Raw genomic sequence first — 56,860 nt, 5'->3', positions numbered from 1 at the left:
TCTGGCCCTGCTTGTCAAGCACGGCGACCCAGTCCTGGCGGGCAACGACCGGCAAGTAAAACCACTCTTTCAGGTCAACGCCTTTTTCAAGCGCCAGCTTGCGGGCGGCGTCTTGCTGGTCGGGGTACTTTTCCAGAAACATCGGCAGAGGCTTGGCGCGTTTCAGGGACTTGAGGGCTGCTTCGCCTTCGTAGGGGATATAGAACTCGGGGCGCTCGGCGTAGTCGCGACCGCCCTGGATGGAGTCGAACATGACTTTGTTGCGTTCTTGGGTATCGTTTGGTTCGCGGATGGTCACCGTCATCGGCATTTTCCACCAATGGGGCTGCAAAGCCGCAGGTAACGCAGCAGCTGCAGCCTCGTCCAGCACTGGTCCCGCTATGACTTTGAAGCGATCAACTTCCTGCACCAGAAACAACGGCCGCGCCTGCCATACGGTATGCAGACCGTAGCCCAAGGCGCCGAGTTGGATCAGCGCAACCAGTCCCAAATCACGCCACAGCTCGGCATGAGGCTTGGCAGGGTTGAAAATCACCATTGTCAGTAAAGGACCGCACACCACGTCTACCGCCACCACCAGCAAAAATAATTCGCGTCCACCTGACAGTTCGCGGTATGGATAGGGATACCACAATCCAAACACCAAGGCTGCGGCAAACAACGCCACAATTAGGCTACACAGCAAGTGAATAGCGGCTGCCCGCATTGCTGTATGAGTGCGAAAAGCAAAAGTTGTGGTCACCATAAAAGAAAAACTAGAAAAAAATAATTAATTGCCAATTTTTTAGCAAAAAAGCGCCGAAGCGCTCTATATTTTTCGCTTAACTATGGATTAACGGCATTCAGAAGGAGCGTATTTCGCAGGCAAAGTACCTACAGCTCTATTTGCAAGACCACGACCTGTTGCAGCCAAAACAGTAGTGCTAGCACAAGCCCAATCTATGGCGCCAACTGCTGCGGAAGTCGGTGCAACGCCAAGGACATTTGGAGAGAACACCAAAGTGTTATTTAACAATCCGGTTGGAATACCATTGCCTGCCGTAGCATTAATGGTGACAAAGATTGGCCATGTACCAGTGGCGGCAGGAACATAAGCAGCACAAGCAGCCCCAGTTAAAGCGGCAGCTCCAACGCAATAATTACCGACATATTTTGATTGCTTAGGAGCTGCAAGGGTTGTGTTAATGGAAACCGCAGTTGTATTCAGACCAGTCACACCATCCGACTGAAAAGCTTCGCTCATCAAACCCTTTACAGAGGACCCAGCAATTACCGCTTCACTTACCTTCGCCCGCACCGTGTAGTCCTGATAAGCCGGCAAAGCCACAGCCGCCAAAATACCAATAATCGCCACAACGATCATCAATTCGATCAGGGTGAAACCCTTTTGAGCCATTTGCATGGAACGCTTCATGAGAAAACTCCTTGGTTGGAAAAAGACTTGCCGTCAACTATTGCAGGTTGCGTGCCAAGTCCTGGAAGTTAATTCTTGCATCAAAAAATGTGACTTTTGTCACGTCTGAAACATTTTGATTACTTTTTTTGTCACAAAATAAAACATAAGCGACATTTTTGTCACTTGGCGCAACAGACAGAACAGTTTTCGAATCAATGGGCCAGCAGCACTTTTCTTATAAGTTCGCAAGCTGTGTCGTAAGGCATCAAGCCAATCTGTACCGGTCTCAACGTCCTTCGCCGTGTGGCTTCAGGTCGCTTGCAACAGATAACTTCCTTCAGCGCGCTTTGACCCCGGCCCGGTTCAACCGAGTCGGCAAGCCAGCTACAGCAACTGTCGTTCGGCCTTCGGGCGCGCGTCAGTGTCGTCAACATTGGCTGCAGATATGGGAATGCCGCAGCACCATTTTTGTCCCTTTGGCTTGACTTGCAGCTTTCTCATCCGGGACTGCAGTGACGCGGGAATTTTTCAGCAATCAGGTTGGCAATACAACGCAAACGCCGCATCAACCAGCGATTTTTCTCACTGCTGCACGAATTGCATCTGCGTTCCCGCCAGCTCAATCATGTCACCATGGTTGAGCGCCACGGGCTGCGCGCCTACAGCCGCGCCATTGAGCATCGGCTGACTACTGCCCTCAACATGGGTAACCACAAAGCCTTGGGAAGTTCTGGAAATGCTGGCAACGCCCACGCCGGCTTTGCCTATGGTTGTTACGGGCTTGACCAGTGCCAATTCACGACCGGCTGCAGGGCCGGATATCACCTTGATGGCACCGTTGATGGCGCTTTCACCGAAGTTGGCCTCGTCAACATACTGGATTTTGTACTTGCCAATTTCCACTGTGTCGCCGTGGTGCAGCTGTTGCTGCTTCTTGACGGTCTTGCCGTTGACATAGGTACCGTTGGTGCTGTTGAGGTCTTCGACATGAACTTCAGAACCCGACATCTGCACCACAGCATGTTCTCCACTCACAGCCATGTTGTCTATCACGATGTCGTTGTAGGGCCGGCGACCCAGTGACGTGCGGTCTTTCGTCAACTGGACTTCCTTGAGGACCGCGCCGTCCAGGTAAATAATCATTTTAGGCATTACCGGTTCCTCTGAGTTTTGAATTTTTTTAGCACAGCGCTATTTTCCCAGCATTCTGGACAGCAGGCTGCGACGCAAGGCGTTTTCTACGGCATGCACCAGCAAAACCGAGATATTGTCGCGCCCGCCGCTGTCGTTCGCTACACGGACCAGCGCTGCTGCTTTTTGCTGCAATGTGCCTGGGACATTCACGATGGCTTCGATCACGGGGTCCAGCACCATGTCCGACAGGCCGTCAGAACACATCAGATAAAGATCGTCCGGCTCAACCCGATGCTCGTTGATTTCAAGGCAAACCGCATTCTCAATGCCCAAGGCTCGTGTGATGAGGTTGCGGTGCGGCGACGTCAGTGCCTGCTGGGCTGTCAGCAGTCCTGCGTCCACCTGCTCCTGCAACAGCGAATGGTCTTTGGTAATTTGCTGCAGGATCCCGCCGCGCAACCGGTAGCAACGGGAGTCGCCGATATGGCCAAGCATCAACCGGGTTTCCAGAAAAACGCCCACCACCAGCGTAGTGCCCATGCCGGCATAGTCGGGATTGGACCAGCCAGCGCTGAAAATCGAATGGTTGACCTGGTTCACGAAGGTTTCAATGGACTGGCGCAGTTCCCTGGAAGAGGACCGGTTGCCGGCCTGCGTCAGCCAGGCAGTCAGCGCTTGGCTGAGAAAGGCGACCGCCATGCCACTGGCCACTTCACCGGCGTTGTAACCGCCCATGCCGTCTGCGAGCAGGCAGAGTCCGGTTTTTGGGTCGAAGGCCACCATGTCTTCATTGTTTTTGCGCACCCGGCCTTGGTCGGTTTGCGCAAAGATTTCATACATCATGGGGTGCTGGGCATGACTTCTGTTGAATCGGCTGGCCCCGGCGAATGCATTGATCCAACCGGTGTCGCCTGAGAAAAACCGGCCGTGTCCCGCCAGTCAGGGCTGCACGTTAACAGACGCCCAAGCAGGGAACAAGGAATTAATGCGCAATATTCAGCCCGCGCCAGCCGGCTTTCGACCAGTTTGAATTACTTTGCCCAGCACCAGCACCAGCAGCGCACCGGCAGCGGCTACGGCATAGCCCCAGTACGCGCCTTCGGGCAGGTAGGGAGCCAGAGCCGGATCGGTGTAAGCCATCTGACCCGCAATCCAGCCAAGCAGCATGGCACCCAGGGTGATGACGACCGGAAAGCGTTCCATCAGCTTGAGCACCAACTGGCTGCCACCGATGATGATGGGAATGCTCACCAACAAACCAAAAATCACCAGCGCCAACTGGTGCTCCTGGTGCGCGCCCTGCGCCGCGCCGGCAATCGCCAGCACGTTGTCCACGCTCATGACCAGATCGGCAATGATGACGGTCTTGACGGCGCCCCAGAGCTTGTCGCTGGAGCTGATGTTGTGATCGCCTTCCGCTTCGGGCACCAGCAGCTTCACGCCGATCCACAGCAGCAGCAAGGCGCCGACGATTTTCAGGTACGGAATGGCCAGCAGCGCCAGCGCAAAGGCAATCAGGATCACGCGCAGGATGATGGCGCCGGCCGTGCCGTAGATGATGCCTTTGGTGCGCTGCTGGGCCGGCAGGTTCCGGCAGGCCAGTGCAATCACCACAGCATTGTCGCCCCCCAGCAAAATGTCGATCATGATGATCTGCCCCACTGCCAGCCAGAAGCTGGCGGTCATGAACTCTTCCATGGAAACCTCGTGAAAAATGAAAAAGACCGATTGTCAGTGATGACAACCGGTCTGTCTGTTGTGGCTAACCGCAATACGCGCTACGTTCAAGGCGCGGATTGCGGCAGCGAAGCACTTATTTCAGCAGGGCTTTGAGCAACTTCGCCATTTCCGACGGATTGCGCGTGATGGTGAAGCCGCAGGCTTCCATGATCGCCAGCTTGGCGTCGGCCGTGTCAGCGCCGCCAGAAATCAAGGCACCGGCATGGCCCATGCGCTTGCCGGCCGGGGCCGTCACGCCAGCGATGAAGCCGACGATAGGTTTTTTCATGTTCAGCTTGCACCATTCAGCCGCTTCGGCTTCGTCCGGGCCGCCGATTTCGCCAATCATGATGACCGCGTCGGTGTTCGGGTCGTCATTGAAGGCGCGCATCACGTCGATGTGCTTGAGGCCATTGATCGGGTCGCCGCCAATGCCGACAGCCGTGGACTGGCCCAGGCCGATTTCGGTCAGTTGCGCCACAGCTTCGTAGGTCAGCGTGCCTGAGCGGCTCACAACGCCAATGCGGCCGGCGCGGTGGATGTGACCGGGCATGATGCCGATCTTGATCTCGTCAGGCGTGATCAGGCCGGGGCAGTTGGGGCCGAGCAGCAGCGTGCGCTTGCCGCCGGCGGCTTCCTTGGCTTTCATGCGGTTGCGCACTTCGAGCATGTCCTTGACCGGAATGCCTTCGGTGATGCAGATGGCCAGGTCGAGGTTGGCTTCGACGGCTTCCCAGATGGCGGCAGCGGCGCCTGCGGGCGGCACGTAGATGACCGACACGGTCGCGCCAGTGGCATTGGCCGCTTCGCTCACGTTGGCAAAAATCGGGATGCCTTCGAAGTCTTCGCCGGCGCGCTTGGGGTTCACGCCCGCCACGAACGCTTCGCGTCCGTTGGCATAGTCGCGGCACATGCGGGTGTGGAATTGACCGGTCTTGCCGGTAATGCCTTGCGTGATGACTTTGGTATTTTTGTTGATGTAGATAGACATGGGATTACCTATTCAGTTGGGGACAGAACTGGCCTGCTGCGCAGTCTGCGGTCTGTCCCACACAATTATTTCGATACAGCTTCGACGATTTTGGTCGCAGCGTCGGCCATGGTGTCTGCGGCGATGATGGGCAAGCCCGAGTCGGCCAGCATTTTCTTGCCCAGGTCTTCGTTGGTGCCCTTCATGCGCACGACCAGCGGCACGCTCAGGTTCACGGCCTTGCAGGCGGCGATGATGCCGTCGGCAATGGTGTCGCACTTCATGATGCCGCCGAAGATGTTGACCAGGATGCCCTTGACTTCAGGGTTCTTGAGCATGATCTTGAAGGCTTCGGTGACTTTTTCAGCCGTCGCGCCGCCGCCGACGTCCAGGAAGTTGGCCGGCTCGCCGCCGAACAGCTTGATGGTGTCCATGGTGGCCATGGCCAGGCCGGCGCCGTTGACCAGGCAACCGATGTTGCCGTCCAGGCTGATGTAGGCCAGGTCAAACTTGCTGGCTTCGACTTCAGCCGCGTCTTCTTCGTCCAGGTCGCGGTAAGCAACGATGTCCGCGTGGCGGAAAAGCGCGTTCGGGTCAAAGTTGAACTTGGCGTCCAGCGCCATCAACTCGTTCTTGCTGTTGCGGTTCAGCGGGTTGATTTCAACCAGCGACGCGTCGGTGTCCATGTAGCACTTGTAGAGCTTCTGGAAAATGTCCACGGCCTGTGCGGTGGACTCTGCCGGCAGCCCAATGGCGTTGGCTATCTTCGTGGCTTGCGCTTCGTCCAGGCCCGTCAGGGGGTCGATGAACTCGGTGATGATTTTCTCGGGCGTGGAATGGGCCACTTCCTCGATGTCCATGCCGCCTTCGCTTGACGCGATGAAGGCAACTTTTTGCGTGGCGCGATCGGTAACCAGCGACACGTAGTATTCCTTCTGGATGTCGGCGCCGTCTTCGATGTAAAGGCGACGAACCTTCTGGCCTTCGGGGCCGGTCTGGTGCGTCTTGAGCTGCATGCCGAGGATTTCGCCAGCGATGCGCTTGACGTCTTCAATCGTCTTGGCCACCTTCACGCCGCCGCCCTTGCCGCGACCGCCCGCATGGATCTGCGCCTTGACCACCCACACCGGGCCGCCGAGTTTTTGTGCGGCTTCCACCGCCTCTTGCACCGTGAACGCCGGAATGCCGCGCGGCACTGGCACACCAAAATTGCGCAAGATTTCCTTGCCTTGGTACTCGTGAATTTTCATGAAAAAACCTTCAGGATTCAGTAAGAAGAGGGGTGCAACAGGAGCTGGGCAAGGCTGTTGGGAAGTGAAAAACAGGCCATATCGGCGCAAAACCAGCATGTTAGCGTTTACTGCAGGCAGCAGCATGGAACTGTATCATGCTGCGATGCACCAAACTTATCTGGTTCTTACACAGACAAGTGCGAAAAACCGAACCCGAAATATTGGCCCTGTGAAACAGTGGTTTTAGCTGAAAGTATTTATGCCCAAAATTTTCATCGACGGCGAAGCCGGCACCACCGGCCTGCAGATTCGTGAACGTCTGCAGGCCATGCCGCAGATCGAACTGGTCAGCATTGCGCCCGAGTTGCGCAAGGACCCGACCGCCAAGCGCGACCTGATGGCGCAGGTGGACCTGGTCATTTTGTGCCTGCATGACGACGCAGCACGTGAGTCGGTCGCCATGATCGACTCACTGCCGGGCAAAAAACCCAAGATCATCGACGCCTCGACCGCGCACCGCACGGCGCCGGACTGGGTATTTGGTTTTCCCGAACTGATGGTAGGCCAGCGCGAAGCCATCATGGCCGCCGACCGTGTGGCCAATCCCGGTTGTTACGCCACCGGCGCCATTGCACTGATTCGGCCGCTGGTCGATGCAGGCTTGATGCCAGCCGACTTTCCCTTGAGCCTGCCGTCGATCAGCGGCTATTCGGGCGGTGGCCGCCAGATGATCGAAGCCTACGAAGCAGGCACCGCGCCCGCTTTCGAGCTGTACGGCCTGAGCCTGGAGCATAAGCACCTGCCCGAGATCATGAAATACACCGGCATGCGCCGCCGGCCGGTGTTCATTCCGTCGGTCGGCAACTTCATCCAGGGCATGCTGGTGCAGTTGCCGCTCCACCTGGACCTGCTGCCCGGTCAGCCGAGCGCCGCGCAAGTCCACGAGGTGCTGGCCAAGCATTACACCGGCAGCCAATGGGTGACAGTGGAAGCCGCACCCGAGTCGGGCAAGCTGGACGCCGTGGCGCTGAAAGACAGCAACAAGATGGAGTTGCGCGTGTTCGGCAACGACGCCCACCACCATGCGGTGCTGGTGGCGCGGCTGGACAACCTGGGCAAGGGCGCCTCGGGCGCGGCAGTGCAAAACCTGCAATTGATGCTGGGGCTTTGACCCTTGGCAGTCATGAAGCCTCAAGACCCCAAGCGCTTTGACCTGACAGAAGGCCTGGTCACGATGAAGGCCGTGGTCACGACCGGCCATGGCGGCTACGAGCAGCTGGTGTACCGGGACGTCCCGGTTCCCGTTCCGGGCCCATGCGAGGTCTTGCTGCAGGTGCTGGCTTCCAGCGTCAACAACACCGACATCAATACCCGCCTGGGCTGGTACTCGGCCACCGTCACCACCGCCACGCAAGACGCGGCAACGGCAAGGGATGCCAACGCGGCCAGCCCGACACCCGACGGCGGCTGGGGCCAGCCCACGCCGTTTCCCTTTATCCAGGGCACCGACTGCTGCGGCCGCGTGGTGGCCGTGGCGCCGGGTGGCGACGCGCGCCTGATCGGGCAGCGCGTGCTGGTGCGGCCCAGCATCCGGCCTTCGGGCTTCGACGCTCTGGACAACCTCTGGATGGGCTCGGACTTTGACGGCGCCTTCGCGCAGTTCGTCAAGGTGCCCGCCAGCGAGGTGTTTGCAGTTAACAGCGACTGGAGCGATGCCGAACTGGCCACCATCCCGTGCGCCTACGGCACCGCCGAAAACATGCTGCACCGGGCCAATTTGCGCGCCGGCGAGCAGGTCGTGGTGGCGGGCGCGTCGGGCGGCGTCGGCTCAGCCGTGGTGCAGCTGGCCAAGCGGCGCGGCGCCATCGTCACGGCCATCGCGGGGAAATCCAAAATGGGCCACGTGAAGTCGCTGGGCGCCGACCGCGTGGTGGCGCGCGATGACGACCTGGTGGCCTGCCTGGGCGAAAACACCGTGGACCTGGTGGTGGACAACGTCGCCGGGCCGGCATTTGGCGACATGCTCAAGCTGCTCAAGCCGGGCGGCCGCTATGTCTCGTCGGGCGCGATTGCCGGCCCGCTGGTGACGCTGGACCTGCGCACGCTGTACCTGAAGAACCTCACGCTGCTGGGCTGTACCGCCTGGGACGAGCCGGTGTTTGCCAACCTGGTGGCCTACATCGAGCGCGGCGAACTGCGGCCGCTGGTGGCGCAAAGCTTTGCGCTGGCGCAGATCGCGCAGGCGCAGCGCGCGTTTCTGGACAAAACCCATGTCGGCAAGTTCGTGCTGATTCCGCCCGCACCAGGCCAGGCGTGACGCCGCTTGGCGGGGATGTCGGATTACGCTGCGCTAATTCGGCCTACGCGAGCTAGTCCTCGTCCGCGTGCGTCACGACGCGGTGAATCACGTCGCCGCCAAAGCCCCGGGCGGCCAGAAAGCGCATCTGCTTGGCGCGTCCGGCCGCGTCCGGCGCGGGGCCGTCAAACTTCTTGCGCCAGATCTCGCGAGCGCGCTCCAGTTCGCTGGCCTTGAGGCGGCTCACTGCCTCGGCCACCGCCTCGGCGCCCAGCCCCTTGTTCAGCAGTTCGTACTTGATGCGTGAAGCGCCAAAGCGGCTGGCGCGGCGGTTGATGACCGATTCAACAACCCGCGCCTCGCTGATGAAATCCTTGGCCTGCAATTCATCCAGCACCTGCGCCAGCTGGCCGGGCGTTTCCTCGTGGTCTTTGAGCTTGCGCTCCAGCTCGGCGCGCGAATGCTCGCGGCCTGCCAGGTAACGCAGGGCGCGGCCTTTGAGCGACAGGCCAAAGCCCGCACGGGCGGCGGGTTTGGCTGAGCTCATGCGGTGGCTGCCAGGCAAGCAGGCAATGCACAATACCTTGCAGCTATATTTTCAATAGCTGCATATGCATATGGGGATTGCGCAAACGCCTTGTTTTGCATACAAAACCAGCTCAAGACTCGATCGGTGCGGCCGGTGGCAAAGGCGCCAGCGGTGCTTTGTCGGCTATCGCTTTCAAAGGCTTTTCTGCCTTGTCGGCTTTCTCGGGCTTGGTGGCTTTTTCAGGCTCGGCGCCGCCTTGCGCCGCCTGCACTGGCGGAATGCCCAGCGATTCGCGGACCTTGTTCTCGATCTCGATGGCCAGCGCCGGGTTTTCCTTCAGGAATTCGCGCGAGTTGTCGCGGCCCTGGCCGATTTTCTCGCCCTTGTAGGCGTACCAGGCACCGGCTTTTTCAACGATGTGGCCGGCCACGCCCAGGTCCAGTACCTCGCCCAGCCGGCTGATGCCTTCGCCGTACAAAATATCGAACTCGGCCATCTTGAATGGCGAAGCCACCTTGTTCTTCACCACCTTGACGCGGGTTTCGTTGCCGATGACCTCGTCGCCCTTCTTGATCGAGCCGATGCGGCGAATGTCCAGCCGCACCGACGCATAGAATTTCAGCGCATTGCCGCCGGTCGTGGTTTCCGGCGAGCCGAACATCACACCGATCTTCATGCGGATCTGGTTGATGAAAATCACCATGCAATTGGCCTTCTTGATGGTGGCGGTCAGCTTGCGCAGCGCCTGGCTCATCAAACGGGCTTGCAGGCCCGGCAGTGAGTCGCCCATCTCGCCTTCGAGTTCGGCCTTGGGGGTGAGCGCCGCCACCGAGTCGATGACGATCAGGTCAACCGCGCCGGAGCGCGTCAGCGAATCGACGATTTCAAGCGCCTGCTCACCGGTGTCTGGCTGCGAGATCAGCAGTTCCTGCAGGTTGACGCCCAACTTTTGCGCGTACTGGATGTCCAGTGCATGCTCGGCATCGACGAAGGCGCAGGTGCCGCCGATTTTCTGCATCTCGGCAATGACCTGCAGCGTCAGCGTGGTTTTGCCCGACGACTCGGGGCCGTAGATTTCAACCACCCGGCCGCGCGGCAAGCCGCCGACGCCGAGCGCAATGTCCAGTCCCAGCGAGCCGGTGGACACCACCTGAATGTCTTCAATCACCTCGCCGGCGCCCAGCTTCATGATGGTGCCTTTGCCAAATTGCTTTTCAATCTGGGCCAGCGCGGCGGCCAGCGCCTTGGCTTTTTCGGTGTTCAGGCCGGGAGCGTTCTTGTTCGGTGCGTCCATGAGGAATTTCCTTAAAAATCAATACGGTAAAAAGTTTTTGCACGCACTTTTCACCAAGAATTTCAGACTGCCACTTGATGCAGTACTGGGTGCATGAACAGTACTTTATGGGCAACATAGGTCAAAGTAAACCCCATTTTTAGTCAGTTTGCCTGATTAAATTTTGCTGTTTCAGTTAGCATGGCCGGATGGATGAAACAACCCTCCCAAGCGCCCATGCAGGCTACGACACCACCTGGCGGCTGACGCACCTGGGCCGCCTGATGGGCGAGGCGTTGCGCCGTTTTGACGCGCGGGTGCTGGCGCTGATGGCCGGCAGCATCGACGTGCCGCTGGCGCTGTCCAACCTGGCAGCGCGCGACCAGGTGGGGGCGGCGCACATTCACATCACCCGGCATCTGGCCGTGGGCGGCTCGCGCCTGACCGACCTGGCGCTCAGTGCCGGCATGAGCAAGCAGGCCATGGGCGAGCTGGTGGACCAGTGCGAAGCCTGGGGCATCGTCCGGCGCGAAGCCGACCCGTACGACCGGCGCGCCCGGCGCGTGGTGTTCACCGAATCCGGCCTGGCCTGGCTGGAGGCTTTTCGCTGCGCCGTGGTGCAGGCCGAAGATGAATTCCGGCGTGCGGTGGGTGCCGATGTGGCGACGGTGGTAGCGCTGGGGCTTGAAGCGTATGCCGTGCCCTGAAAGGACCCGGCAACATTGCGTGGCCTCCTGACAATCTTGTCAGCAGCATGGCAAATGGTTACCCACCTTGGAGCCTAAAATTGAACGGAGAAAAAACCATCACTCCGCACGTCTTGATGCGGCTGATTTCAGGGAGACAAGTCCATGCGTATCTTGATTGCCGAAGACGACCAGGTTCTGGCCGATGGCTTGCTGCGCACCCTGCGTGCGTCCGGCGCTGCGGCAGACCATGTGGCCAGCGGCACGGAAGCCGATGCTGCGCTGATGACCAACACCGAATTCGACCTGCTGATCCTGGACCTCGGCCTGCCGAAAATGCATGGCCTGGAGGTGCTCAAGCGCCTGCGCGCGCGCGGCTCCACGCTGCCGGTGCTGATCCTGACGGCGGCCGACAGCGTCGAGGAGCGCGTCAAGGGACTGGACTACGGCGCCGACGACTACATGGCCAAGCCGTTTTCGCTGCAGGAGCTTGAAGCGCGGGTGCGCGCGCTGGTGCGGCGCGGCATGGGCGGCGCCAGCAGCACCATCAAGCATGGCCCGCTGGTCTATGACCAGGCCGGCCGGGTGGCGACTTTCGACGGCCAGATGATCGAGCTGTCAGCGCGCGAACTGGGCCTGCTCGAAGTGCTGCTGCAGCGCGTCGGCCGCCTGGTCAGCAAGGACCAGCTGGTTGAACGCCTGTGCGAATGGGGCGAGGAAGTCAGCAACAACGCCATCGAGGTCTACATTCACCGGCTGCGCAAAAAGATTGAAAAAGGCCCGGTGCGCATCGCCACCGTGCGCGGGCTGGGCTACTGCTTAGAGAAGATTCCAAGCTAGAGATGGAGCCCCCACGCTCCCCACTGCGTGTGGTTCGCTGCCCCCCGGGGGGGCCGCTGCGCCTGCGGCCCGGCAAAGCCGGTTCCGCGGCCCCGGCTTGCAATTCGCCGATCAGCGAACGGTCGGAGCCCGCCTTCGCCAGCTCAAGCCGCAGGACCGGCTTTGCCGGACTGCAGGCGGGCGGCCCCCTCGGGGGGCAGGGAGCTACACGCAGTGAGCGACCGTGGGGGCCTTCATGAGGCTTTTTCAACGCGAGCGACGCAGCCTGTTCGGCGAGATTCTGGACTGGATGCTCACGCCGCTGCTGCTGCTCTGGCCGATCAGCCTGGTGCTGACCTGGCTGGTGGCGCAGAACATTGCCGGCAAACCCTTCGACCGGGCGCTCGAATACAACGTGCAGGCGCTGGCCAAGCTGCTTGTGGTCAAGAACAACCAGGTCCAGTTCAACCTGACCGCACCGGCGCGCGAAATTCTGCGGGCGGACGACACCGACCTGATCTACTACCAGGTGATGGGCCCGCACGGTGAATTCCTGGGCGGCGAGCGCGCCATGCCCGCGCCGCCGGACGAAGAAAAACCCGGCGATGGCGAAGTGCGGCTGCGCGAGGACATCATCCTGGGCGAGGACGTTCGCGTTGCCTACACCTGGATCAAGGTGGACCTGAAAAGCGCCGTGCCAGCCAGCTTGCCGGTGCTGGTGCAGGTGGCTGAAACGCTGGAAAAGCGCAAGACGCTGGCCACCGAAATCGTCAAGGGCACGATGGTGCCGCAGTTCGTCACGTTGCCGCTGGCGGTGCTGCTGGTGTGGCTGGCACTGGTGCGCGGCATCAAGCCGCTGGCGCAACTCGAAAAGCGCATTCGTGCCCGCAAACCCGACGACATGAGCCCGCTCGACGAGACCGGCGTACCGGAAGAAGTCGTGCCGCTGGTCGATTCGGTCAACGACCTGCTGAGCCGGCTGAAGGCATCGCTGTCGACCCAGCGGCGATTCCTGGCCGATGCTGCGCACCAGCTCAAGACGCCGCTGGCCGGCCTGCGCATGCAAGCCGACCTGGCGCAGCGCGAAACCGATGCAGAGCAGTTGAAAAGTTCTTTGCGGCAAATCGGCCAGGCCAGCATCCGGGCCACGCACACCGTCAACCAGCTGCTGTCGCTGGCACGCGCCGAAACCACCGGCCGGGCGCTGGCCAAGCAGCGCGTGGACCTGGTGAAAATCGTTTCAAGCGTCATGGCCGACTCGGTGCCGCGCGCACTGGACAAGCGCATCGACCTGGGCTATGACGGCCCCGATGCCGGCGAGAATTCCACCCATCTGCAAGGCAATGCGACTTTGCTGGGCGAGCTGGTGCGCAATCTGGTCGACAACGCCATCAACTACACGCCGGTGGGCGGCCATGTCACCGTGCGGCTGATGGTTGACCGCTTCAGCGGCATCCTGGTGCTGATCGTCGAGGACTCGGGGCCGGGCATTCCGGAGTCAGAGCGCGAACTGGTGTTCCAGCCCTTCTACCGGGCGCTGGGAACGAATGTGGACGGCTCGGGCCTGGGCCTGGCCATCGTGCAGGAAATCGCGCAGCAGCATGGCGCGTCGATCACGGTCGAAGACGCCGACCTGCCGGGTCATCCGGACTCGCCCGGTACCCGCATCACGCTGCGGTTTATCGGCACGGCTTGAGTCAAGCCAGGCAAATACCAAAAATATACTAAAACAGGTTCTTGCGCAAGTCCAGCATGCATATACAGCTATTTTTTATATAGCAAAATAACAGGGTCGGCATATTCTGGTTACACAGACTGGCGGGTACGCCTTCAGGCACCTTGACCAAGCGCGGCATCCTTCAGAGCGAACGCAGCAGCCGCGTTACATCGGGTGTTAGTCCTATACCCACTGGGCGCTGGCAGGCGCAAACTTCAAGCTTGGCATAACCCGGGCCGGACAGGCGGCCCACCGGACCCACCGCAAGGAGTTCAGCATGGCGACACCCGCATCGGACAACAGGCTTCATCCCGCCGTGGAAGCGGTCAAGGCGTCGGGCGCGAGCAAGGTCAAGGTGGGGGTCAGCGACATCGACGGCGTGCTGCGCGGCAAGCTGCTGCACAAGGACAAGTTCTTCAGCGTGGCCGAGGCCTATCCGGACGGCGGTTTCGGCTTTTGCGACGTAGTGCTGGGCTGGGACATGACGGACAGCTGCTACGACAACGCCGCTGTCACCGGCGGGCAGCACGGCTTTCCCGATGCACTGACGCGGCTTGACCTGGACACCTTCCGCCGGGTGCCATGGGACGACGGCATTGCGTTTTTCCTCGGCGAATTCGTCAACGCCGATGGCTCGGCGCACGCGCTCTGCCCGCGCCAGACGCTCAAGCGGGTGTTGAAACGGGCCGAGAAAATGGGTTTCAGCGTCATGGCCGGCATGGAATTCGAGTGGTTCAATTTTCTGGAAACGCCGCAAAGCTGGGCCGCCAAGCAGGGTGTGAACCCCGAGCCGCTGACGCCCGGCATGTTTGGCTATTCGCTGCTGCGCATGATGCGCAACCGCGAGTATTTCAAAGCACTGATGGACGAGATGCCGGCCTTCGGCATCCCGATCGAAAGCCTGCACACGGAAACCGGCCCCGGCGTGCTCGAAGCGGCCCTGGGCTTCAGCGAGGCGCTGGCGCAGGCCGACCGGGCGGTGCTGTTCAAGACCGGGGCCAAGGAAATCGGCATGCGCTTTGGCATCATGCCCAGCTTCATGGCCAAGCCGCACGCCAAGCTGCCCGGCTGCAGCGGCCACATCCACCAGAGCCTGTCGGACGGCCAACACAACCTGTTTTACGACGCCGGCAACCCGCGCAAGATGAGCCCGCTGTTTGAAAGCTATGTTGCCGGCCAGGTCGCCTGCATGATGGACTTCGGCCCGATGCTCTGGCCGACCATCAACAGCTACAAGCGGCTGGTCGACGGTTTCTGGGCGCCGGTCAAGCCGACCTGGGGCATCGACAACCGCACCGCCAGCTTCCGGGTGATTGCCGGCAGCCCGAAGGCGACGCGGCTGGAAACCCGCTGCCCGGGCTCCGACGTGAACCCCTACCTGGCCATGGCAGCAGTGGTTGCCGCCGGGCTCGACGGTGTGGAAAAAGGCTTGACGCTCACCGCACCGCCGATCAGCGGCAGCAACGCCGGCGCTGACAACATCGCGCGCGCGCCGCGCACCCTGATCGAAACCACGCGAATCTTTCAGCAGTCTGATATAGCCCGGGACTGGCTGGGCGACGGGTTTGTCGACCACTTCGCCGCCACGCGCGAATGGGAATGGCGGCAGTGGCTCGATGCGGTGACCGACTGGGAATTAAAACGCTATTTCGAAATCATCTAGGCAGGCCAAAAAATTGAACATGAACAAAGCCATACGGCGACTGCAGATGGCGGATGCGCCAGAATACCGGGCCTTTCGCCTGCGCGGCCTGCGTGAACACCCCGACGCCTTCACCTCCAGTTTTGAAGAAGAAAACCTGCGCCCGATGGCCTACACGCAGTCGCGGCTGGGCACGCCGATGACCGAAAAAATCTGGGGTGCCTTTGTCCAGGGCGCTTTAGCCGGCATGGTCGGCCTGAGCCACGAAACACGCCTTAAAAACCGCCACAAGGCCGCACTGGTCAGCCTGTATGTGGCCGGAGAATTCACCGGCCGGGGCCTGGGCCGCGCACTGGTCAACACCGTGCGGCAGGACGCACGGGATTCTGGCGTGGAACTCGTCGTCCTGACGGTGACCGACAGCAACCGTGCCGCCTGCGCGCTGTACGCCCAAGCCGGTTTTTCAGCCTTTGGCGTCGAGCCGGATGCCATCCGCGTGGACGGCATCAGTTTTGGCAAACAGCACATGTTTCTTCAACTTCTCCCATCATGAGAATTACCACCTTTTCCTTTCCCACGCCCATCCATTTTGGCGCTGGCGCGCGCCGCCAAGTGGCGGCGCACCTGCTGCAGGCCGGCTTCAGGCGCCCGCTGGTCGTCACCGACCGGGCGCTGGCCGCGCTGCCGGTGATGGCTGAATTCCTGACGCACCTGGACGGCCTGCAAGTGGAGGTGTTTGCCGGTGTGTTCGGCAACCCCACGCGGCGTCAGGTGATTGCCGGCAGCGCCGCCTACAACGCGCACCGGGCCGACTGCGTGATCGGTTTTGGCGGCGGCGCGGCGCTTGACGTCGCCAAGGTCGTCGGTTTGGCCGCCACCGGCGCAGGCGATATCCTGGACTACGCCTGGGACCATCCACAGGTGCGGCCCATCGAAGGCGAGCTGCCTTACTTCGTCGCCCTGCCGACCACGGCAGGCACCGGTTCGGAAGTCGGCCGCTCCAGCGTCATCAGCGAAGACGACACGCACCTCAAGCGCGTGGTGTTCAGCCCCCGGCTGCTGGCCCGGGCGGTGTTCGCCGACCCCGAACTGACGCTCGGCCTGCCGGCGCATGTCACCGCCGCCACCGGTATGGACGCGCTGACGCACAACATCGAAAGCTATCTGTCGCCCGCCTGGCATCCGCTGTGCGACGGTATTGCGCTTGAAGGCACGCGGCTGGCGGCGCGCGCGCTGCACCTGGCGGTCAGCGAGCCCGGCAACCTGAGCGCGCGCAGCGACATGATGATGGCCTCGATGATGGGCGCGATTGCCTTCCAGAAAGACCTGGGCGCGGTGCATTCCTGCGCGCATGCGCTGGGCGCGGTGTGCGACATGCACCACGGCCTGGCGAATGCGCTGATGATCGACACCGTGCTGGCCTGGAACCATGCGGCGGCACCCGCCAAGTTTGACGAAATTGCGCATGTTTGCGGCCTTTCGGGCGGCGGCGATGCGCTGGTGCCGTGGCTGCGGCAGCTGAAAAGCAGCATCGGCCTGGGCGGCACCCTCTCGGGCCACGGCGTCAAGCCGGCGCAGTTGCCCCGGCTGATCGAGATTGCCACGGCCGACATCTGCCACCGGACCAACCCCCGGCCGTGCAGGGCAGCCGATTTTGAAAGCTTGTTCAACGCCGCCCTGTGAGCGCGCACCGACACCCGGACCTGTGGCCGCGTTGCTGAACTCCAGAAAAACTATTCCTTCCTCCTCCTCTCAACCAAGAAAAAACCATGCCCGCTTCCAGCCGTTTGAAAATTGGTCTTTCCGCTTGTTTTTCCCATGCCGACCCCGCGCGTTCGCTGTTTACGGGAAAAACGCTGCAGTATGTCGAGCAGTCGATTGCCCACTGGCTCATGTCCTCGGGATCGATGGTCGTGATGGTGCCCTGCCCGACCGGCAGCACGCAGCGCGGCGATGTGACCTATGCGCACTACGCCCAGTGGCTCGACGGCCTGGTGTTGCACGGCGGCGCCGACGTCTGGCCGGGCAGCTATGGTGAAACGCCGCTGGAAGACCGTTGGGCTGGCGACAAGGTGCGTGACGAGTACGACAAGGCGCTGGTCAGCGCTTTTGAAACGCTGGGCAAGCCGGTGTTCGGCGTCTGCCGGGGCCTGCAATTGCTCAACGTGGCGTTTGGCGGAACGCTGTACCAGGACATCACGATGCAGGTGCCGGATTCGTTTGTGCACCGCGACGCCGACACGTATGACCTGAATTTTCACAGCGTGGACATCGTGCCCGGCACGCAGCTGTCACGCCTGTACCCCGGTGTCGAGCGGGTGCGCGTCAACAGCATCCACCACCAGGCCGTCAAGGACCTGTCGCCCGAGTTCGAGGCCGAGGCGTTCAGCGTGACCGACGGCATCGTCGAGGCGATCCGCCGCAAGGACCCGGCCAAAAGCTATATTGCCGCGTTGCAGTGGCATCCCGAATTCCACCAGGCCGGCTCGGACACAATTGATGACGGCGCGGTATTGAAAGACTTTCTTGGCGCCGTGGCCGCCGCCAAGACCGCCCGCGCCGCCGGGTCATGAACCGGCTGGTGGTTCACAACCCCACCACCGGCGTGTTTGCTGCGCCTCCCCTCCCCGCCATTCCCCGCCATTCACTTCCCCTCCCCTGCCTGTCATTGCGGACTTGATCCGCAATCCACAGCGCCCAAACCCTGCTGGTCTGGCAGGCCATATCAAGGTCCGGTTAACCCTGCCAGGATGGATCCCGGGTCAAGCCCGGGATGACAGGCATTGTGATGCCCGCGCGCAACAGAAGCGTCCATGGCTGGATGCTTTGTCATGGCGCCATGGCCTGAACTGCTTGCAACCAACGTACTTGCTGCACTTCTTCTCCATTCCCCTCCCTCCCCTGCCTGTCATTGCGGACTTGATCCGCAATCCACAGCGCCCAAACCCTGCTGGTCTGGCAGGCCATATCAAGGTCCGGTTAACCCTGCCAGGATGGATCCCGGGTCAAGCCCGGGAGGCCAGGCATTGTGATGCGCCGGCTAACAAAGAAGCGAGCGCCAATGCATGGCCGGCAGCCGGCATCCACATCAGCTCAAATGCTTGCCGACAATCCCGGCCAGCTCGAACATCGTCACCTGCGGCTTGCCGAACACGGCCAGCAGCTTGGCGTCGGCGTTGATCGAGCGTTTGTTGGCCGGGTCCTGCAGGTTTTGTTCCTTGATGTAGTCCCAAAGCTTCTTGATGACCTGCGGGCGCGCCACCTGCTCGGTGCCGATCACCGCGGCCAGCGCGTCGCTGGGCTTGAGGCCTGCGCCCGGCGTGGTCTTGCGGGCAACCTTGGGCTTGTCGGTCTTGACGGCAACTTTTTTGGCCGCGACCTTTTTGACGGCGGTTTTTTTCGCCGCCGCCGCGCCTGTCGCCTTGACTGCCACGGTCTTGCCAAACGGCGTTTTCACCGTGCCGCTGCTGGCGCGGGCCGCGGCGCCCGGCTTGGGCGGAAACTTGGACGGCGCAAATTCAAAATTCACCTTGCCGGCTTCCTTGTCCCAGGCCAGGTGCGCCTTGAAGGCGCGGCGCGTGCGCATTGAAACGAACTTGTCGAGCAAATCAGTCTTGCCGGTGGTCAGCAACTTCACCATCTGCTCGCGCTCGATGGGCTGCTGCAGGATCACCTGGCCCGTCTTGAAGTCGCAGGTTGGACTCGGCTGGTTCAGCGTAGGCACCGACTTTTCGCAGACATAGTTCTTGCCCAGTTCGTACACGGCAGCCGCGCACTTGGGGCACGCGCCCAAGGCGGTTTGGTCGCCAAAATCGATGATCTCGCCGCTTTCTTCCTTCTTGTCGTCGCCAAAATCGAATTCGAGCTTGTAGTTCTTGGTTTCCTCGTCGAACTTGATGACCATTTCGGCGGTGAACGGCCAGCCGGCCTTGGAGCGGAACCCTTCCAGCGGGCCAATTTTCTTGTCACGTAAAAACTGCTCGACCTCTGCCAGTTCAAACGTGCGGCCGGCCGGCGTCTTGCCGAAGCTGAAGCCGCAGCCTTCGCCCTGGCCGTCCGCGCCAGTGCAGGCATAGCGGCGGTAGTTTTCCCGGATCAGGCCGGCGCAGTTCGGGCAGCGCGCCTGCAGGGTGGCATAGTCGCCGGGAATGCTGTCGCGGCTGTAGCCCTTGGCCTTGGCGACCAGTCGCTCGGTCATGGTGGCAATCTCGGCCATGAAGGTCTCGCGGCTCAGCTTGCCCTGCTCCATCTGCGCCAGCTTGTATTCCCATTCGCCGGTCAGCGCGGCCTTGGACAACTCCTGCACATCCAGGCCGCGCAGCAAGGTCATCAACTGAAAAGCTTTGGCGGTGGGAATCAGCTCGCGGCCTTCACGCAGCATGTACTTTTCGGCAATCAGGCCTTCAATCGTCGCGGCGCGGGTGGCGGGCGTGCCCAGGCCTTTTTCCTGCATGGCCGCCCGCAGTTCTTCGTCGTCGATGGTCTTGCCCGCGCCTTCCATGGCGCCAAGCAGCGTGGCTTCGCTGTAACGCGCTGGCGGGCGGGTTTTCAGCCCCTTGGCATCGACCGATTCGACACCGACGCGTTCGCCGGGCTTGACCGGCACCAGGCTCTGGCCCTTGTCGCCTTCCTTGGCGTCCGCCACTTCTTCTGCGGCTTCCTTGCCATAAATGGCCAGCCAGCCCGGCTTGACCAGCACCTTGCCCTCGGTCTTGAAGCTGTGGCCGACCGACAGCGAAATACGCGTCGTCACCAGAAATTCGGCACTCGGGAAAAACACCGCCATGAAGCGGCGCACCACCAGGTCATAGAGCTTTTGCTCAGCCTCGGACAGGCCGCTGGGGGCTTGCAGCGTCGGGATGATGGCAAAGTGGTCGCTAACCTTGGCATTGTCAAAAATGCGCTTGGTCGGCTTGACGTAGTTGCCCTGGATGGCCGTGGCGGCATGCTGCGCCAGGTGGCGCATGGGGCTAGCGGCCAGCATTTCAAAGGTCTGCTTGACCACCGGCACATAGTCCTCAGGCAGCGCGCGCGAGTCGGTTCGCGGGTAGGTCAGCGCCTTGTGGCGCTCGTACAGGCTTTGCGCGATTGACAGCGTGGTCTTGGCGGAAAAGCCGAACTTGCCGTTGGCTTCGCGCTGCAAGGAAGTCAAATCGAACAGCAGTCCGGCGGCCTGGGTGGTCGGCCTGGATTCCTCGGTCACGGTGGCGGTCTGGCCCCGCACGGCGTCGGCAATGGCTTTGGCTTCGCGTTCGGTCCAGAGCCGGTCGGCTTTCAGTTCGGCATCAGGCTCGGCGCCTTCGCCGTTGGCGGCATTGGCCGTGGCGCGCTTCCATTTCGGGTCAAACCACTTGCCGGGGTAGTCGCCGGCTTCGGCACCGAAAACGGCATGGATTTCCCAGTAATCGCGACTGACGAACTTGCGGATTTTTTCTTCGCGCTCAACGACCACCGACAGCGTCGGCGTCTGCACCCGGCCGACGGTGGTCAGGAAGAAGCCGCCATCGCGTGAATTGAAGGCCGTCATGGCGCGCGTGCCGTTGATGCCCACCAGCCAGTCGGCCTCGGAGCGGCAGCGCGCCGCGTCGGCCAGCGGCAGCATCTGCGCGTCGCTGCGCAGTGACGCAAAGCCGTCGCGGATGGCGGCGGGCGTCATCGATTGCAGCCACAGCCGCTTGATGGGGTGTTTGCTTTTGGCGTACTGCTGGATCAGCCGGAAGATCAGCTCGCCCTCGCGGCCCGCGTCGCAGGCATTGACCAGCGCGCCCACGTCTTTTCGCTTGGTCAGCTTGACGATGGCGTTGAGCCGCGTCTTGGTCTTGTCCATCGGCTTGAGGTCGAAGTACGGCGGAATCACCGGAAGGTTGGCAAAGCTCCACTTGCCGCGCTTCACGTCGAACTCTTCGGGCGCCTGGATTTCGACCAGATGGCCGACGGCTGACGTGATGACCCAGTCTTCGCTTTCGAAGTACTCGTCGTGCTTGTCGAACTTGCCCGCCGTGGGCGTGAGGGCGCGAACGATGTCTTGCGCAACCGAAGGTTTTTCGGCAATTACCAGTGTTTTCATAAATACTTCTGTTGACTTTTTTCATTGGCAGGGAGTCGTTCCCGGCCTGGCGCCGATGTGGCGCATTTCCTTGCAGGCGCAGGACAAGCGGCTGTCAGTAGGCCCAAGGCCCGTCATTACAATACCGATTTCCCGCGCATGTACGCGCGCCGGTGCGCACGCACACACATGAATTAACCATACCAAAAAAACCGCCGTGCCCAAAAACCAAGCCTCTGCTTACCCTGAAAAAGCGATGGCTGGCAGCCGCCGGCGCCTGCAGACCCGACGTTCGGGCGTGCATGGCAAGGGCGTGTTTGCCGTGCAGGACCTGGCCGAAGGCGAGACGCTGATCGAATACACCGGCGAGGTCATCAGCTGGCCCGAGGCGCTGCGCCGCCACCCGCACGACCCGGCGCAACCGAACCACACGTTTTACTTTCACATCGACGACGGCCGCGTGATTGACGCCAAGGTCGGCGGCAATTCGTCGCGCTGGATCAACCACAGCTGCCAGCCGAACTGCGAGGCAGACGAAACTGGCGGACGGGTGTTCATCAAGGCGCTGCGCAACATCCCGGCTGGCGATGAGCTGTTCTACGACTACGGGCTGGTCATCGATGCCCGGTACACGCCCAAGCTGCTGGCCGATTACCCCTGCTGGTGCGGCGCCGAAAACTGTCGGGGCACACTGCTGGCAGCCAAGGCACGGAAAAAGGTGCCCAAAAGCGCCGCAGGCTGAGTCTGCGCGGCTGGCCAGAACCGTTCTTTCTCCCTTTTTTACTGCCACCCGCCCATGACAACGCCCTTGCATTGCCTCCCGCCGATCCGCTGGCCTGCCGAAGCCATCTGGGAAGCCGTGGCGCCCGAGTTGCCCGGCTTCACGGTCGAGGTGCTGCCCGAGATCGATTCGACCAACAGCGAGCTGATGCGCCGTTTCAAGGGCGCGCCCGGCCGCCCGCCGCAGCCCGAGCCGCTGCTGCTGGTGGCCGAGCAGCAAAGCGCCGGGCGGGGCCGGCTGGGGCGCAGCTGGCAAAGCCGGCGCGGCGACAGCCTGATGTTTTCACTGGGCCTGCCCCTGGCGCCGGCGGACTGGTCGGGCCTGTCGCTGGCGGTCGGCGTCAGCGTCGCTGAAAGCCTCGACCCGCTGGATGCCAGCCAGGCACGCCATGGCGCCCCACCGCGCATCGGCCTGAAATGGCCGAACGACCTGTGGCTGTCCACGCCAGAGGGTGAGCGCAAGCTGGGCGGCATTCTGGTCGAGACCGCCAGCGGGGACGGCCTGCGTTACCTGATCATTGGCGTGGGCATCAACATCCGGCCAGTGCCGCTGGCTGATGTGCCGCCGGCAGGGCCGGCCCCGGTGGCGCCCGGCGGCCTGCTGACGCTTGACTCAAATCTGGACGTGCCCGGCGCGCTGCTGCGCATCGTTCCGGCGCTGGTGCAGGCGGTGCAGGCCTTCGCGCAGTTTGGCTTCGAGCCTTTCCAGGCGCGGTTTGCCGCGCGCGACGTGCTGGCCCATCGCGCCGTGCAGCTGACGGACGGCACGCAGGGCACGGCCTACGGCGTGGCCGACAACGGTGCGCTGCGCGTGCACACCGCTGGCGGCATGGTCGAAGTCAGCAGCGCCGAAGTCAGCGTGCGGCCTGTCGCCTCGCAAGCAGAAAGGGGCGCGCCACCATGCTGAGGGCGCTGGCCCTGGCGCTGCTGCTGGCCAATGCGCTGTATTTCGCCTGGGGCCAGGGCCTGCTGGCGGCCTATGGCCTGGCGCCTGCGCGGCAGTCCGAACCCGAACGGCTGGCGCAGCAGATCCGGCCCGAAGCCATGCAGCTGATCTTGCCCGCCGCGCCGCCGCTGTCACCACTTGCGCCCGGCGCCGCGGTGCGGACCCCGACCCCATCACCCGCCGCGCTTGCAGCCGGCGTGTCCTGCCTGCAGGTGGGCGTGTTCACCGAACAGCAGGCCAGCACGCTTCAGCCGCGCCTGAAGGCTGGCTTGCCCGAAGGCAGCTGGTCGTTTGAAAGCAGCGACGATTCGGTCCGCTGGATCATTTACATGGGCAGGTACATCAGCAAGGCGGCGATCAACCGCAAGCGCCAGATGCTCGACCAGCTGGGACTGCCTTTCGAGCAGCCCCTGAGCCCGATGCTGAACCGCGGATTGTCACTGGGCAGTTTTGCCTCCAGGGCTGAAGCCGAGGCAGCCCTGGCCCGGATGAACGAGCGCGGCCTGCGCAGCGCCAAAGTGGTGCTGGAGCGGCCCGAACTGCCCAGCCTGTGGCTCAGGCTGCCCACGGCCAATGCCGCCCTGCGAAAGAAGCTGGACGCGCTCAAGCCGCAACTGGCGGGCAAGGCGGTCCAGCCGTGCCCCTAGGCCGGCGCAACCATTTGCTATTTTATTCATAGCTGCATACGCCCGTGGGCAATGCGCAAAAGGTGGTTTTTACTTAAAAAATATGCGCAAAGCCGGCTATCGGGCTACAGCGCCTTCCAGAAACGCAGTGGCACGCAGGTTTGCAGCCGCGTGACCGCCTGGTCCATCAGCGCCGGATGGAGTTCATGCCCCAGGCTGCGCGCCACGTCCAGTGTGGCATCAGCGCCCAGCTCCATCAAATGCGCAAAGTCTTGGCGCACGCGTGCCACCGGCACCAGCAGGTCTTGCTGCCCGTGAAGAAAATGCAGCGTGGTGAGCGTTGGTGCCTTCTCCGGCCAGACAGCGTAGCAGCCGGCGAAGGCCAAGACCCGGCCGACCAGGCCATCGTGCGCGTTGCTCAGGGCCAGCGCCAGGCTGGCGCCGTTGCCAAAGCCGAGCAGCGCCGTGTCGGACTGCAGTACGTTAAAACGCTGCTGCTGCGTGCGCAGAAAGTCGGCCAGTGCGGCAACGGACTGCGCCAGTGTTTCGGCGCTGATCGGCACATCGGTCGATGCAAGCGTCAGCCCTTCGGGCATCAGAACCGCCGCCTGGGCAAACGCATCGCCCAGCCGGTTGCCCAGTTCCAGCATGTCCAGCGCCGTGCCGCCGGCATCGTGCAGCAGCACGAACAACGGCCTGGGGCTTTGGGCGCCGGACAGCAGCTCAATGGTTTCAACAGCGCAAAGATTTGTCGGCAGGGTGGTCATGGGGTGGATTCGGAAATAAAAAACCAGTCTGGATTGTCGAAGCCTTGCAAGTTTGGCGCCTCTGCCGCCTTGCCGGTGTAGTCCGGATTCCCGGCTGCATGCGCGCGGCGGCACGGCTTGCCACACGAGCGGTGTTTATCGTTGCTAAGATCATTTTCCCGAAACGGGCTGGCTGCGCAATCGGCACAGCCCCCTTTGCAAAGAACTTTTGTCCATGAAAATTGAAAAAAACACCGCCGTCACCCTGCGCTTCAAAGTGTCTGACGCCCAAGGCAAGCTGATCGAGGAAAACAAGGAGCCGATGGTCTACCTGCACGGCGGCTACGGCAACACCCTGCCGAAGATCGAGGAAGCGCTGGACGGCCAGGAAGCCGGCTACCAGACGACGCTGGCGCTTGCCGCCGAAGACGCCTTTGGCCTGCGCGACGAAGACCTGGTGCGCACCATTCCGCGCAGCCAGTTTCCGCCCGGCGTGAAAGTCGGCGGGCAACTCGAAGGCCAGGGCAGCGACGGCCGCAAGCAGGTCTTCAACGTGGCCAAGATCAAGGGCGACACGGTGATCCTGGACGCCAACCATCCGCTGGCCGGCAAGGCACTGCGCTTCACACTCAAAGTGACCGACGTGCGCCTGGCATCCGACGAGGAAATCGCGCACCAGCATGTCCACGGCGAGCACGGCCACCACCATTGAGCATGTGATTTTTGTTGCCACTGCATGCGGTTCAAGCCCTTCAGAGCGGCGACACCGGCCGGCTGAATGCAGGCATTTTTCCGCGGTCAAAGGATGATTTCGCGTGCCAGCCACGCCAAATCATCCTTTGCCAATCTTTGCCGAACAAATAGATACATCAGTAATGCATCTTTAAACCGGTTTTTGAACTGTCTTTTTTGACCGGGTTTTCATGGCCGTCTGCGCGTCTGCCACCCCTGTCAATGTCCGCAAGCTGGCCGCGCCGCCGCCCGGGTTTGCCTTGTGGCAACTCGGTTTTCGCCCATTTTTTACCTGCTGGCCAGCGTGTTTACCGCCCTGTCCATCGGCCTGTGGGCACTGCAGTTTGCCGGCTGGCAGGGCACGCCTTGCCTGTCAGGGCGGATGTGGCATGCGCACGAGATGCTGTTCGGCTTCATGCTGGCGGTCGTCGTCGGTTTTTTGTTCACCGCCGGGCGTGTGGCTCCCTTGGGTGGATAAGGCCGCATTGGACTTCACCCGGGCGCTGCTGCGCGGGCTGAGCGAATTTCGCCGTGGCGCAACGCCAGGCAAGGCGCGGCACCTGCCTTGATCGCTGGCGCGCTGCCCTTTTCGGGCGGCCTTTAATGGCCGGCCATTGCGCCCCAATTACCCTCTTTCGATTACAACGTTTCATAACACTTGCTTAATTTGCAGCGTGTTACGCTGACGCGGTGGAGCCCTTCTTTTCTCCACGCAGGTTGTCAATGGTGATAACTGGAACGAAAGAATTTATGCCGCGAATCGGTAATCTTCCCAGCGCTCGCGAGCAACAAGGGTCGCTTGAGAGTTTCAACGATGTCCGGCAGCAAGAAACATTGCTTAAGGCCGGCGCACTGCAAGACGCCATTTTCAACAGCGCCAACTTCTCCAGCATTGCCACAGACGAAAAAGGCGTGATCCAGATTTTCAACGTCGGCGCCGAGCGCATGCTTGGCTACGCGGCGGGTGATGTGGTCAACCAGGTCACGCCAGCCGATATTTCGGACTCAAAGGAACTGGTGACCCGTGCCGTCACCTTGAGCGGAGAGTTCGACACCCCGATCACGCCGGGTTTTGAAGCGCTGGTGTTCAAGGCTTCTCGCGGCATCGAAGACATTTACGAGCTGACCTACATCCGCAAAGACGGCAGCCGGTTTCCGGCGGTGGTGTCGGTCACGGCGCTGCGCGACGACCAGGCGCTGATCATCGGCTACCTGCTGATCGGCACCGACAACACGGCGCGCAAGCAGGCCGAAGAAGCACTGCTGGAAGCCGGCGCGCTGCAAAACGCGATTTTCAACAGCGCCAACTTCTCCAGCATCGCCACCGATGAAAAAGGCGTGATCCAGATTTTCAACGTCGGCGCCGAACGCATGCTGGGTTATTCCGCTGGCGAGGTGCTGAACCAGATCACGCCGGCCGACATTTCCGACCCGCAGGAAGTCATCGTTCGTGCTGAAGCACTGAGCGTTGAACTCGGCACGCCGATCACCCCCGGGTTCGAGGCGCTGGTGTTCAAGGCTTCGCGCGGCATCGAGGACATCTACGAGCTGACCTACATCCGCAAGGACGGCAGCCGCTTTCCGGCGATTGTCTCGGTCACGGCGCTGCGCGATGCGCAGGAAGCCATTATTGGCTACCTGCTGATCGGCACCGACAACACGGCGCGCAAGGAAGTCGAGGCGGCGCAGGTGGCGCTCGACCAGCGAACCACCGAACTGCTGCGCACCGAACACGCGCTGCGGCAATCGCAAAAGCTCGAAGCGCTGGGCCAGCTCACCGGCGGCGTGGCGCATGACTTCAACAACCTGCTGGCGGTCATCAGCTCCTCGGTCGAGTTGCTGCGCAGTGACAAGCTGCCGGTGGAGCGGCGTGGCCAGTACCTGGACCGGATTTTCGACACCGTCGGGCGCGCGGCCAAGCTCACCAGCCAGCTGCTGGCCTTTGCCCGGCAACAGCCCTTGAGCCCCGAAGTGTTCAATGTGGACCAGCATGTGCAGGGCGTGATCGATCTGGTGCGCCCGCTGATGGGGGCGCAGGTGCAGATTCACCTGGAGCCGTGTGGCGCAGAAGACAGCTGCTTCGCCGAGGCGGACATCAACCAGTTTGAAACGGCACTGGTGAACCTGGCCCTCAACGCGCGCGACGCCATGAATGGCAACGGCCAGCTCACCATCAAGGTGAAAAAGGTTGACAACGTGCCAGCAGGTTCTGGCCGTGACCTGCGACCCGGCGATTTCGTCGCCATTTCAGTCACCGACACGGGCTGCGGCATTGCAGCCGAAAACCTGGAGGCGATTTTCGAGCCCTTCTACACCACCAAGGAAGTGGGCAAGGGCACCGGCCTGGGCCTGAGCCAGGTGTTTGGCTTTGCCAGGCAGTCGGGTGGCGAGGTCAAGGTCAGGAGCGAGGTGGACAGCGGTTCGGTGTTCACGCTTTTTCTGGCACGCGCCGAGCATGCCGATACCCCTGAAGCCGTGGCCGCCGCTGCTGAAAACAGCATCGAGTCCCGCAGCATCAGCGTGCTGGTGGTCGAGGACAACGAAATACTGGCGCAGATGACCTGCGAGATTCTCAACATCCTGGACTACCAGACGACTTGGGCAGCCAATGCCACGGCCGCGCTGGGTTTGCTGACCGAAGACGCCAGCCGCTTTGACCTGGTGTTTTCCGACGTGATCATGCCGGGCATGAGCGGCATTGAATTTGGCGAGCTGGTGCGCAAGCGCTACCCCGGCCTGCCGGTGGTGCTGGCCAGCGGCTACAACGAGGTCATGGCCGAGCGCGGCAGGCACGGCTTCGAGCTGATTCAAAAACCCTATGTTTCCGACACGCTGGTGCGGGTCTTTCGCAAGACCATGGCCGAGCACATGGCAGCCGGCCGCAAGGCGCCCTGACGCGCAGGCAGCCGGACAGTGTCTTACGCCGTTTTTTATTCCGGCAGCAAAGCAGGCTTACAGAAATTGCAACACCTGGAGCCAGGTAACTTTCTGGCCACATCATGAAAAAGATTTGTCAATCTCCGTCAAGCGGGTTGCACTGCACCAAGGCACGGAATCTTTATGCGAAAAACCACTCAAGCGCGCGTGTCTGTTGCGCAAGCAGCTATTCATTTCGCAGCAAATTAGCGGGCAATCAAGCTTGCCTGAATGTCTTTGGAATATGGCGAAGTTGTGGCCGGGCAACTCGCCGTTGTAGTGGCAAAGGCTGGCAATATAGGGCGCCGGATTCCAACGATCCCATTGCGTTGAAAAAATTTTTCCACCTGATGAACGATCACTTTGTTAACGGAGGCCGGTTTGACCGCTCCTCTTGATTCGCAGGCAGGGGATGCCTTGGGACAGCGCCCGGGCATGGCAAGCGGCCTTGGTGCGGGCGCAGCACAAGACCATAAAAAGCGCCGGCTGGTGGACGCGCTGATCGTGTTCGTCCTGGCCTGTCTGGTCGGCGTCGGCTGGCTTTCTTATCGAAACATGCATGCCATGACCGAGACTGCGCAGTGGGAAGCGCATACGCATGTGGTTATCCAGAAATTAAGCGATCTCATGTCCAGTCTCAAGGATGCGGAAACCGGACAGCGCGGCTTTCTTATCACGGGCAAGGCCGCTTATCTGGAGCCGTACCGCGCGAGTCTCCAGACATCCCCGGCTGTTCTGGCCGACTTGCGTCGCCTGACTTCGGACAATCCCGATCAGCAACGGCGGCTCGCCGCCCTCGCGCCACTGGTCGCGGCCAAGCTGGCGGAACTCAAGGACAGCATTGCGCTGCGTGAAACAAAAGGATTTACGGCCGCCACCGAAGCTGTTTTGATGGCGTCGGGCAAGCGCCTCATGGACCAGATTCGCAGGCTGGTGGTCGAGGCTCAAGCGCAGGAGGCGCAACTTCTGGAAAGCCGGGTTGCCGCAAAACAGGAAAACGCCCGCAGGACGACTCAATCCGTGTTGCTGGGCGGCTCCCTGGGCAGTCTCGCCTTGCTGCTGATGTTTATGGTCCTCCGCTGGGAACTGACCAGCCGCCGCCGTGCTGAAACGGCGCGGCAGACGAGCGAGGAGCGGTATCACCACTTGTTCAATTCGATTGATGAAGGCTTTTGCATCATCGACATGCTGTTCGATGTCCATCGAAAGCCCATTGACTACCGATTTTTAGAAGTCAACCCCGCGTTTGAAAGGCAGACGGGATTGCGCGACGCGGTGGGAAAGCGGGTACGCCAATTTCTTCCGGACCTGGAAGTGCATTGGTTTGAAACTTACGGCAAGGTCGCATTGACGGGCGAGTCGAATCGCTTTTCAAACCAGGCAAAAGGGCTGGACGACCGCTGGTTCGATGTCTATGCCTTTCGGTTTGGCGGACCGGGGAGTTCAAGGGTTGCGGTCCTTTTCAGCGACATCACCGAGCGGCTGCGGGCCCAGGAAGAAGTCCTGCGCCTTAACGCCAGCCTGGAAGAGCGCGTGCAGCAACGCACGGCCGAACTGCTGCGCGCCGAGAGCGCACTGCGCCAGGCGCAAAAGCTCGAAGCGCTGGGGCAGCTCACAGGCGGGGTGGCGCATGACTTCAACAACCTGCTTGCGGTGATCAGCGCCTCGGTCGAGTTGCTGCGCTTGGACAAACTTCCCGGGGCGCGGCGCAGCCACTACCTGGACCAGATTTTCGACACGGTCGGGCGGGCCGTCAAACTCACCAGCCAGTTGCTGTCCTTCGCCCGGCGGCAACCGCTGAATCCCGAGGTTTTCGACGTGGACCAGCAGGTGCAAAGCACGATCAACCTGGTGCGCCCCCTGATGGGCTCGCAGGTGCAGATCGATCTTGAGCCCTGCGGGGAAAATAGTTGTTTCGTCGAAGCGGACATCAGCCAGTTCGAAACCGCGCTGGTCAACCTGGCCGTCAACGCGCGCGACGCCATGAACGCCAAAGGCCAGTTCAGCATCCGGGTGCAGCGGGTCGATAATGTGCCGGCAGGCCCAGGCCGCGACCACCGGTCAGGCGATTTCGTGGCCATTTCGGTGGCCGACACGGGTTGCGGCATCGCGGCGGAAAAGCTCGAAGCGATATTCGAGCCCTTCTACACCACCAAGGAAGTGGGCAAGGGCACCGGCCTGGGGTTGAGCCAGGTATTTGGCTTTACCAAGCAGTCGGGCGGCGAAGTCGACGTGAAAAGCGAGCTGGGCGGCGGTTCGGTTTTCACCCTGTTCCTGGCACGCGCCGAGCGCCCGCGCTCCTCAGAAACGGAGCCGCTTGCCAAGCCGGAGGTCGAGGGACACGGCATGCACGTTCTGGTGGTGGAAGACAACGAAGTGCTGGGGCAAATGACGTGCAGGATTCTGAATACCCTGGCGTACCACACGACCTGGGCGGCCAACGCAGCGGCCGCGCTGGTGCTGCTGACCGAAGACGCCAGCCGCTTTGACCTGGTGTTTTCCGACGTGCTCATGCCGGGCATGAGCGGGATTGAATTTGGCGAGCTGGTGCGCCAGCGCTATCCTGGCCTGCCGGTGGTGCTCACCAGCGGTTACAACGCAGCCATGGCCGAGTACGGCACGAACGGCTTCGAGCTGATTCAAAAACCCTATGTCTCCGACACGCTGGTCCGGGTCTTTCGCAAGACGATGGCCGACCCCATGGCGGCCGGCCACAAGGCGCCCTGACGCGCAGAGCCTGCCGTGTTGCAACGGTGTCGGTGCGCGGGGCAAATGCCTGCCTGAGTCCTCAACGGTTTCCCAATGCTCTTTTTTTAATAGCTGCTTTCGCTCGTCCAGCATGCGCCATTGGCTGTTTTGATGTCGAATCAGCCACGCCGTTGTTCTGCCGCGCGGATCAACCCGGACAGGGGCAACAACGCCGCCCCGCCAGCCGGTGTACCCTCAACGCCCACCAACGCCATGAACCCACTTTCACCGCCCGCCCGCTCAGTTGCCGAACGGCCCGCAGCCCCGCCCCTGCGCTCGCTTTGGGCGGTGCTGTTCGCCCTGACCACTGCTTTTGCGATGAGCCAGGCCTACCGCACCGTCGCCACCCTGATGGCCGCGCCGCTGCAGGCCGAGTTTCACCTGGGCGCGCAGGCGCTGGGCTTGTTTGCCGGCGCTTTTCACTTTGCCTTTGGCGCGATGCAGCTGTTCATGGGCATCGGCATCGACCTGCATGGCGTGCGGCGCACCATGCTGACGGCGTTTCCAGTGGCGATTGCCGGCTCTGCCGTGTCGGCGCTGGCCACGTCGTATCCGATGCTGATTACCGGCCAGGTGCTGATCGGCATGGGCTGCGCGCCGGCTTTCCTAGTGTGCACCGTGTTCATTGCACGGCACCTGCCCGCCGACCGGTTCGCGGCGATTTCCGGGCTCACGCTGGGCCTGGGCGGCATCGGCATGCTGCTGACCGGCACGCCGCTGGCCTGGCTGATCGAGGCAACCTCGTGGCGCATGGGCTTCTGGGTGCTGGGCGCTGTCGCCCTGCTGGCCTGGGGATTGATTTATGTGCTGGTGCACGAACCGGCGCTGCCTGCCGCCACGGCGCAGGCCCGGGGAGCCCAAGGCCGGGAAACGCTGGGCCAGGCCATCGGCAAGTTCGGCGCATTGTTTTTGCTGCCGCACACGCTGGGCATCGTGCTGCTGGCGGCCGTGGGCTATGCGTCCTTCATCTCGCTGCGCGGCCTGTGGCTGGGGCCGATGCTGATGCAGCGCCACGGCTTTTCGCTGGTGCAGGCGGGCAACGTGGCGCTGGCGATGTCACTGACCTCACTGATCGGCGCGCCGCTGTTTGGCCGCTTTGATCCGGGCCCCAGGCACCGGCGCCGCTGGATTGTCGGCTTCACGCTGGTGCTGGCCGGCCTGTTTGCCGCGTTTGCGATGGGCCACAGCACGCTGGTGGATGTGGGCGGCCCCATCGTCATTGGCCTGCTGTCGGGCTACACGGTGCTGCAGTATGCCGACGTGCGCGCCGCCTACCCGCCTGAAATCACCGGCCGTGCCATGGCGGTGTTCACCATGGCGATGTTTCTGGGCGTGGCCGGCATGCAGTGGCTGACCGGCATCGTCGCGTCCGTCGCCCTGGCGCAGGGCATCGAGCCTTTTACCGCCGTGCTGGCGAGCATTGCCGCGCTGCTGGTGGCCGGCGCGCTGGCGTTCACGCTCTTGCCGGGGCCGGTGCACCGCGTCACGGCCTGAACCTTTATGCTACTAGTTTAATAGCTTAATTCACCTACTGATCGTGCGCAAACGGCTTGTTTGATCAAAAAATTCAGGCATTTCAGTATGCCCGCTGTCCCTGGCATCGAGTACGCATGACGCCTTCCCTTCAGGGTTGAAATGGGTCGGCACACAAGGGGCACAGTCGCAAAAATCCCCATCAGGGAGCCCTCGCCCCAACCCGCTGCCGGAGGGAGAGGGAGCCGGAAAGCAGCCTTGCCCAGCTCGGTCGCTGGAAACATTTTTCCCTCTGTCATTGCGGGCTCGACCCGCAATCCATTTGTGCGCAGTCAACCGCTCTGTAAATTCCAGGAGCTGACTGGCTTCGGATGGCTCCGGTGCAGTGGATTGCGGGGCAGGCCCGCAATGACAGAAAACAAAGGAATGCCTCGGGTCGAAGAAGCCCGCAGGTCACGAAAACCCGGCGGCCCGGCCTGAAAATCCAGCCTGCAACCCCGCCTCACTTCGGCCGGTACATCCTGAACAACTGCTCGGGGCCGATGCTGAAATAGTCGCCCGGCCCGCCGCCGCGCAGGATGTGTTCAGCACCCGCCGTGTCGTACACGCCGTCTTTCAGCAGGCGCTGCGCAATGTGCACCGCCACCACTTCGCCCAGCACCAGCCAGGTCGGTACTTGCACGCCATCGGCACCCTGGAGCTGGACGATCTGCGTGGTGCGGCATTCGAACGACACCGGGCTTTCCTGCACGCGCGGCACAGAAATCACCTGTGACGGCACCGGCGTCAAGCCTGCCAGCTCGAATTCATTGACCTCGGGCGGCACGGCGGCGCAACTCTGGTTCATGGCTTCGGCCAGCGGACGCGTTGCCAGGTTCCAGGCAAATTCGCCGGTCTGCTCGATGTTGCGCACCGTGTCCTTGTAGCCGACGCTGGAAAAGCCGACGATGGGCGGCGTGTAGTTGAAGGCGTTGAAAAAGCTGTAGGGCGCCAGGTTCAGGCCGCCGGCCGAACTGCGCGACGAAATCCAGCCGATGGGACGCGGCCCGACGATGGCGTTGAACGGGTCATGCGGCAGGCCGTGGCCGTTGCGTGGTTCGTAAAAGTGGATGGTGTCAGGCAAGGAAGGGCTCCGCAGTGGGGAAACAGGGTTCAGGGGCAGAACGCACCTTAACGCAAGCCGCCCGGCCTGCCTGTCGCCCTTGTGGCGCGCGGGCTAGCGGCGGTCCGGGCGGCCATCGCCGTCACGGTCCCGCCTGTGGCTGCGCTCCCCACGGTTGGGCACGTCATTGTTGTGGGGCCGGCGGTCCAGGCGGTTGCGAACGCCGTCACCGTCCCGGTCGCGGTCGAAGCGGTCTGGAATGCCGTCGCCGTCCCGGTCGCCGTGGCCACGACCCGGACGCGGCCCCGGCACGACAAGCACCGACGGAGGGAACGGACGGCTGTAGCCCCGTGGGTAGCCATAGCCGTAACCATCGGAGCGGTAAATCGTGCCGCCGCCCTGGATGTACACCGGCTGCTGGATCACCTGGGGCGCCGGTACGTCGTAGCCGTAGCTTCCATAGCCCGGCGACGGGTACACGGCGCAGCCGCTCAGGGTTGCAGCCGCGCAAAGCGCTAAAAATGTTTTCATGAAAGCTCTCCCGTCACATGCCCGCCATAAACGACAAGCCAATGCATTGTGGTCTGGCGACGTTTCGCAGCAATGCGAGTCTGTCAACAATGCATGTTTTGTCGTTACCAGATGTAGATTATTGCCGGGATAATAAACTCTTTATTGATAGCAATAAATGCTTATGTCTATTGCGCAAATCGCCTTTTTGATTCAAAACCCGTGCATGGCTGCCAACGCATTCGCCTGTTCAGTGGAACCGACCCGGCCGCAGCGCATCTGACAATGAAATAGTGGTGCAAAACCGCAGGCCACAGGCACCACAGTGCGGCGCTTGCACACCGCATGGCTCCCAAACACAAGGAAACGGATGAATCGCAGACGCATGCTGACACTCCCCGCCTGGCTGCTGGCGACCGGCGCGGCGGGTCCGGGCTTTTTCGTGGCGCACGCATCGGACCGGCCCGGCTACACCGTGTCCATCGGCCAGCTGGAGCAGGTCGTTGCCGAGCGGTTTCCGCTGCGTTACCCGGCCGGCGGGCTGCTGGACCTGACGCTGCTGACGCCGCGCCTGCGCCTGCTGCCGGAACTGAACCGGCTGGGCGCCGAGATGCCGGTCGAAGCCGCCGGTCCGGCGCTGGGCCGCCGCTACGGCGGCACGTTCGATCTGGATTTCGCGCTGCGTTATGAAGCGCGCGACCGCACCGTCCGGGCGCACCGGTTGCGCGTCAATACGCTGCGTTTTCCTGACCTGCCGCCGGGACCCTCGGCGCTGCTTGAGGTTTACGGACCCGCGCTGGCCGGGCAGGCCCTGGGCGAAGTCGTCTTGCACACCCTGCGCCCGCAGGACCTGGCGCTACCCGACGCCATGGGGCTGCAGCCCGGCAGCATCACCGTCACGCCACAGGGGCTGGCGGTCAGTTTCGTTGTCGCGCCGCCCCGCTGAAACCACCTGCCGCCCTGCATCCGGTCGCTTGCAATTGGAAACGCCGGTCTGCTGACCCACGCTGATACTCGCGCCATTTGAAGATGAAGGACCGCATGGCGACCAAGATGTATGTCAACCTGCCTGTCAAGGATCTTGACCAGTCGATCGACTTTTTCACGCGTCTTGGCTTTGCCTTTAACCCGCAGTTCACCGACAGCAACGCCACCTGCATGATCGTTGGCCCCGACAGCTTCGTGATGCTGCTGGTCGAAAGTTTCTTCAAGACCTTCACGTCCAAGAAAATCTGCGATGCCCGCCGGCAAACCGAAGTGCTGATCTGCCTGTCCTGCGACAGCCGGGAACAGGTGAGCGACATGGTCGGCCAGGCCATTGCCTCAGGCGGCACGACGCCCCATCCGCCACAAGACCATGGCTTCATGTACCAGCATGGCTTTCAGGACCTGGACGGTCATTTGTGGGAACTCATGTACGTCGATGCCGTCGCCATTTCACCGTCTGATTCCGCGCTGTCCTGAACGCAAAAGCAAGCTGCCCATCGGGGCCGACACAAAGCACAAGACCATGGCTGCCGCGCTGACGGTCATGAACGGAAACAGTTTTGACAACCTGTGCACGAAACGCACGGCGTCGATGGCCAACGGCAGGCTATCGGGCTGCGGCAAAAGTCAAAAAACACAGTGCCTCCGGATTGAAAGCCATGTCCCGCAAAACGCTGCCGACACCGCATGCCAGGCAAGGCGCGGTGGCCACGCCAGCCAAAAAGCAAGCAAGCCAGCCTGCGCGCGCGATACGCGCCTTAAATCCCTTGCAAACCACAGTCGGTGCATGACCAGGAATCAAAATCCAGTTACTTTTGCAACAAGACGTGAAGCCAGAAACGGTTTTATGGCAAATAATGCAGTGCTGGCAGGTTTCGATTCTTTTCAGGCAAGGGCACGCACATGGACTCCGCAAGTTTTACCGTCTTGATCGCCGTCACCGGCCTGGCTGGAGGCGCGGTGTTGTGCTGGCTGCTCATGCGTGGCCGCAGCACCGCCCCAACACCGCAGGCCATGCTGCAGCAGGCAGAACTGGCGCAGGCCAAGGGCCGCATCCGCCAACTGGATGACGAACGCAAGCTGGCCATCAAGAACTACGAAGACCTCAAGCACGAAACCGCCCGGGCGCGCAGCGTGACCAATGCGGTCAGGAAAGACACCGTGCTCCCGGCCGAACATGAAGCTCAGATCGCGGCCCTGCAGGTGCAACTGGTCGTGTTGCAAGCGCAGGAACAGGCCAGCCGCGCCGATGCCGCCCAGGCCAGGTCCGAAGCCATGGCTCAGCAAACCCAGGCCAAAGACTATTTCCGCTCGCTGGAAAAAAACCAGCAAACCGCCGCCATCAGCGCCCAAGCGCTCAAGCGGGAGACCGACCAGCTGCGCCAAGCGCTGGACATGGCCCAGAAAGAGCAGGCCCTCGCCGCCCAAAAGGCCGCTCAGGTGCCCGCACTGCAAGCCCAACTGGCCGCACTGCAAAGCCAGAACCAAAACACGATCAACCAACAATCGGCAGAATCCGTCGAAGCCTTGAAGCGCATCCAGGCCCGTGTGCTGACGCTGGAGCAGGAAAACGCCACCCTCAAACTCAGCACTGCCGCCTTGGCCGCGCCTGCACTGTCAGCCCGTCCAGCCGCTGCATCGACCCTGCAAGCCACGCAATTGCCGGCGCTGGAAGAACAGGTGCTGGCACTGCAAAATCTGGAAAAAGCCATCAAGAAAGAGTTTTTGCTACTGACTGAAATCCAGCGCAACGTGACGCTGACGTCTGCCACGCGCCACGAGTTCCTCGACAGCGCCGAGTCACACACCACCGGCAACGCGAAGACTGCCTGAAGCCGGGCTGTTGGGCCAACGGCAACGCCCGACAGCTATTGGCCCTGGCACACCAGCCCTGCCGCGCCCGGCGCGCTGGGGGCACTTCCCCTGCACTGTTTCGATGAACACCACATACATGAAGCAGCCCCGCTTTCATGGACGCCGTTCAGCCCTGCGCCTGACGCGCATCAATCTGAAACCGCAGTTTCCGCGCGTGCAGCCTTTGACCACGGCGGCCAAGCCCCGCAACCCACTACACCACCACCACGCGCGAATGCCCGACGCCGCCGCCCTTCTCGACCCGAATCTGCGCGGGAATGCGCTCTTTCAGGCTTTCGACATGGCTGATGACGCCAATCATCTTGCCGCTGGCGTTCAGCGTGTCGAGCGCATTGAGCGCGATTTCCAGCGTGTCGCCGTCGAGCGTTCCAAAGCCTTCGTCCAAAAACAGTGAGTCGATGGACGTCTTGTTGCTGACCAGGTCAGACAGCGCCAGGGCCAGCGCCAAGCTGACCAGAAAGCTCTCGCCCCCTGACAGCGTGCGCGTGTCGCGCGCCACCTCGCCCTGCCAGGCATCGACGATGTCGAGTTCCAGTTCGCCCGTAGCCTTGCGGCGCAGCAGGTAGCGGCCATGCAGGCGCGCGAGATGGCGATTGGCAAGCAGCAACAAATGGTCGAGCGTCAGCCCTTGCGCAAACTTGCGGTATTTGTCGCCACGGGCCGAACCAATCAGGCCGTCCAGCCGTTGCCAGAGGTCGGTTTCTGCCGTTTGCAACCTGATTTCTTCATACAGGGCTTGCTGGCTTTCACGGCGCTTCGTGTCGCTGGCCAGCTCTTCACGCCGGGCACCGACTTGTTCGCTGAGCATGTTGCGCTGCGTTTCCAGCGCGGCCAGCGCTGTCACGATTTCCTCCAGTTGCAATGGCGTGAGCGCTTGCGCAGCCACCCGCGCTTGTTTGCCTTGCGCTTCGCGCAACAGCACATCGGCCTGCTGCCTGGCAGTGTGCAGCGCTTCCTTCAATTGCGTCAGCCGCTGGCGTTCTTCAGGCGGCAACAATGCGGCAATGTAAGCGGCCAGGCCGGCAAACGGGCTGGTGGCCAGTCCCGCTTGCCACGTCGCGGCCGCTTCGGTCGATGTCAGGCGCTGCCGGACGAGGTCGGCATCGACCTGGGTTTTTTGGCCTTGCAGTGCGGCCATCGTTTGCTGCAGGCGGCTGACTTCCCTGGCGCACAGCGCCAGGGCGGCGGGCAAGTCATCGGCGACACCGAAGGGAAAATCGGCCAACGGCGTGGCCTGTTCGCCAGCGCTGGCGCGCAAACTTTCCCATTGCGCTTGCCACAAGCCAGCTTTTTCCTGCGCGGCTTCGCACTGGCTTTGCTGGCGCGTCAGGGTTTGCGCAAGGGTTTGCAGTTGGGTCTGAGTCGATTGCCAGTCTTGCCATTCGTTTTCACGCTGCTGCAACCACGGTGCGGGTTCTGGCGGCATGCTGAAACCGGCTTCGTCCAGCGAGGCGGTCAGGCCCATTTCCAGTTCGGACAGTTCCAGCTGACGCGCTTGCGCGGTTGCCCGCAGTTCGGCTTGCCGTTCCTGTCCGGTCGTTATCGTTTGCTGCAACAGGGCTAACGCGTTCCGTGCGGTTTGCAAGCCGTGGGCTTGGGCGTGGCAGGCTTGCCGAGCGCGGTTGACGGCCTCTTCGCCCTGCTCTGCGGCCTCTACTTGTCGGGCGAGCCCGGCCAGCGCCTGCTCAATGGCTTCGCGCCGGGCGCGCAGGCCAGAAGCATCTTGCCAGTCGCTTGCACCGGGCAGCGGTTCACAGGGGCTGGGGCTGATCAGCGCCACCTGTTCGCGCCATTGCGTCTGGCTGTCGGCGATATCGTGGGTATTTTTTTCTTGCTGGATCAGCCAGCCGGCTTGCGTGGCGCGGCTGGCGGCCAGCGCATCTCTTGCATCCTGGCCTTGCGTAACCAGGGCATCCAAAGCGGCCTGCTTTTCCTTCAAGGCTGCTTCTGTCAAAGAAACATCCAGCGCCTGGTACTCGGCAATGGCGGGATGCGCCTGTGCGCCGCACAGCGGGCAAGGATCCCCCGGCTGCAGCGCCCGGCGATGATCTTCCAATTTCTTGATGAGGTTCTCTTGATGTAGCAGCTTTTGCTTGTCTTGCACCTGCGCTTTCATGTCCTTATGCTGTTCGAGCAAGGCAAGCCGTGTTTTTTCTTGCTGGTCGATCTTGATCTGGCAGTCTTGCAGCTGCGTTGCCCGCGTGGTTTGCTGGCCAGCCAGTTCACGGCATTGCCGCGCCAAGGTTTCCAGCTGCTGCCAATGGTTCAGGCGGTTCTGGCCGGATTGCGCCTGCTGGCGCAATCCGGCCGGCGTTTGCCCGGCCAGTCGCTGGGTTTGTGCTGCCTCGGCCTGCTGGTGCGCGGTGTCGGCGTCGGTGCTGGCCTGTTCGGCGGTAGTCACCGCCGCGTTGCGGGTGACGAGCTGGCGGCTGCGCTCGGCCTGTTCGTCATCCAGTTTTTTCGCGGCCAATTGCTGCGCAGCCGCGGCCTGCTGCAGCTTTTGGCGTTGGTCAAACTGTTGCCGCCAGGCACCCAGGTGCGCGCCCAGCTTGGCGCGTTGCGGATGAGCGGCGCAAAAGTCGTCAAGCTGCTGGCGCTTTTGCACTGTCAGTGCCAATTGCGCCTGCGCCTGTTCGGCGATGCGGCTGGCGATGGCGTGGGCGCTGTGATGCTGCTGGTCATGCGCGGCCTGCTGGCTTTCGTGCTCGCCGTGCAGCGCCTGCAGCCTGGTTTCGCTGGTGCTGCAGGCGATTTCAGCGTGTTGCCACGCCTGATGCAGCGGTTGCAACGCCTGCGCCGGTTCGCTGTCGGCCAAGCGGCGCAATTCCGGGGCGGCGGCTTCGAGCGCGGCGTCGGCTGCCCTGCGGTTTTGTTCAGCCGCTTGGGCGTCCTGTTCGCTCTGCGCCAAGTCGAGCCGCCACTGCCGTTGGGCCTGCGTGTTCTGGTGCTGGCGTTGCACGTCGCCCAGTTGGGTGCCAAGGCGAATCACCTCGTTCTGCATGGCTTCGCGCGCCTCGGCTGACAACAGCTCCATGCCCTGCGCGCGTGCCTTGAGCTGGTCCAGCTGCTGCCGGGCGTCGCGCGCCTGCTCAAACACTTTTCTGGAAATATCGCCGTAGATTTCGGTGCCGGTCAGCTCTTCCAGCAGTTCGGCCCGCTCGTTCGCGCTGGCGTTCAGGAACGCCGCGAAACCGCCTTGCGCCAGCAGCATGGACTTGGTGAAGCGCGGGAAGTCAAGGCCGGTAATGGACGCAATGAGTTTGAGCTTTTCGCCGCTTTTATCACTGAGGATGGTGCCGTCGCCAGTCGCCAGTTCGACTCTTGGCGCTTGCAGCGCGCCACCCACTTTGTCGCGGGCGCAGCGCTGGCTCCAGAAGGCGCGGTAAACGATGCCCTTGACCTCGAATTCCACCTCCGCCAGGCAGTCAGCGGTGTGGCGCGTCATGATGTCGTTGGCTGAGGCCGAGATGCTTTTGAGTCGCGGTGTCTCGTGGTACAGCGCCAGGCATATGGCGTCGAGCAATGTCGATTTGCCCGCGCCGGTCGGGCCGGTGATGGCAAACAGGCCGTTGTCCACAAACGGAGCCTGGGTGAAATCGATTTTCCATTCGCCCTTGAGCGAATTGAGGTTTTTAAGGCGAAGGCTGAGGATTTTCATGCGTCGCTTTCCTGCAAACCGGTGACGATGGCGCGGTAGCGTTCACGCAGGGCCAGTTGCAAATCTGGCGTCAGTTCTTCTTGCGACAGGCGGCGGTCAAACACATCGTGCGGGCTCAACTCGTCCAGGGTTTCGCTGGCCTGGGCGGCCAGCCGGGCGGCTTCGTTGCCGCGTTGGCGGCGAATGCGCAGCACCTCGACCGGCAGTCCGGCGGTCAGTGCTTCAATGCGCACCGGCAAGTCGGCCAGATAGTCGTCTTCAACCACCGTCACCTCCAGCCAAACCGGGCGTTCGGGCGTGCCGTCGGCGGCGGCAGTGCGAATCGCTTCGGCCAGCGTGGCCAGGTTGCCTGTGACCGAAGCCAGCGCCTGAAAACGCGGCACGGGCAAGGACGTGATGGCGTGCAGGCCGCTGGCGTCCAGGTCCACCAGCAACACCTGTTTTTGCTGGCCCGCCTCGTCAAAACTGAGCGGAATCGGCGAGCCGCAATAGCGGATATGGTCCAGCCCACCGACAGATTGCGGCTGATGGATATGGCCCAGCGCGATGTAGTCGACCGGCGGAAAGGCGCTGGTCGGAAAGGCGTTCAACGCGCCGACATAGATTTCGCGCACCGACTCGCTGGTGCTGGCGCCCACAGTCGTCAGGTGGCCGGTGGCAATCAGCGGCAGCTTGCGGCCCAGTTCGCGCTCCAGCGCAGTGCGGCGGGCGCTGGCGGCATCGAACACGGCGCGGTAATGCGCCTGAATCGCCAGCTGCAAGGCGTGCTGCTTGTCGTCGGCGCTTTGCCCGGCCTGGCTTTGCAGCACATCGCGCGGGCGAATGAAGGGAATGGCGCAGACGACGCAGCCGGCTTCGCCTTGCACGCCCGGCGCGCCGCGTTGCGGCAACACCACGACTTGTGCCTCCGATTGTCCGGCTGCGGCGACGACCGTGGAACTCAGGCAGGCCAGCAGCGCCCGGCTTTCGCCCAGTGTGGCCACCGAGTCATGGTTGCCGCCGAGCAGCAGCAAAGCCGCGCCAGCCCCGTGCAGGCGCACCACCAGCTGGCTGTACAACTCGCGTGCATAGCTGGGCGGCGTGCCGGTGTCGAAGATATCGCCTGCAACCAGCACCGCATCGACCGCATGCGCCTCGACCTGCAGCAGCAACCAGTCAATCAAGGCCTGGTGTTCGGCCTGACGACTCTTGCCCATGAAATGCTGGCCAAGATGCCAGTCCGAAGTGTGAAGGAGGCGCATGGGTGAAAAAGTAGTAGAAAGATTCGGGCTGGCTTACAGGGTCATTTGTCAGCAAGTTCAACCGCGTTGGCTGCGCAGTTCCCTGAGCAGGTTGACGTTTTTCCTGAGGTCGGCATCGCCAATGGCGGCACCACTTTTGAAAACCTGCCGGGGTTTCGCGAAGGCGCGGCGCAAGGGAAGTATCTGGCTTGTCTGCACGACCCTGAGGGCGAAAAGATCTGCACATGCACATGCACATGCACATGCACATGCACATGCACAGGCCCGCCTGACAGGACGGGCTCGGGCGCGAGAGGGCGCGTCCTGCAGGCATGGCCCGCCGTGGACACAGGCCGCAACCCGCTTTTTTTACTGCTTCTTGCGGCAGTCAAACGCGCCTTCGTCCCGCACGGCGTCGTCCACGTCAATAAACCGCCACCTGGCATTGCCTGCCGACAGCGACAAACGCATCACGCCAAAGGTTTCCAACTGCTTCTGGCTGCCCGCACGCACCGTGGCGTGCGCGTAAGTTTCTGCACCACCGGTGCCCACTACAAATGAGCGCATGCCGCCGGTGGCGGACAGGGTGCCGTCTGCGGTCATGGGGGCAAAGCGCTCGTATTGGTGCTCGTGGGATTGCAGCACCACATCGGCCTTGGCCTTGTCCAGGATGTCCCACATCGCGGTCATTTTGGTGTTGTCACCATCGGGGGCCGAGGTGAACCGGGCGTGGTGCCAGGCCGCCGCCACGCAGGGCTGCGCGCTGGCCAGTTCCTGCCTGAGCCACTGTGCTTGAACTGAAGCGGCTGTCGCATCGATGTTGCTGTTCAGCGCAAACACAGTCCAGCCGTTTTGGTCAATCCGGTAGTAACCGGTGCGCTTGCCATCGGGGTTGGCCTTGGCACCAAAATAACCGAAGTAATCGTTGCTGTCGCCACCTTCATAGTCGTGGTTGCCTGGAATCGCGAAGGTTTTGGCGATAAACCGGCCCCAGGTTTTTTCATAGCAATCGGTGTAGCCAAGGTTGGAGCCGGCCACAAAATAGGCATTGTCGCCAAGCGTCAGCACGTTGGAATTGCTGCCGGCGTCAGCCAGTTGCCGCTCGACCAGCTTGGCTGTCTTTTCGGCAGCCGTGTCGCGCGGAGGCCGCAAAAAACACTGCGCAATATCGCCTGCAGTCATCAGTTCCCACGGTGTCGTGGGGTTGGCCTGCAAGACCGTAGGCGTGGCGCCGCCACCGTCGCCCCCGCCACAAGCCACCACCGCCGCGCCGACAAGCACGGCCAGCAAACCGGATCGAACTGAGCGAATGACTTGCGTGGTGCCCGGCCAAAAGTTCTTGCGCATACCGTTGTCTTTCTCATTGACTGCATGTTGGACCTCGCATATTAACTGGCGGGTCCAGCCAATCCCGCTGCACCAGCGCGCCCATGCCCACCTCTGCATTCCGGATGGGCCGTGCCGATACCGAGACAACGAAAACCCTGAGTGGCGCAAGCAGCCAGTGCGAGCGAGGAGTGCGAAATGCACCGGCGGCTCGCTTGTCAAGCGCGGGACGGAAAGCGCTGGCCATTGCCACTACCATCTTATGAATATATTTCGCCCAATTTTGGGTTTTAAAGGAGCAAGCAATGTTCAGTCATGTGATGTTGGGTGTGAATGATCTGGAAGTTTCAAGGAAGTTTTACGACGCGCTGCTGGGCACGCTGGGGATTGCCCCGGGGGTTGCCAACAAGAACCGCTATTTCTACCGCAGCCCTGCAGGCACGTTTGCCATCACAACGCCCATCAATGGCGAGCCCGCGACACACGGCAATGGCAGCACCATCGGGTTTGACATGGCTTCGCCGGAACAAGGTGACGCGTTCCACGCCGCCGGCATCGCCAATGGCGGCACGGATTGTGAAGAGCCACCGGGGTTTCGGGATGGCGCAGTTGGCAGGATCTACCTGGCTTATCTGCGCGACCCTGACGGCAACAAGCTCTGCGCGTTGCACCGCCCGGCCAAATAAGCCAGGCGGCAACCGCTCAGGGCTTCGTGCCCCAGACTTCGGCAACGCGGCTGTCTCTGCCGCATGTCAGGCGGTAATAGTTGTAGCGCAGCGGGTTCTTCTTGTAGTAGCTCTGGTGGTAGTCCTCGGCCAGGTAAAAGGCCGATTCCGGTGCAATCTCGGTATGGATTTCCTTTAGCACGCCGGACTTCAAAATAGCCGCCTTGCTGGCTTCGATCACTGCTTTTTGTGCCGGGCTGTTGTAGTAGATGGCGCTTCGGTATTGGTCGCCGACATCGCAAAATTGCCGGTCCTTCACGGTCGGGTCAATGTGGCGCCAGAAGAAGTCGAGCAACACCGGGTAGCTGACGACACGCGGGTCATAGGTCAGGCGAACCGCCTCGGTGTGGCCGGTGCCGCCCGCGCTGACCGTCTGATAGGTGGGATTGGCAGTCTTGCCGCCCGTGTAGCCCGATTCGGCGGCGATCACACCGGGCAGTTTTTCAAAGTCGGCTTCCACGCACCAGAAGCAGCCACCGGCAAAGATAGCCGTGGCGGTCTGGCCTGCTGCGGCTGGCGCCGCGGAAGTCTGCGCGCCGGCCTGGCCGATCAGCAGGGAAAGGGCCACGGTGGCCAGCGATTGAAGCCAGGTTTTCATGTGCGTAACTCCGGAAGTTTTTCGCCTGCGGGAATGAATTGAAGCGCAACGCCGTTGTTGCAATAGCGCAAACCGGTGGGTTGCGGGCCGTCCTTGAACAGGTGGCCCTGGTGGCCATCGCAGCGGGCGCAGTGGTATTCGGTGCGTGGCCAGATCATGCTGAAATCACGGCGTGTCTCGACCGCTTCGGGAATCACATTGAAAAAGCTCGGCCAGCCGGTGCCGCTGTCGAATTTAAGTTCGCTCTTGAACAAAGGCAAATTGCAGGCAAAGCAGACATAGGTTCCGGCACGCTTTTCGTCGTTCAGCGGACTGCTGCCAGCGCGCTCGGTGCCGTCCTTGAACAGCACGGCGTAGTTGGCGGCGGGCAACTGTTGCTGCCAATCGGATTTGGATTTCATGAGTTTGGTCATTGCCATGGAAAGCTTGCTTTGGGATAACACGGCCCAACCCAGACCAGCCCGGGCTAAGCCTTGCAGGATTTTGCGACGTTTCATGTTGACTCCTGTGACGTGGTGATGGGAAGTAACCCAAAATAACAGACCTGTCACGTCAGTTGGCTTCACACGATTTTCTTACCCGTCATGAACATCCCTGGGGAAGCCGAACTGTCTGACAGCGCGAATTCATCGTGATTTACCAGTCTACGCAGTATGGCCCTGTGGTGGCGTGGTGCGTGCCAACAACCCGTTTGGCCACCGAGCCATTTGCAGCCCATCAGCTTGGGGATCGAAGCGCGCCAGCAGACCGGAATGTGCGGTGGGGCGGTGGGGCGGCGCGGCTTGCCGGCGGCCTTGCTGCGCTAGACTTCTGCCCATGCCCCACGCCGTTTCCCGCCTGCGCACTGCGCGACTGGCGCGCAGTTCCAAACCTTTTCTGGCCCGTGGCGGGCCGCGCGGCGAGCGCTGCGCCGGTTGCCGCCTGATTCACAGCCACTGCCTGTGCGCCCTGCGCCCGGAACTGCCCACGCGCGCCGGGGTGTGCCTGCTCATGGCCGACATCGAGCCGCTCAAGCCGAGCAACACCGGCTGGCTGATTGCCGATGTGGTGGCCGACACCTTTGCCTTTGGCTGGGCGCGCACCGAGGTCGACCCCGCGCTGCTGGCGCTGCTGGCCGACCCGCAGTGGCAGCCTTACCTGGTGTTTCCGGGTGAATTCGTGGCGGGCGGGCGTGTGGTGTCACAGCTGCAATCGGCCGATCCGCCTGACGGCAAGCGGCCGCTGTTTGTTCTTCTGGATGCGACCTGGCCCGAAGCGCGCAAAATGTTTCGCAAGAGTCCCTACCTCGACCACTTGCCGGTGCTCAGCTTGCAAGGCGAGCAGCTTTCGCGCTACCGGCTGCGCCGCGCCAAGCGCGCAGACCATTTTTGCACCTCGGAAGTCGCTGGTCTGTGCCTGGAACTGGCCGGCGAGACGCATGCAGCACAGACGCTGGAGGCCTACCTGGATGTGTTCACCGGCCATTACCTGAACGCCCGCCAGCAATTGCCCGTGGACGCGGATGACACGGCACACCAGCGATTGCGCAGCCTGCGCTTGCCAGGCGGCAGCGGCGCTGCTGCCTGACGACAAGTTGGCGTCGGCGACAATCGTCCCCTACCCCAAGGCAACCTCGCCTCACCAGAAAAGCAGCCACACCATGACCGAAGACCTGAACCGAAAAAACGAACTGAAGAAGATGGCGCTGTGCGAATCGTGCGCCGGCATCCAGCGCAACTGGCGCAAGGCACCGGGCCATCCCGAACTGGTGCAGGGCGGCAACCGCCAGGAAAAGCGCGGCGCCAGTCTGGTCACCCTCACCAGCTACCGCTGCGACCGCTGCGGCACAGCTTGGGAGTACGAGAACAACCGCGCCAACCAGCAAGCCGGCTGGTCGGTGGTGGGGCGCTAATCCACGCTGCCAGCTCGGTTGCGCCAAAAAGTGCACAACCCACCTTGAATTTTCAGAAAAAAAGCACAAAGCGCCAAAGCGCATATATACCGCCTGACGGCTGTTTTTTTCCCGTGACTGATCCACCTGCGTTTCCAGGGTGGACTTGCGATGCGCCGCTATAGGCCAATGGCCTTCAGGCCAAAATGCGGGCTCCCGTGGGGCCTTCGTCCTGCGTTCATCCTCCAGGAACACGAATGAACGATCTTGCCGCCTTTCCCGTGACACAAAAATGGCCCGCCCTTCACCCTGACCGGCTTCAGCTGTATTCACTGCCCACGCCCAACGGCGTGAAGGCGTCGATCATGCTGGAAGAAATCAAGCTCCCCTACGAAGTGCACCTGGTCAGCTTTGAAACGCAGGACCAGATGACGCCAGAGTTCCTGTCGCTCAGCCCGAACAACAAGATTCCGGCAATCCTGGACCCGAACGGTCCGGGCGGCAAGCCGCTGGCGCTGTTCGAGTCGGGCGCCATCCTGCTTTATCTGGCCGACAAGACCGGCCTGTTCATGGCGCAGGACGCGGCCGGGCGCTACGAAACGATCCAGTGGCTGATGTTCCAGATGGGCGGCATCGGCCCGATGTTTGGCCAGCTGGGATTTTTCAGCAAGTTTGCCGGCAAGGACTACGAAGACAAGCGCCCGCGCGATCGCTACGTGGCCGAAGCGCGCCGCCTGCTCGGCGTGCTGGACCGGCGCCTGGAAGGCCGCGACTGGATCATGGGCGCGCACTACAGCATTGCCGACATCGCCACCTTTCCCTGGATTCGCAACCTGATTGGCTTCTACGAGGCCGGGGAACTGGTGGGCTTCGACGATTTCACACAGGTCAAGCGGGTGCTGGCGGCTTTCGGGGAGCGGCCGGCGGTGGTCAAGGGACTGGGCATTCCAAAACGGCCCTGAAGCTGAAGCGCAGAATCCGAAAGGCGGGGCTCCTGCCCTGCCCGGCTCACGCCTCGGGTTTGGTCCAGGTGAACACGCGGACTGGCGGCACGTTGGCGATTTCCCACTTCTTTTCGGGCGTGCCAAGGTAAGGCGACATGAAACCGGAAACATGCGCGCGCACCTGGTAGGCAACAAAGCGTCCGCCAGGACGAAGCACTCGGGCCACGCTGGACGCCACGCGGTCCGAAACCCCGGCCGGCATGGTGGAAAACGGAATGCCCGAGATGATGGCATCGGGCGCAGGCAGCCAGCGCGCTTTCAAGAACTCGTCAAGGCGCTCTGCACTGCCTAGTTCCAGGCTGAAACGCGGGTCGTGAATGGACGCATGCAGGCGATGGTGAAACTCAGTGTCCAGCTCGATGGCCAGCAGCTGCGCGGTGGGCATCATGGCGCGCAAAAACGCAGAGGTCGTTCCGCCGGTGCCCGGCCCCAGTTCAACCACCATGCGCGCGTCGCTGATGCGCGCACTGCGCACCAGGCGCTGCTCCAGCTGTCGTGAACTCGGGATGATGGAGCCGACCTGGGCCGGATTTCGCACAAAGCCGCGAAGGAACTGGAAACTGTCCCGCAATTGGGCAAAGGCCGGACTGACGCAAGGTACGGCGACCTGGCCTGCCTGCCCTTCAACGCGTTGCTGGTTCATGGTGCAAATCCTGTCCTGGCGGTGGTGTTTTGAGTCGGTGCTGCGTTGTGATGCACAAGCTGCCTCTTTGAAGCGTCGCAGCAGCGCTGTCGTCTGCTTTTATTCTGAAGCAGCCGCATGCTGGCGTTTGTCAGACGCTGCCTTGTCAGCATGGGTAGATTTACCCTCCTGCGCGCCGGCTCATCGGCTAGCAAGTCAGGATAAGCGTCAGGGCGAAGAAGATTTTTTGCTACTTTTTAAATAGCATTAAACTTATGCTGGTTGTGCGCCATTGCCTTTTTTGATGAAATTTTTATTTATCCGATCTGAACTTTTGGCTAAAACAGAGCGCACCTGCACCGCAGTCGGGTTTCGGACTACAAGCCGGACATTGCAGGCACGCTAAGCTAGAGCTTCCGGCGACATCAATGTAATTTTTTACTTTTTTTCCATGAAGCTCAAAGCTGCCTGTTCCATCAGCGTGACCGCTGCCTCTGATTGCCCCATGGTGGCAATGCTGCGCCCACGCAGTGGCCAGACTCAGTGGGTCGTCAGCGAACGCTACGACCTCGACCCCTGGGTGCCAGTGGACGAGTTTGCCGACGGCTATGGCAACCTGTGCCAGCGTCTGGTCGTGCCGCAGGGGCAGATGCAGATCAACGTTGAAGTGGTGATGGAAGTCGAAGACCACATCGCGATTGCGCACGACGCGCCCAAGACCCCCATCACCGAACTGCCGGCCGATGTGCTGCACTATCTTCTGCAAAGCCGCTACTGCCCGTCGGACATGATGCAGGATCAGGCATTGACCGTGGTCGGACTGGCACTGCCCGGCTATGCGCAGGTCGAAGCGATACGCGCCTGGATTTACGACAACCTTGAATACCGCTATGGCGTCAGCACGGCAAGCACTGATGCACTCGACACGCTGGAGCATGGTGCAGGCGTGTGCCGTGATTTTTCGCATGTGGGCATCGGCCTGTGCCGCAGCCTGCAGATTCCGGCGCGCATGGTGGTCGGCTACCTGTACGGGCTCAAACCGATGGACCTGCATGCGTGGTTCGAGGCATTTGTCGGCGGACGCTGGTACACCTTTGACGCCACGCAGGACGCACCGCGCGGCGGCCGCATCGTGCTGGGCTATGGCCATGACGCGGCCGATGTGGCGTTTATCTCGGACTATGGGCTGCAGCCGCTGCAGCTTGACGACATGCAGGTCGAGGTGACGGCGGTTGAAGGCCTGGCGAATGACCAATCGAATCAATCCGGCAGCGCGGCTTTGAAGTAATGTGATTTCTGGTACTTGATGCGTGTTGCAGGCTGTAGCGTTTCCAAAGCACTGGTGCCAGTACAAAACGATACAAAAACGCCCGTTCAGGAACGGGAATTTTTATTTGATGACGTCGGAACAGCGCCCGACGGTGTGAGGCCCGTTATTCGTTATTGCGTGACGCAGGCATAGCTCGGGGCCACGTTGATGTCACCTGCGCCTTTGTACTTTGCCCAGGACGGGTAGTCACACAGCGGCCGGGTTCGGCCCGGAACGCCGGCCGTGTCGGCCACCACCTGATTTGGCGGAGCCGCACCCTTTTCAACCCAGTTTTCAAGCGTGGTCAACGAGTCCCAGGACGCATTGAACACACTGCTGACGGCATGCCCGTAACCGGGAATCTCGTAATACCGGGCAAAGCTGTCAACCTTGGCCGCCCCCATGGTGTTGCGGATGCGGTCCCAGTACTGCTCGGTCGCCCTGGTGCTGACAAGCGCATCATGCGATCCGTGCGCCATCAGGATCTTGCCACCTTTGGCCTGGAAGGCCGACAAGTCGGACTTGTTGAGGTCCTGGATGCCTGTCAGTTCGACAATCCGCGCTTGCAGGCTGCCGGGATTTTGCGGGTCCAGGCTCAAGGAGTTGAAAGTCGGATCGCGTGTCACGAAAAACCGCACCCACTGGTCCCAGAAGGTGCTGCCGTAAGGTGGGCTGGTGGTCGCAGTGATCAAAGGCATGGGATTGGCAGGCTGCTCGGTTCCCAACGACAGCGTCAGAACGGTCGGCTGTAGCGGACTGGTGCCCGGAATTCCAAAATCGGTTCCCCAGGTGTTGAAGCCCGGGTAGGTGGTTTCACCGCTGGCCAGCGCATAGTTCAGGGCAAGTGGCGTGTTGGTGACATTGAACGCGGTGATCTGCGCATCGGACAGGCAGGTATCCCCGGTATCGGCACCACCAACGCAACGTATCGGCGTACCGTTCAGGGTTGCCGTGGCGGGGTCAAAGCTTGCATTGCAAGCTTTGACATTGCTGATCAGCCCGTCGGTGACGCCATCGAGCGCGTCACACGCGGCCAGCGACGCGTCATACAACACCTTGCGTTTGGCCCGGCTTGGGTAGGCGCCCGGCTTGGCAAGCTCCCTGGTGATGCGACCAAATTGCAGGTCCAGGCTGGCGGCATTCCAGGCGGGATACAAAACGATGGCACCGTCGAAATCCTGCGGCCAGTTCTGCACCGCAATCAAGGCTTCCCGTCCGCCCGTGGAACCGCCGGCAAAATAGGTCTTTTTCACGGTGTCGGCATAGCGCGCCTGGATGATCGTGATGGCGGCATCACGCGTTTTCTTCAACGCATCGGAAGAAAAGTTTTTCAGTGCCTCGTCGTTTGCGCCAAAGGTGCCGTCACGGCTGCCATTGGCATTGGCCTGGTGGCCAGAGTCGCTGCCAAAGGTGGCGTATCCGCGCGCAAGCGGCGTCGGCTTGTCGATCGGCCCGGCGGGAACGTTGCCAGCGCCGGTGGCAATGACGCCGTTGTATCCGCCACCCCCAAACATCATGGCCTTGCTGTTCCAATTCACAGGCAAATTCACCTGAAACTTGATTTTTGGTGCGTTGGTGTCCACCGGATTGATGTCGCCCAGCACCTTGCAATATTCCGCCACGGCTGCGACACCGGTCCCGGCTGCGGGAACCAGCACGGTGCTGGTCACGACAGCACCGGTCGTCGGCAAGCCAATCGAAGCGGCCGCAATGGTCAAGCCATTGAGTTCGGTGCAAGTCTTGGCGACCTGCGCCGGCGGCGGTGGCGCCGGGTTGTCGCTGCCGCCGCAGGCGCTCAGCGCCAGTATGGCAGCGGCCAGCGTGGTCAGTTTCAAAGTCGTGTTCTTGGATGCAATGGTCATGTCTCGCCTTCTTATGTTGAATTGTTCATTCACCTGCGCGCGACGCACACCTGTTTCTCAACAACTTCGGCTTGCAGCCAACTTGCCCTTCAGGGGTGCGGACCTTCAGCAGTCCGCAAAAATGCCGAGCAAACTGTTGAAGCCATTCGCATGATGGGCTGCAACATCGGGCGTTTCAATTCCGTATGACTACTTACCGGGGTAAGCGAGCTTGACGATTGCATAAAAAAATACGCGGTTGTCTCTGGCTTTGTTTCCTGAAAAGCCATCCCTGCCAGCGCACGGCTGACCTGCGGCAGTGGCGGTTGCCACCAGACAAAAAGAAGGCATGTTTGCCGTAAGGGGTCCGCGGATTCATTGCCCTTGCCTTGCGTGGCTTATGAAGTTCAGGCAAATTTGGCGCATGCTTATTCCGCCATTTCCCTCCCGTGGTGCAGACCGGCGCACCGCCTTGCGCCTGTCCGCACGCGCACTCGCCGCCCTGTCCGTAGCCGCGCCCTGGTGGGCAGGGGCGCTGGCCCAACCCGTGCGACCTGCGCCATCGCTGGCCCTGCCCATGACAGCCCCCATCAACACCCGACCGATTCCCTCAACCGGCGAAGCGCTGCCGGTCATTGGCTGCGGCGCCTCGCGGGCAAGCCGCTGCCCGGCTGGGCACCGGACATCGGCTGCACCAGCTGGGCGCAGGTGCTGCTGAAATTCGTGCTGAGCCACCCGGCCGTGACCTGCGCGATTCCAGGCACCGGCCGGTCCAGGCACAGGCAGGACAACCTGGCGGCAGGCCGGGGCGGCGTGCCCGATGCGGCATTCTGGCGCCAGCATGCGGATTCGCCGTAGGCGTGAGGGCTGACGACGCGCTATAAGCTATCGAATCAATAGCTGCTTGTGCTTACGCTGCTTGCGCAAAGGGCTGATTTCTCTGTTATCCATGCTTGCTGCGCCTGCTCGCCGTGTGTGCCCAACCCGAACAGACAAGTCGCTTCAGGTACACACCAGCCGCCGCCTGACCCGGGCCGGCACCTTCGCCGATTGACAGCCGGTTTTTTGCACCGGACGATTCAACCCATCGACCACTCCTTACTTCCAGGCCAGCCCCATGCCCCACACCCAAGCCAATCCCTTCCCGGCGCCCGTCGTCGTCCTGACCGGCGCCTCCAGCGGCATTGGCCACGCTGCTGCGCTGGCCTTTGCGCGTGCAGGCGCCAAGCTGGTGCTGGCCGCGCGCGGTCCCGAGGCGCTGGACAAGGTGGCGGCCGAATGCGCGCTGCTGGACGCGCAGGCGCTGGCCGTGCCGACCGACGTGACCGATGCCGACGCCATGCAGGCGCTGGCAGAGGCGGCCCTCCAGCGCTTTGGCCGCATCGACGTCTGGATCAACAACGTCGGCATCGGCGCCATCGGCGCGTTTGACGCCACGCCGATGGAAGCGCACGAGCGCGTGATCGCGGCCAACCTGCTGGGCCACATGAACGGCGCGCATGCAGTGCTGCCGCATTTTCGCCAGCGCGGGCGCGGCACGCTGATCAACATGATCTCGTCGGGCGGCTGGGTTCCGGCGCCGTATGCCGCGGCCTACACCGCCAGCAAGTTCGGGCTGCGCGGCTTTTCCGAGGCGCTGCGGGCCGAACTGGGCAACCTGCCCGATGTGCATGTCTGCGAGGTCTACCCGACATTTGTCGACACGCCGGGCCTGTTCCACGGCGCCAATTACACCGGCAAGCGCCTTCGCCCGCCGCCGCCGGTGCTGGACCCGCGCACGGTGGCCAAAGCGCTGGTGGCGCTGAGCCGGACGCCGCGCAACGTGACGGCGATTGGCAGCGTGGCGATCCCCGGGCGGCTGGCGCATGCCGTCGCGCCCGGGCTGACCGGCCGCCTTGCACGCTGGCTGACCGACCGGGCGCTCGAGCGCGCCGGCCCGGCGCCGGTCACCAACGGCAACTTGTTCGAGCCGTCGCGTGTGCACACCATCGACGGCGGCCACCGCACGCTGGCGGTGCGCGCCATGCCGGTGGCCGCCGTGGCGCTGGCCGGCGCGGTCGGGCTGGGGCTGATGTGGGCGATGCGCCCGCGTCGGCCGCACAGCACGCGACGGGTGGCGAAACGGGACAGGTCAGCGCGCTGAATTGCCCACCCGGCGCACGGCCACTTCAGTCCGACGGCTGAAGGTCGTTTGCCGTTTACCGTTCACCAGCCGCCTGAACCCGGTCCGCCCTTGAACGGCCCGACCACCTCGGGCGTGATCCAGCCGGCATAAAAACCGCCCGGTTGCGGCTGCACCCGCAGGCCGTCCACGAAGCATTCCAGGTGCTGCGGGTAAAACCCGAAATGGCCGGCCAGCGCGTCGTATGGCGCCATCGGCTGCGTGTACGACCAGGCCACGCGGTCAAGCGCGACACCGCCGGGCAGCGGCACCGACCAATAGGCCGCCTCACCTTTCCATTCGCAGTGCGACGTGCCGCCCGCCGGCACCAGACGGTCGATGCGAACGTCTTCTTTCGGCAGGTAAAAGCCCGGCGGGCTGGCGGTTTCCAGCAGGCGCAGCGCCCGGCGGCTGCGGGCAATTTCCAGACTGCCGGCCATCACGACCACTTCGCGGCTGTCAGCCGCCAGCCGGGGCGGGCGCGGATAGTCCCAGACCGATTCCTGGCCCGCCTTCGTCGGCAGCGCAAACGCCGGGCGTTCGCGGCCCACGTGCTGCCAAAGGGAAGTGGCGTGGGCCAGGCGGTCGGCATCGCTTCGGTTCATGCGGTTCATGGGGCGCTCCTGGAAAATGGCATGTCATTGAATCAAATCCGTCCATTTTTTCAGCACTCAGCGGTCTGCGCTGCCGGCTTCCAGCAGCAGCCGCATGCCGACCAGGGTATAGCGGGTCTGCGGCGAATTCCAGTTGCGGTAGCTGCAGCGCGAATACAGTGCCCAGGTGTGCCACGAACCGCCCCGGCGCACGCGCACCGAGCCATCGGCAGGGCCGGGCGGATCGACGGCTGGCGAGGCGGCGTAATAGGCCTCGTCATGCCAGTCGGCGGTCCATTCCCAGGCATTGCCCAGCATGTCGTAGAGGCCGAAGGCGTTCGGCCGATAGCTGCCGACCGGCGCAGTGAAGGCATGGCCGTCTGACCCTGGCTGCGCCTGGGCGCGCAACGCCGGCCAATAAGCGGCGGCATCGGCGTCAAAGGTGTTGGCGATCTGCAGCAGCGACCCGGGCGAATTGCCGCTGTAGTAGCGCGAGGTCGATCCGGCGCGGCAGGCGTATTCCCACTCGGCTTCGCTCGGCAGGCGGTAGCGGCGGCCTTCTTTGCGGCTCAGCCAGCGGCTCATCGCCACGGCGTCGTTCCAGGTGACGTTGAGCACCGGGTGTGTGTCGTCCTGCGCAAAGCCCGGATTGCGCCACGAATACTTCGGGTCGCGGCCTTCAAACAGGTCACCGCGCTTTGAGGCCGCCGGGTCATAAGCGGGGTTGTAGCCATAGCCACCGGTGCCGTCAGCCACTGATTCAGGCACATGGCCCGAAGCCTCGACGAACCGGCGAAACTGCCCGACCGTGACCTCATGCTGGCCAAGGAAAAAAGGCCGGCTGATGCGCACCCGATGCACCGGCGCCTCGTCGCTCAGCTCGGCGAAGCGCCACGCCTCGTTCTGCGGATAGTCACGCGCCAGCGCCTGCGGGGTTTCGTCGCTGCCCATCAGGAATTCTCCGGCGGGCAGCCGGACGAAGGTCATGCCCAGCGAGTTTTCAAGCACTTCGGGCCCGGGCAGAATGGGCGTTGAAGTGCAAGCTGCCAGAAATAGCGGGCTGGCGAGCAGAAAAAGCAGGTTGTGTGGGTTCATGATGTTTCAATTTGTGAACTTGGAAGCGCCACTTTAGGGCATCTGGCGAAGCCTGTCCTTACGGTGGTGCAGCCGGCGCAGTGCATGCTTCCCGACGCTGGCTGCTTGAAAACACATCCATACGAAGGCTGCAGCAGGTCTGGCAGGCATGGGAATTGCTGCTTTCAAGCTCAACACGTGTTCTAACGAATTCGTCAGGAATGTCTCTGGTGCGAGGATTCTTTCAGACCTATGCTTTTCTCCTGCCCTGAAGGCCTTTTTCTGCACCGGATGCATGCCATGAATGTTGAGCGGCGCCATCACGTTCAGGTAGCCGGAAGCGGTCCGGTCACCCTTTTCTTTGCCCACGGCTTTGGCTGTGACCAGACCATGTGGCGGCTGGTGCAACCGGCCTACGCCCGGCGTTTTCGCACCGTGACCTTCGACCTGGTGGGCGCTGGCCAGTCCGACCTGTCGGCGTATGACCCCCAGAAATACAGTTCCCTGAAAGCCTATGCCGATGACGTGCTGGAACTGATCAGTCAATTCGGCCAGGGTCCGGTGATGTTCGTTGGCCATTCGGTCAGCGCCATGATCGGCCTGCTGGCCAACCTGAAGGCGCCCGGCCACATCGCCGCCCACGTCATGATCGGCCCCTCGCCGTGCTACGTCAACGACGGGGATTACAACGGCGGTTTTGAGCGCGCGGACATCAATGCACTGCTCAGCGCGATGGACAACAACTACCTTGTCTGGGCTGGCACGATGGCGCCGGTCCTCATGGGCGCGCCCGACCGGCCTGAACTCGGCGCGGAACTCGCCAGCAGCTTTTGCCGCACCGACCCGGACATTGCGAGGCAGTTTGCCCGCGTCGCCTTTTTGTCCGACCACCGCGCACAACTGCCCCGGTTGATGACGCCCACGCTGATCCTGCAATGCAGCGACGATTTGATCGCCCCGGTCTCGGTGGGCCATTACATGCACCAGGTCCTGCCGCACGGCACGCTGAAGATTATCCACAACACGGGCCATTACCCGCACCTGACCGCGCCCGGCGCAATCACCGAGGCGATCGATGCCTTCCTGACCAGCCAGGGACTGGAAACACAAAACGCCAGCCCTTCGACAAGGGCCAGCGAAGCGCAGGACCTGCTCGACCAGGCTCCCTGCGGGCTGGTGCAGACCGATGCCCAGGGACTGCTGCGCCAGGCCAACCTGACGTTTTGCCAATGGCTGGGCTACACCCCGGGCGAACTGGTCGGCCAGCGCAAGCTGCAGGACCTGCTGACCACGGGCTGCCGCATTTTTCACCAGACGCATTCGCTGCCCCTGCTGCAGTTGCAGGGGTCTGTGTCGGAGGTGCGGGTTCAGATGCTGTGCAAGGACGGCCAGAGACTGCCCATGCTGCTCAATGTGCGCCGGCACGCGCAGCAGGGCGGGATGGCGGATGAATACGCCTTGTTTGTCGCGCAGGACCGCGACAAGTATGAAAAGGAACTGGTGCGGGCGAGAACCGAGCTTGAAGCAATGGTGGCGCATGCCAATGAGCTGCAGGCGCAAGCGAGCGACCGGGCGATGCTTGCCGAGCAGATGGTCGGCATCGTCAGCCATGACCTGCGCAATCCGATCGCGGCGATGCTGATGGGCGCCGAACTGCTGGGCAAGTGCGGCGTCACCCCGCGCCAGTCGGATGTGCTGGCCCGCATCGTAAGGGCAGGCGATCGGGCCAACCGCCTGATTGCCAATCTGCTGGACCTGACCCAGGTGCGGCTGGGCAGCGGCCTGTCGGTGTCCCCAGCGGCGATGGAATTGCACGCCGCGGTGGCCGGGGCGGTACAGGAGTTGTCGCAGGTGTTTCCCGACAGCGTGCTGCGCCATGTGCAACAGGGGCCCAGCCGGTGCATCGCCGATGCCGACCGGCTGGTGCAATTGGTTGGCAACCTGGTGTCCAACGCCATG

General features: G+C 62.2%; 51 protein-coding genes and 1 pseudogene (2 of these 52 cut by a window edge). 30 read left to right on the top strand and 22 right to left on the bottom strand.

The window, feature by feature from the left end:
* The 5 genes from tfpZ to H4V98_RS03275 form a co-directional block, all read right to left on the bottom strand.
* On the bottom strand, positions 1-706 hold the 5' portion of the coding sequence (gene tfpZ / locus H4V98_RS03295; RefSeq protein ID WP_231374850.1) for a TfpX/TfpZ family type IV pilin accessory protein. Its footprint begins 32 nt before the window's first position; only the first 706 of its 738 coding nucleotides appear in the window; it begins with the start codon at positions 704-706; its stop codon lies beyond the left edge, outside the window.
* Positions 707-832: 126 nt separating this feature from the next.
* Complete coding sequence (locus H4V98_RS03290; RefSeq protein WP_196864522.1) at positions 833-1,414, bottom strand: prepilin-type N-terminal cleavage/methylation domain-containing protein; 582 nt, start codon at positions 1,412-1,414, stop codon at positions 833-835.
* A 564-nt stretch (positions 1,415-1,978) separates the two neighbouring features.
* Complete coding sequence (locus H4V98_RS03285; RefSeq protein ID WP_196864523.1) at positions 1,979-2,548, bottom strand: FHA domain-containing protein; 570 nt, start codon at positions 2,546-2,548, stop codon at positions 1,979-1,981.
* Between the two features lie 39 nt (positions 2,549-2,587).
* Entirely contained in the window at positions 2,588-3,373 is a 786-nt protein-coding gene (locus H4V98_RS03280; protein ID WP_196864524.1) for a Stp1/IreP family PP2C-type Ser/Thr phosphatase, read from the bottom strand.
* A 153-nt stretch (positions 3,374-3,526) separates the two neighbouring features.
* Positions 3,527-4,228 (bottom strand): TerC family protein, encoded by a 702-nt coding sequence (locus tag H4V98_RS03275; protein WP_196864525.1) that lies wholly within the window; start codon positions 4,226-4,228, stop codon positions 3,527-3,529.
* A 9-nt stretch (positions 4,229-4,237) separates the two neighbouring features.
* On the opposite strand from H4V98_RS03275, the gene H4V98_RS03270 reads away from it, so the two are divergent.
* Complete coding sequence (locus tag H4V98_RS03270) at positions 4,238-4,363, top strand: hypothetical protein (protein WP_255532202.1); 126 nt, start codon at positions 4,238-4,240, stop codon at positions 4,361-4,363.
* Here the strand turns inward: H4V98_RS03270 and sucD are convergent.
* Both sucD and sucC read right to left on the bottom strand, forming a co-directional pair.
* Positions 4,344-5,240 carry a succinate--CoA ligase subunit alpha gene (gene sucD, locus H4V98_RS03265; RefSeq protein ID WP_196864526.1) on the bottom strand — a complete coding sequence of 299 codons (897 nt, stop codon included), beginning with the start codon at positions 5,238-5,240 and terminating at the stop codon, positions 4,344-4,346. The genes H4V98_RS03270 and sucD overlap by 20 nt on opposite strands.
* A gap of 65 nt (positions 5,241-5,305) precedes the next feature.
* Complete coding sequence (sucC, locus tag H4V98_RS03260; RefSeq protein WP_196864527.1) at positions 5,306-6,469, bottom strand: ADP-forming succinate--CoA ligase subunit beta; 1,164 nt, start codon at positions 6,467-6,469, stop codon at positions 5,306-5,308.
* 241 nt (positions 6,470-6,710) lie between these two features.
* On the opposite strand from sucC, the gene argC reads away from it, so the two are divergent.
* Positions 6,711-7,622 (top strand): N-acetyl-gamma-glutamyl-phosphate reductase, encoded by a 912-nt coding sequence (gene argC, locus H4V98_RS03255; RefSeq protein ID WP_196864528.1) that lies wholly within the window; start codon positions 6,711-6,713, stop codon positions 7,620-7,622.
* A gap of 12 nt (positions 7,623-7,634) precedes the next feature.
* Positions 7,635-8,768, top strand: a complete 1,134-nt coding sequence (locus H4V98_RS03250) for an alcohol dehydrogenase family protein (RefSeq protein ID WP_280757271.1) — start codon at positions 7,635-7,637, stop codon at positions 8,766-8,768.
* 52 nt (positions 8,769-8,820) lie between these two features.
* Here H4V98_RS03250 and recX read toward each other — a convergent pair whose 3' ends face one another.
* Both recX and recA read right to left on the bottom strand, forming a co-directional pair.
* Complete coding sequence (recX, locus tag H4V98_RS03245; protein ID WP_196864529.1) at positions 8,821-9,294, bottom strand: recombination regulator RecX; 474 nt, start codon at positions 9,292-9,294, stop codon at positions 8,821-8,823.
* Positions 9,295-9,406: 112 nt separating this feature from the next.
* Positions 9,407-10,570: a recombinase RecA gene (gene recA, locus H4V98_RS03240; RefSeq protein ID WP_196864530.1), complete on the bottom strand. Its 1,164-nt coding sequence runs from the start codon at positions 10,568-10,570 to the stop codon at positions 9,407-9,409.
* 188 nt (positions 10,571-10,758) lie between these two features.
* Here recA and H4V98_RS03235 point away from each other — a divergent pair, with 188 nt between their 5' ends.
* The 7 genes from H4V98_RS03235 to H4V98_RS03205 all read left to right on the top strand — a co-directional run bounded on the left by H4V98_RS03235 (position 10,759) and on the right by H4V98_RS03205 (position 17,986).
* On the top strand, positions 10,759-11,256 hold the full coding sequence (locus H4V98_RS03235) for a MarR family transcriptional regulator (RefSeq protein WP_196864531.1): 498 nt from the start codon (positions 10,759-10,761) through the stop codon (positions 11,254-11,256).
* Between the two features lie 144 nt (positions 11,257-11,400).
* Complete coding sequence (locus tag H4V98_RS03230) at positions 11,401-12,075, top strand: response regulator transcription factor (protein WP_196864532.1); 675 nt, start codon at positions 11,401-11,403, stop codon at positions 12,073-12,075.
* A 235-nt stretch (positions 12,076-12,310) separates the two neighbouring features.
* Entirely contained in the window at positions 12,311-13,750 is a 1,440-nt protein-coding gene (locus tag H4V98_RS03225) for a sensor histidine kinase (protein ID WP_196864533.1), read from the top strand.
* A gap of 298 nt (positions 13,751-14,048) precedes the next feature.
* Entirely contained in the window at positions 14,049-15,434 is a 1,386-nt protein-coding gene (locus tag H4V98_RS03220; RefSeq protein ID WP_196864534.1) for a glutamine synthetase family protein, read from the top strand.
* A gap of 19 nt (positions 15,435-15,453) precedes the next feature.
* Positions 15,454-15,966 carry a GNAT family N-acetyltransferase gene (locus tag H4V98_RS03215; RefSeq protein WP_196864535.1) on the top strand — a complete coding sequence of 171 codons (513 nt, stop codon included), beginning with the start codon at positions 15,454-15,456 and terminating at the stop codon, positions 15,964-15,966.
* Positions 15,963-17,096, top strand: a complete 1,134-nt coding sequence (locus H4V98_RS03210) for an iron-containing alcohol dehydrogenase (RefSeq protein WP_196864536.1) — start codon at positions 15,963-15,965, stop codon at positions 17,094-17,096. The genes H4V98_RS03215 and H4V98_RS03210 overlap by 4 nt, the downstream gene beginning before the upstream one ends.
* Positions 17,097-17,182: 86 nt before the next feature.
* The gene (locus H4V98_RS03205) at positions 17,183-17,986 is read left to right on the top strand and encodes a type 1 glutamine amidotransferase (RefSeq protein WP_196864537.1); all 804 of its coding nucleotides are present in this window, start codon (positions 17,183-17,185) and stop codon (positions 17,984-17,986) included.
* A 515-nt stretch (positions 17,987-18,501) separates the two neighbouring features.
* On the opposite strand, the gene H4V98_RS03200 is transcribed toward H4V98_RS03205, so the two are convergent.
* Positions 18,502-21,480 carry a DNA topoisomerase III gene (locus H4V98_RS03200; protein ID WP_196864538.1) on the bottom strand — a complete coding sequence of 993 codons (2,979 nt, stop codon included), beginning with the start codon at positions 21,478-21,480 and terminating at the stop codon, positions 18,502-18,504.
* Positions 21,481-21,715: 235 nt separating this feature from the next.
* Here H4V98_RS03200 and H4V98_RS03195 point away from each other — a divergent pair, with 235 nt between their 5' ends.
* The 3 genes from H4V98_RS03195 to H4V98_RS03185 are packed head-to-tail and all read left to right on the top strand — an operon-like array spanning position 21,716 to position 23,832.
* A complete protein-coding gene (locus tag H4V98_RS03195; RefSeq protein WP_196864548.1) occupies positions 21,716-22,201 on the top strand; it encodes an SET domain-containing protein-lysine N-methyltransferase in 486 nt (161 codons plus the stop codon).
* A 54-nt stretch (positions 22,202-22,255) separates the two neighbouring features.
* On the top strand, positions 22,256-23,146 hold the full coding sequence (locus H4V98_RS03190; protein WP_196864539.1) for a biotin--[acetyl-CoA-carboxylase] ligase: 891 nt from the start codon (positions 22,256-22,258) through the stop codon (positions 23,144-23,146).
* Positions 23,140-23,832 (top strand): SPOR domain-containing protein, encoded by a 693-nt coding sequence (locus H4V98_RS03185; RefSeq protein WP_196864540.1) that lies wholly within the window; start codon positions 23,140-23,142, stop codon positions 23,830-23,832. Before H4V98_RS03190 ends, H4V98_RS03185 begins: the two co-directional genes overlap by 7 nt.
* A 104-nt stretch (positions 23,833-23,936) precedes the next feature.
* Here the strand turns inward: H4V98_RS03185 and ypfH are convergent, their stop codons facing one another.
* The gene (ypfH, locus tag H4V98_RS03180; protein WP_196864541.1) at positions 23,937-24,578 is read right to left on the bottom strand and encodes an esterase; all 642 of its coding nucleotides are present in this window, start codon (positions 24,576-24,578) and stop codon (positions 23,937-23,939) included.
* Positions 24,579-24,792: 214 nt separating this feature from the next.
* Here ypfH and H4V98_RS03175 point away from each other — a divergent pair, with 214 nt between their 5' ends.
* From H4V98_RS03175 to H4V98_RS03155, 5 genes are all read left to right on the top strand, one after another.
* A complete protein-coding gene (locus tag H4V98_RS03175; RefSeq protein ID WP_196864542.1) occupies positions 24,793-25,269 on the top strand; it encodes a peptidylprolyl isomerase in 477 nt (158 codons plus the stop codon).
* 282 nt (positions 25,270-25,551) lie between these two features.
* On the top strand, positions 25,552-25,767 hold the full coding sequence (locus H4V98_RS03170) for an NnrS family protein (protein WP_280757269.1): 216 nt from the start codon (positions 25,552-25,554) through the stop codon (positions 25,765-25,767).
* Between the two features lie 272 nt (positions 25,768-26,039).
* Positions 26,040-28,184, top strand: coding sequence for a PAS domain S-box protein (locus H4V98_RS03165; protein WP_280757268.1), 2,145 nt, complete (start codon positions 26,040-26,042; stop codon positions 28,182-28,184).
* Positions 28,185-28,586: 402 nt separating this feature from the next.
* Positions 28,587-30,932 carry a CHASE3 domain-containing protein gene (locus tag H4V98_RS03160; RefSeq protein ID WP_196862464.1) on the top strand — a complete coding sequence of 782 codons (2,346 nt, stop codon included), beginning with the start codon at positions 28,587-28,589 and terminating at the stop codon, positions 30,930-30,932.
* A 234-nt stretch (positions 30,933-31,166) separates the two neighbouring features.
* Positions 31,167-32,447: an MFS transporter gene (locus tag H4V98_RS03155; RefSeq protein ID WP_196862465.1), complete on the top strand. Its 1,281-nt coding sequence runs from the start codon at positions 31,167-31,169 to the stop codon at positions 32,445-32,447.
* Positions 32,448-32,928: 481 nt separating this feature from the next.
* Here H4V98_RS03155 and H4V98_RS03150 read toward each other — a convergent pair whose 3' ends face one another.
* Both H4V98_RS03150 and H4V98_RS03145 read right to left on the bottom strand, forming a co-directional pair.
* Complete coding sequence (locus H4V98_RS03150; protein WP_196862671.1) at positions 32,929-33,564, bottom strand: flavin reductase family protein; 636 nt, start codon at positions 33,562-33,564, stop codon at positions 32,929-32,931.
* A gap of 78 nt (positions 33,565-33,642) precedes the next feature.
* On the bottom strand, positions 33,643-34,059 hold the full coding sequence (locus H4V98_RS03145) for a hypothetical protein (protein ID WP_196862687.1): 417 nt from the start codon (positions 34,057-34,059) through the stop codon (positions 33,643-33,645).
* A 364-nt stretch (positions 34,060-34,423) separates the two neighbouring features.
* Here H4V98_RS03145 and H4V98_RS03140 point away from each other — a divergent pair, with 364 nt between their 5' ends.
* From H4V98_RS03140 to H4V98_RS03125, 4 genes are all read left to right on the top strand, one after another.
* Positions 34,424-34,984, top strand: a complete 561-nt coding sequence (locus H4V98_RS03140) for a DUF1439 domain-containing protein (RefSeq protein ID WP_231374609.1) — start codon at positions 34,424-34,426, stop codon at positions 34,982-34,984.
* A 95-nt stretch (positions 34,985-35,079) separates the two neighbouring features.
* Positions 35,080-35,502, top strand: a complete 423-nt coding sequence (locus tag H4V98_RS03135) for a VOC family protein (RefSeq protein ID WP_196862466.1) — start codon at positions 35,080-35,082, stop codon at positions 35,500-35,502.
* A 46-nt stretch (positions 35,503-35,548) separates the two neighbouring features.
* A complete protein-coding gene (locus H4V98_RS03130; protein ID WP_196862467.1) occupies positions 35,549-35,956 on the top strand; it encodes a hypothetical protein in 408 nt (135 codons plus the stop codon).
* Positions 35,929-36,858, top strand: coding sequence for a hypothetical protein (locus tag H4V98_RS03125; RefSeq protein WP_196862468.1), 930 nt, complete (start codon positions 35,929-35,931; stop codon positions 36,856-36,858). Before H4V98_RS03130 ends, H4V98_RS03125 begins: the two co-directional genes overlap by 28 nt.
* A gap of 235 nt (positions 36,859-37,093) precedes the next feature.
* Here H4V98_RS03125 and sbcC read toward each other — a convergent pair whose 3' ends face one another.
* From sbcC to H4V98_RS03110, 3 genes are all read right to left on the bottom strand, one after another.
* A complete protein-coding gene (gene sbcC / locus H4V98_RS03120) occupies positions 37,094-40,558 on the bottom strand; it encodes an exonuclease subunit SbcC (RefSeq protein WP_196862469.1) in 3,465 nt (1,154 codons plus the stop codon).
* Positions 40,555-41,799, bottom strand: a complete 1,245-nt coding sequence (gene sbcD / locus H4V98_RS03115) for an exonuclease subunit SbcD (protein ID WP_196862470.1) — start codon at positions 41,797-41,799, stop codon at positions 40,555-40,557. Before sbcD ends, sbcC begins: the two co-directional genes overlap by 4 nt.
* 348 nt (positions 41,800-42,147) lie before the next feature.
* Entirely contained in the window at positions 42,148-43,125 is a 978-nt protein-coding gene (locus H4V98_RS03110) for a metallophosphoesterase (RefSeq protein WP_196862471.1), read from the bottom strand.
* Positions 43,126-43,409: 284 nt separating this feature from the next.
* On the opposite strand from H4V98_RS03110, the gene H4V98_RS03105 reads away from it, so the two are divergent.
* Entirely contained in the window at positions 43,410-43,790 is a 381-nt protein-coding gene (locus H4V98_RS03105; protein ID WP_196862472.1) for a VOC family protein, read from the top strand.
* Between the two features lie 16 nt (positions 43,791-43,806).
* On the opposite strand, the gene msrA is transcribed toward H4V98_RS03105, so the two are convergent.
* Both msrA and msrB read right to left on the bottom strand, forming a co-directional pair.
* On the bottom strand, positions 43,807-44,427 hold the full coding sequence (gene msrA / locus H4V98_RS03100; RefSeq protein ID WP_196862473.1) for a peptide-methionine (S)-S-oxide reductase MsrA: 621 nt from the start codon (positions 44,425-44,427) through the stop codon (positions 43,807-43,809).
* A complete protein-coding gene (msrB, locus tag H4V98_RS03095; RefSeq protein ID WP_231374610.1) occupies positions 44,424-44,828 on the bottom strand; it encodes a peptide-methionine (R)-S-oxide reductase MsrB in 405 nt (134 codons plus the stop codon). The genes msrA and msrB overlap by 4 nt, the downstream gene beginning before the upstream one ends.
* A gap of 415 nt (positions 44,829-45,243) precedes the next feature.
* On the opposite strand from msrB, the gene H4V98_RS03090 reads away from it, so the two are divergent.
* The 3 genes from H4V98_RS03090 to H4V98_RS03080 all read left to right on the top strand — a co-directional run bounded on the left by H4V98_RS03090 (position 45,244) and on the right by H4V98_RS03080 (position 47,259).
* Positions 45,244-45,993 carry a tRNA-uridine aminocarboxypropyltransferase gene (locus tag H4V98_RS03090; RefSeq protein ID WP_196862475.1) on the top strand — a complete coding sequence of 250 codons (750 nt, stop codon included), beginning with the start codon at positions 45,244-45,246 and terminating at the stop codon, positions 45,991-45,993.
* 73 nt (positions 45,994-46,066) lie between these two features.
* Positions 46,067-46,318 carry a hypothetical protein gene (locus H4V98_RS03085; protein ID WP_196862476.1) on the top strand — a complete coding sequence of 84 codons (252 nt, stop codon included), beginning with the start codon at positions 46,067-46,069 and terminating at the stop codon, positions 46,316-46,318.
* Between the two features lie 236 nt (positions 46,319-46,554).
* Positions 46,555-47,259 carry a glutathione S-transferase N-terminal domain-containing protein gene (locus H4V98_RS03080; protein ID WP_280757267.1) on the top strand — a complete coding sequence of 235 codons (705 nt, stop codon included), beginning with the start codon at positions 46,555-46,557 and terminating at the stop codon, positions 47,257-47,259.
* Between the two features lie 46 nt (positions 47,260-47,305).
* On the opposite strand, the gene H4V98_RS03075 is transcribed toward H4V98_RS03080, so the two are convergent.
* Positions 47,306-47,944: a methyltransferase domain-containing protein gene (locus H4V98_RS03075; RefSeq protein ID WP_196862478.1), complete on the bottom strand. Its 639-nt coding sequence runs from the start codon at positions 47,942-47,944 to the stop codon at positions 47,306-47,308.
* Between the two features lie 430 nt (positions 47,945-48,374).
* Here H4V98_RS03075 and H4V98_RS03070 point away from each other — a divergent pair, with 430 nt between their 5' ends.
* Positions 48,375-49,211, top strand: coding sequence for a transglutaminase family protein (locus H4V98_RS03070; RefSeq protein ID WP_196862479.1), 837 nt, complete (start codon positions 48,375-48,377; stop codon positions 49,209-49,211).
* Between the two features lie 152 nt (positions 49,212-49,363).
* On the opposite strand, the gene H4V98_RS03065 is transcribed toward H4V98_RS03070, so the two are convergent.
* On the bottom strand, positions 49,364-51,094 hold the full coding sequence (locus H4V98_RS03065) for a tannase/feruloyl esterase family alpha/beta hydrolase (protein ID WP_196862480.1): 1,731 nt from the start codon (positions 51,092-51,094) through the stop codon (positions 49,364-49,366).
* Positions 51,095-51,712: 618 nt separating this feature from the next.
* Here H4V98_RS03065 and H4V98_RS03060 point away from each other — a divergent pair.
* Positions 51,713-51,931: pseudogene (locus H4V98_RS03060) on the top strand (aldo/keto reductase); the annotation flags it as partial.
* Between the two features lie 259 nt (positions 51,932-52,190).
* Complete coding sequence (locus H4V98_RS03055) at positions 52,191-53,216, top strand: SDR family oxidoreductase (RefSeq protein WP_196862481.1); 1,026 nt, start codon at positions 52,191-52,193, stop codon at positions 53,214-53,216.
* A gap of 62 nt (positions 53,217-53,278) precedes the next feature.
* Here H4V98_RS03055 and H4V98_RS03050 read toward each other — a convergent pair whose 3' ends face one another.
* Positions 53,279-53,848: a DUF427 domain-containing protein gene (locus tag H4V98_RS03050; protein WP_196862482.1), complete on the bottom strand. Its 570-nt coding sequence runs from the start codon at positions 53,846-53,848 to the stop codon at positions 53,279-53,281.
* A gap of 57 nt (positions 53,849-53,905) precedes the next feature.
* Positions 53,906-54,814, bottom strand: coding sequence for a formylglycine-generating enzyme family protein (locus H4V98_RS03045; protein ID WP_231374627.1), 909 nt, complete (start codon positions 54,812-54,814; stop codon positions 53,906-53,908).
* Between the two features lie 387 nt (positions 54,815-55,201).
* On the opposite strand from H4V98_RS03045, the gene H4V98_RS21585 reads away from it, so the two are divergent.
* Positions 55,202-56,860, top strand: the 5' portion of a protein-coding gene (locus H4V98_RS21585; protein ID WP_348535215.1) for an alpha/beta fold hydrolase. Its footprint extends 291 nt past the window's final position; the window shows 1,659 of its 1,950 coding nt (coding positions 1-1,659); its start codon is at positions 55,202-55,204; its stop codon lies off the right edge, out of view.

The organism is Polaromonas sp. CG_23.6, assembly GCF_029892315.1.
Taxonomy (GTDB): Bacteria; Pseudomonadota; Gammaproteobacteria; order Burkholderiales; family Burkholderiaceae_C; genus Polaromonas.
The sequence above is the reverse complement of the archived record's forward strand: the minus strand, read 5'-3'. Positions and strand labels throughout refer to the sequence as shown.

Coding starts and splice junctions, on each gene's coding strand:
- H4V98_RS03205 (WP_196864537.1), top strand. CDS start 17,183: ATGCCCGCTTCCAGCCGTTTGAAAATTGGTCTTTCCGCTTGTTTTTCC.
- recA (WP_196864530.1), bottom strand. CDS start 10,570: ATGGACGCACCGAACAAGAACGCTCCCGGCCTGAACACCGAAAAAGCC.
- H4V98_RS03075 (WP_196862478.1), bottom strand. CDS start 47,944: ATGAACCAGCAACGCGTTGAAGGGCAGGCAGGCCAGGTCGCCGTACCT.
- H4V98_RS03210 (WP_196864536.1), top strand. CDS start 15,963: ATGAGAATTACCACCTTTTCCTTTCCCACGCCCATCCATTTTGGCGCT.
- sbcD (WP_196862470.1), bottom strand. CDS start 41,799: ATGCGCCTCCTTCACACTTCGGACTGGCATCTTGGCCAGCATTTCATG.
- argC (WP_196864528.1), top strand. CDS start 6,711: ATGCCCAAAATTTTCATCGACGGCGAAGCCGGCACCACCGGCCTGCAG.
- sbcC (WP_196862469.1), bottom strand. CDS start 40,558: ATGAAAATCCTCAGCCTTCGCCTTAAAAACCTCAATTCGCTCAAGGGC.
- H4V98_RS03225 (WP_196864533.1), top strand. CDS start 12,311: ATGAGGCTTTTTCAACGCGAGCGACGCAGCCTGTTCGGCGAGATTCTG.
- H4V98_RS03165 (WP_280757268.1), top strand. CDS start 26,040: ATGCCGCGAATCGGTAATCTTCCCAGCGCTCGCGAGCAACAAGGGTCG.
- msrB (WP_231374610.1), bottom strand. CDS start 44,828: ATGAAATCCAAATCCGATTGGCAGCAACAGTTGCCCGCCGCCAACTAC.
- ypfH (WP_196864541.1), bottom strand. CDS start 24,578: ATGACCACCCTGCCGACAAATCTTTGCGCTGTTGAAACCATTGAGCTG.
- H4V98_RS03230 (WP_196864532.1), top strand. CDS start 11,401: ATGCGTATCTTGATTGCCGAAGACGACCAGGTTCTGGCCGATGGCTTG.
- recX (WP_196864529.1), bottom strand. CDS start 9,294: ATGAGCTCAGCCAAACCCGCCGCCCGTGCGGGCTTTGGCCTGTCGCTC.
- H4V98_RS03085 (WP_196862476.1), top strand. CDS start 46,067: ATGACCGAAGACCTGAACCGAAAAAACGAACTGAAGAAGATGGCGCTG.
- H4V98_RS03275 (WP_196864525.1), bottom strand. CDS start 4,228: ATGGAAGAGTTCATGACCGCCAGCTTCTGGCTGGCAGTGGGGCAGATC.
- H4V98_RS03105 (WP_196862472.1), top strand. CDS start 43,410: ATGTTCAGTCATGTGATGTTGGGTGTGAATGATCTGGAAGTTTCAAGG.
- H4V98_RS03140 (WP_231374609.1), top strand. CDS start 34,424: ATGCTGACACTCCCCGCCTGGCTGCTGGCGACCGGCGCGGCGGGTCCG.
- H4V98_RS03285 (WP_196864523.1), bottom strand. CDS start 2,548: ATGCCTAAAATGATTATTTACCTGGACGGCGCGGTCCTCAAGGAAGTC.
- H4V98_RS03065 (WP_196862480.1), bottom strand. CDS start 51,094: ATGACCATTGCATCCAAGAACACGACTTTGAAACTGACCACGCTGGCC.
- H4V98_RS03215 (WP_196864535.1), top strand. CDS start 15,454: ATGAACAAAGCCATACGGCGACTGCAGATGGCGGATGCGCCAGAATAC.
- H4V98_RS03190 (WP_196864539.1), top strand. CDS start 22,256: ATGACAACGCCCTTGCATTGCCTCCCGCCGATCCGCTGGCCTGCCGAA.
- msrA (WP_196862473.1), bottom strand. CDS start 44,427: ATGAAAACCTGGCTTCAATCGCTGGCCACCGTGGCCCTTTCCCTGCTG.
- H4V98_RS03220 (WP_196864534.1), top strand. CDS start 14,049: ATGGCGACACCCGCATCGGACAACAGGCTTCATCCCGCCGTGGAAGCG.
- H4V98_RS03195 (WP_196864548.1), top strand. CDS start 21,716: ATGGCTGGCAGCCGCCGGCGCCTGCAGACCCGACGTTCGGGCGTGCAT.
- sucD (WP_196864526.1), bottom strand. CDS start 5,240: ATGTCTATCTACATCAACAAAAATACCAAAGTCATCACGCAAGGCATT.
- H4V98_RS03250 (WP_280757271.1), top strand. CDS start 7,635: ATGAAGCCTCAAGACCCCAAGCGCTTTGACCTGACAGAAGGCCTGGTC.
- H4V98_RS03185 (WP_196864540.1), top strand. CDS start 23,140: ATGCTGAGGGCGCTGGCCCTGGCGCTGCTGCTGGCCAATGCGCTGTAT.
- H4V98_RS03135 (WP_196862466.1), top strand. CDS start 35,080: ATGGCGACCAAGATGTATGTCAACCTGCCTGTCAAGGATCTTGACCAG.
- H4V98_RS03175 (WP_196864542.1), top strand. CDS start 24,793: ATGAAAATTGAAAAAAACACCGCCGTCACCCTGCGCTTCAAAGTGTCT.
- sucC (WP_196864527.1), bottom strand. CDS start 6,469: ATGAAAATTCACGAGTACCAAGGCAAGGAAATCTTGCGCAATTTTGGT.
- H4V98_RS03155 (WP_196862465.1), top strand. CDS start 31,167: ATGAACCCACTTTCACCGCCCGCCCGCTCAGTTGCCGAACGGCCCGCA.
- H4V98_RS03050 (WP_196862482.1), bottom strand. CDS start 53,848: ATGAACCGCATGAACCGAAGCGATGCCGACCGCCTGGCCCACGCCACT.
- H4V98_RS03145 (WP_196862687.1), bottom strand. CDS start 34,059: ATGAAAACATTTTTAGCGCTTTGCGCGGCTGCAACCCTGAGCGGCTGC.
- H4V98_RS03290 (WP_196864522.1), bottom strand. CDS start 1,414: ATGAAGCGTTCCATGCAAATGGCTCAAAAGGGTTTCACCCTGATCGAA.
- H4V98_RS03080 (WP_280757267.1), top strand. CDS start 46,555: ATGAACGATCTTGCCGCCTTTCCCGTGACACAAAAATGGCCCGCCCTT.
- H4V98_RS03110 (WP_196862471.1), bottom strand. CDS start 43,125: ATGCGCAAGAACTTTTGGCCGGGCACCACGCAAGTCATTCGCTCAGTT.
- H4V98_RS03090 (WP_196862475.1), top strand. CDS start 45,244: ATGCCCCACGCCGTTTCCCGCCTGCGCACTGCGCGACTGGCGCGCAGT.
- H4V98_RS03200 (WP_196864538.1), bottom strand. CDS start 21,480: ATGAAAACACTGGTAATTGCCGAAAAACCTTCGGTTGCGCAAGACATC.
- H4V98_RS03235 (WP_196864531.1), top strand. CDS start 10,759: ATGGATGAAACAACCCTCCCAAGCGCCCATGCAGGCTACGACACCACC.
- H4V98_RS03125 (WP_196862468.1), top strand. CDS start 35,929: ATGGACTCCGCAAGTTTTACCGTCTTGATCGCCGTCACCGGCCTGGCT.
- H4V98_RS03130 (WP_196862467.1), top strand. CDS start 35,549: ATGGCTGCCGCGCTGACGGTCATGAACGGAAACAGTTTTGACAACCTG.
- H4V98_RS03070 (WP_196862479.1), top strand. CDS start 48,375: ATGAAGCTCAAAGCTGCCTGTTCCATCAGCGTGACCGCTGCCTCTGAT.
- H4V98_RS03045 (WP_231374627.1), bottom strand. CDS start 54,814: ATGACCTTCGTCCGGCTGCCCGCCGGAGAATTCCTGATGGGCAGCGAC.
- H4V98_RS03055 (WP_196862481.1), top strand. CDS start 52,191: ATGCCCCACACCCAAGCCAATCCCTTCCCGGCGCCCGTCGTCGTCCTG.
- H4V98_RS03280 (WP_196864524.1), bottom strand. CDS start 3,373: ATGATGTATGAAATCTTTGCGCAAACCGACCAAGGCCGGGTGCGCAAA.